Origin of the sequence: Chryseobacterium sp. IHB B 17019, from assembly GCF_001456155.1 — a bacterium.
GTDB lineage: Bacteria > Bacteroidota > Bacteroidia > Flavobacteriales > Weeksellaceae > Chryseobacterium.
This window is the reverse complement of sequence record NZ_CP013293.1, coordinates 1900187-1955520: the sequence shown is the minus strand read 5'-3', so window position 1 is coordinate 1955520 and position 55334 is coordinate 1900187. Positions and strand designations below refer to the sequence as shown.

The window sequence follows — 55334 nt, the reverse complement described above, 5'->3', positions numbered from 1 at the left end:
TGAAAAAGAGTTTACGGAAGACGATCAACCTGCAGAAAATGTTCCGAGTGAGAGTTTTATTGCAAGCAGATTTCCGCAGGCTAATATTTTGAGATTAGCAGGATTGATGGGAGATCAGAGGCTATTAAAGAGTTACAATATTTCCGGTTTGGACCTGTTGGTGAATCATATTCATTATGCAGATATTTGTTCGGTTGTTGAAAAAATGTTGGACAATCAATCTCAGTCCAAAGTGTACAATGTGGTGGCGCCTGTTCATCCCAATAAAGAAGAGGTCATTAATGCTCAGAAGGATCTGCCGTATGAGGGAGAGCGAACCAATACAGGCAGAACAATATCGGCTTCAAAATTGATTTCAGACCTTGATTTTGAGTTTCAATATCCGGATCCGCGGTATTTTCATTTGTAGTAAATTGGTCTACAATTATCTTTCCTGAACATTAAATACTGTTCCGGCCGGATCTTGTATCCAATGCATATTTTCCGGAAGTTCTTCAATCTCGTCACACGTTTCCACAGCATTGGCATTTAAATAAGCTGTCGCTTCTTCTATATTGGGAACCGTAAGCTGTAACCATGTTTCAGAGTGGGTGTAGTTGTCAACGCAATCCAGCCAGATCACATTATTTCCGAACTTCACTTCGTGGGTTCTGGAAACAGTTGGATTATCGATTGGTTTTTCTTCAACTTCCAGTTTCAAAATGTCCTTGTAAAAGGCAACTGTTTTGTCATATTTGCTTTTTGGAATTTTAATAGCGATGTTAATTCCTGCTTCAAATTTTACATCCATTGTTGTGATTTTTATGGTTAATTATTTATAAAAACTCCAAGAAAGAAGTCGAATTTTTATTTTGGTTTCATGTATTCTAATGCTTCTGGCCCTTTAATAGCGGCAAAAATAACTGTTCCAATAAATATCATCATCATAAAAATTATAAATCCTAAAATCATTAAACCTATCGTTACTCCAACCCGGCCAATTATACTTTTTAATGGTTTATCTGAATAGAATTCTTTAAAAAACCAAACTAACATAAAAGGAACTGCCAGCATTGAAAGGCTCGTGAAATAAGAGAAATATTCCACATTATTTTTCATGATAAACATCAGCGGATACACAATGAAAATATTGAAAAGTGTATAATAGCAAAGTATATACGAATTCATTACTACATGTTCATAGTAATTGTGGCCCCATTTCCTGAATGCCAGTTTTGTAAAGAGTGCAAAAATCGGTATCAACAGAAGCATTATGATAGAATTATAGCTTGAAGTGATCGTCATATAATCATTCATGAACTCTGAATTGATATTTTCTTTTGCGTAAATAGAGGACATGATTTTTTCAAGCCCAATTATTTTGAACGATATAAAAGCAGAAATACCACTCAAGACGAAAGCCAGTAAAATAGGTTTGTAATGATTCACCCGGTTGCCGTCTATAAATTCTCTTGCTGTTTTGCCGGGATTTTTAATGATATTTTTTACAGAATACAGAAACCCTTTGTTGGTATGAAGAAAAGTATATTGAATTTCGTCCAGAATATATTTTCTGTCAATTCTTTTGTATTTCTTTTGGCCGCAATTACAACAAAAATGAGCAGTAATAATTTCATTGCAGTTTTGACAATTTAATTCCATATTATCTTAGAAAATTAGAGATTTCTTGATTTAATTTCTTTATTGAGTAAGCCTAAATTGATCAGCAAAGGAATAAAAACTGCAATCATTGCAAAAACAGGAATAAATATCGCCAAAGGAATATTCTGAGTTCCTCTTGTGACAAAAAGATAAATCAAAATGGCAATTGCCAATATATAAACAATCCCAAGGCCTATTGAAGCACCTTTTAATAAATCTCTTTTTTTGAGTAATTTTTCATCGTTTAGTTCTTTGTTTACGTTGTTCATGGTGTGACTGGTTTAGTTTTTATATAGAATAAATCATTTATTTCTTGGATTATTCATCGCTTTATAGATGAAAAATAGTGGAATTAATATGAGAAAACCAAAGCCGTTTTTCGAAATACTGTAAATAACAATTCCTATCATTACCCCAATTAATAGCGCATTAAGAAGATTAGCCGATTTCTTCTTCTTTGCTTTTTGTGATAATTCCTGATCACTTTGTTCGGTAAATTTCTTTTCCACTTGTCTGGTTGTTAGTAATTGAAACACGAATCTCTACTTTATTTTCTAAATATAAAAGAAATAATAGGATTTTTTTAAGTTAGTCATAAAATTAATATATATTTTTAATTCAAAAACCTTTTAAATAGAACAAATCTATCAATCTGCTCTTTTTAAAATCAATTGTAACGTCTACCTTTATTCTATTAAATTTTTCACTCACACTATTAAAAAAACAAAAACTTATGGAATTAGCAAAGACACCATCGTTTCATGAAATATTCAAATCCGAAAACGAAATCCCCGAAGAATATAAAGTTCCCGAAATCCATCAGAAAGTTTACCTTTTAAACGGTGAGCTGGTAGAGTGGAGTGGTGATGTTCAGAATATCTATTCGCCGGTTTGTATTCGTACGGAAAACGGTCTGGAAAGAAAACTATTGGGAAGCATCCCGAACATCAGTCCGAAAGAAGCAATGGAAGTTCTGGAAGCCTCGGTAAAAGCTTATGACAACGGACTGGGAGAATGGCCGACCATGTCTGTGGAAGGGCGTATCAAATGTATGCAGAAGTTTGTTTATCTGATGATTCAGCAGCGTGATTTGGTCATTAAGCTGTTGATGTGGGAAATCGGGAAAACACTGGGAGATTCTACCAAGGAATTCGACAGAACCGTAGATTATATTAACCAAACTATCGATGCATTGAAAGATCTTGACCGCGAATCTTCCCGTTTCCAGCAGGCGGAAGGCACGATTGCCCAGATCAGGAGAGCGCCGCTTGGCGTAGTGTTGAGCATGGGACCTTTCAATTATCCTTTGAACGAAATTTTTACCACGCTGATTCCCGCTTTAATTATGGGGAATACTATTCTATTTAAGCTTCCAAAACACGGCGTCTTGGCGCATTATCCTTTGTTAAATGCATTCAAAGAAGCCTTTCCAAAAGGAACTGTGAATACTTTGTACGGAAAAGGTTCGGAAATCATCACACCGATTATGGAAAGCGGAAAAGTGAATGTTTTAGCTTTCATCGGTTCCAGCAAAGTAGCCAACGGATTGAAAAAGCTGCATCCAAAAGTGAATCGTTTGAGAGCAATTTTAAGTTTAGATGCAAAAAATGCAGCGATTGTTACGAAACATGCCAATCTTGATGTTGCGGTGAGTGAATGCATTTTGGGTGCACTTTCTTTTAATGGTCAGCGTTGTACGGCGCTTAAACTAATTTTTGTTCAAAAAGATGTTGCCGAAGAGTTTACTCAAAAGCTGACGGCTGCCGTTTCCGCAATGAAAGCAGGGCTTCCGTGGGAAAAAGACGTAAAAATCACTCCGCTTCCGGAAGTGAATAAGCCGCCTTACCTAAAAGAATGTATTGATGATGCTTTGGCGAAAGGAGCGAAAGTTTTAAATGGAAATGGCGGATTTACAGAAGAGTCTTTTGTTTTCCCGGCGGTAGTTTATCCTGTTAATAACGATATGAAATTGTATCATGAAGAGCAGTTCGGACCGGTAATTCCGGTTGTTCCATTTGAAGATATTGAGGAGCCGATTGATTATCAGGTGAATGCAGATCACGGGATGCAGGTGAGTATTTTCAGTGAAGATCCGAGGGAAGTTTCAACATTAATTGATTCGTTCGTGAATCTGGTAAGCCGTGTCAACATCAATTGCCAGGCGCAGAGAGGTCCGGATGTTTTCCCGTTTACCGGAAGAAAAGACAGCGCGGAAGGTACACTTTCTGTATTTGATGCGCTTCGTTCGTTCTCGATCAGGTCTCTGGTGGCAGCAAAAGTGACAGATTCCAATAAAAAATTGTTAAATACAATTGTGAGGGATCATGACTCTAATTTCCTGAGCACAGATTATATTTTTTAATTTAAATTCCTAATTTTAGACTATAAAAGTCCGACGGAGTACTTCTGTCGGGCTTTTTTTATTATTTTACAAAAAAAACTGTAACATTTTTTTCAGACTGACACTAACTCCATAGACTAAAGAAATCATGACCTCACTGGAACAAGAATTTTTAGGAAAAATCGAGAAGCATAAAGGAATCATTTTTAAGATTTCTAAAATGTATATGGATGAAAAAGAAGATCGCGACGATCTTTTTCAGGAGATTACCTATCAGATCTGGAAAGCTTACCCGAATTTTAAAGGTGAAAGTCAGTTTTCGACCTGGATGTACAGAATAGCCCTCAATACCGCAATTATTTTTCTTAAAAATGAAAAAAAGAGAAGCTTTATCGCGAATGATGATTTTACCGAATACAGAATCGCCAATGATGAACCGGACAATGAAAAAGAAGAAAAGCTGAATGCGATGTACAACGCCATTCATCAGTTAGGTCCCATTGATAAAGCATTTATTTTCTATTACCTCGAAGATTTCTCCGGAAAAGAAATTGCTGAACAAATGGGAATTTCCGAAGGCAATGTCCGCGTAAAAATGAACAGGGCAAAGAATAAACTCAAAGATATTTTAAATGTAAAATAACATCAAAATGAATATAGATGAACTAAAAAATAGCTGGAACGAAGACGATTCGTTTGAAGAAACACCGGAAATCAGCATCGAGCAGAAAAATAAAATCAATCTTCCGCTAGAAAAAATACGTAAAAATATGCGCCTGGAATTTTGGTCAACCATTGGAATTTTTGTTTTTGCCTTTGGATTAATTGCTTTATGTGAGGCCCCGTTCAAGTTTAAATTTTACATCACAATCCTGATCGCTTCAATGGTTTTTGTAACTTTTTTCTTTTACAGTCAGTTTTTTAAGTTGTATAAAAATATGAGCAATACAATGTTGAAAACCTATGACAGCTTGCAGGATTTACTGCATCAGTTTAATCTGAATAAGCAGTACTACCTCTCATTTTACCTGGCTTTTGCTCCTTTTCTGGTCTGTGAATTAATTATAGTACTGGAATTTATTCCCCACCGACAGCCATTGTCAGATCTTAGGATTGCAACGACTTTAATAGGTACGCTCATTGTAGGGCTTTTCTCATTGTTTGTATTCGGAAGATACTGGTTTGATAAGTTTTACGGAAGATATATCAAGCAGATAGAGAATCTTTTAATGGAATTAAAAAGATAGGTTTCGGGGTTTCGGGTTGCGGGCCTTTGGCCCGTAACCCGAAACCCCGAAACCATTACAATTATTTATTTTGATTTTTCTCCTTCTCAATTTCATTAAGGATCCATTCCATTTGAGGATCTTTTTTATCAAGAATATCCTGCATTTTTTCAGTAATTGATACATCGGGAATTACGCCTTTTCGGGTATGTGTAAAAGTAATATTCGGCTGTACCAGAAGTAATCCGACCGGTAGATTGATTTTTGAGTTCGGTAATATCTGATAAGAATAAAATCCCGCAACTGTCCCGTCATTGGCGCCTCCGGTTTCTTCACCTACAAGCACAGCTCTTTTATCGTTTTTAAGTTTAGAAGTAAAAATCGACGACGCTGAAAAGCTGCCTCCGTTAATCAGAACAAAAATCTTCCCGTTGAAAGTATCTTTATTAGGCTTTGCGGTTTTATCAGCCTTCATTTTATAATACACTTTTCCGTCTTTTTTGTAGGTGCTGAATGTCTGCGCAAAAAAGAAAGTAGGATATGTAAGGCTTTTGTATGCATACTGGAAAAAATTACTCTGTCTGAAATAGCTGGTTTTCAAGGGAGCTATTTTTGAAGTCACCTGTGATGGTTTTATCAGGACATACGGATCGGAAGTAAGATAGGAGTATAAATTATTAATCTCATCAAGAGAACCTCCATAATTATTCCGTACATCGATGATGAGGTAAGAAGACTTTGAATTTTTAATCTTTTCAAAGGTTTCTTTATAAAATTTTTCAGAATAATCTTTTGAAAAACTTTTTACTTTAATGTAAGCAATGGTTTTATTTTCGTCAATAAATCTAAAATTACGGTTATAAGAATTATTAAAAGCTACATAATCGTTGACTTTTTTCTCAGCAGTTCGTTTTTCAAGTTCTTTATCTTTTTTAATCTCGGTTTCAGATTTTGTTTCTCTTTTTAACTGGAATGTTTTTCTTTCACCATTATAAAGCGTTTCGATTTTGGCGTGATCAGAAAATCCGTTTTCGGCAACATAAAAATAGAAAAACCAATCCTTTAGAAAATACGACTGAAACGTAGTATTAAATCCATCACTGCTTACCAGTCTTCTGTATTTTTTCAGATATTCGGAAATGGGAATGTCGTTGATTGTCAGGACTTCAGTTCCGGGCTTTATGTTTTCAATGGAATCTTTATTTTCGATAATAAAAAGACGATCGTTTTCCACATAATATTCAAAACGGCTGAACATGCCTTTCTTATTTTCTAATTGCTTGATTTCCTTAGGAGTAAACTTTTTCCGGGGAATTCTTAAAGAAAGGTGCCCCTCACGAATATCCGCAATTACGGGCTGTAATTTAAAATAAAACTGAAGCGGGGTAAGCGGCTCATTGATAGTCTGCTTGATGCTGTCAAACTTATGATCGAGATTTTCTTTAGAAATATACCAGTACAGCTGTGGATGCATTTCCTTCAATTTTGTATAAGCAAAATCTACATCCTCTTTCAACTTTTCCGGCTGAATACAGGATGCCCTTTGCTCATTATGTCTTCTCACTGATGCACAGGAAGTTATAATAATAAGAAGCAAAAATAATATAAAATAATTCTTTCGCACTTTTGTTTTTCGGGTGCTAAATTAAAGAGTTTTAAGTAATTCCGAAATGAAATCAATGATAAATTATTCAAAATTGATTATAATTTTAGTTAAAAATAAAGGTTTGTCAGTTTCCAATCGTCATATTATATTAAAGTCATACATTTAAACTTATTTTTTAAGAAATGATCTATACAATTATAGTAATAGCTGTTTTAATAGCCTTATATTTAATTATTACCAACCGTCCGGTTTTTGGGGCTGAAGCAAAAGGTAAAAGGCTGGAAAGGATGCAGCAATCGAAGAATTATAAAGACAATCAGTTTCAGAATCTCAGTTATACACCTTCATTGGCAGAGGGTTACAGTATGACAAAAGTGATATATGATTTCTTTTTTAAGAAAAAAAATCCGCTTATAAAACCTTTAAAAACAATTCCATCCATTCATACAAACCTTAAAAATCTTCCGAAAGATCAGGATGTTTTCATCTGGATGGGACATTCTTCTTATTATATTCAGACCGATGGAGTTTCATTTTTGGTGGATCCTGTTTTGAGTTCGTATGGTTCTCCCTTTAAATTTTTCAATAAAGCTTTCTCCGGAGCGGATATTTTTAAGCCTGAGGATATTCCGATTGTTGATTATCTGGTCATCACCCACGATCATTACGACCATTTGGATTATCCTACGGTAAAGGCTATTAAAAGCAAGGTAAAGCAAGTGATTTTACCTTTGGGAGTCGGTGCACATTTGGAACGATGGGGCTATAAAACGGAACAGTTGATTGAAGAAGACTGGGGTGGAGAAGCGGTTTTAAAGAACAATATTAAAATAATCTTTACTCCGGCAAGGCATTTTTCGGGAAGAAAAATGAAGAGAAATGTTACACTTTGGACGTCTTACGTTTTGGAAACCCCAACCAAAAAGCTATTTTTAGGAGGTGACAGCGGCTACGATACCCATTTTAAAATGATTGGCGATACATACGGCCCGTTCGATTATGCAATCATAGAAAACGGACAGTACAATAAGGCCTGGAAATACATTCATGCCCTGCCGGAAGATGTCATTCAGGCGAGTATTGATGTAAAGGCAAAGAATATTATTCCCGTCCATTCTTCTAAATTTGCATTGGCTCTTCATGCGTGGAATGAGCCTCTGGAAAGGGTAACAAGCCTGGGAAAACAAAAAAATCTGAATATATTGACTCCGTTGATCGGTCAGCCTGTCGATCTGAACAAATCAGACAACCAATTTAAAGCCTGGTGGGAATATTAGGCGTGCCAGATATCTTTATATCTCGCTGGATGATTCTCAAATTGCTGTCTTACGAAATCACATTCCGGATCAATCATCAGGTCTTTTTCTTCGGCATACCGCACCAATTCATCCAATAATATTTTGGCATATCCTTTACCTTCATGTTCCTCATCCAGTTTGGTGTAATAGACAATCAGCAGCCTGCCATCTATCTCGATAGACATATAGCCTGCCTTTTTTTCATCAATTAATATCTGCAATTCGTCCTGATATGGAGATATTTCAAATTTTATATTTTCCATAATATTCAGATTTTGGTGATTGAAAGAATGGTTTTGAGAACTTTTCTCTTTTTAAAATTACAAATTAAAAATTAATTTTTTAAAATAATTAATAATAATTTCGAATCCCAACATCGAAATATGTGCTGAGATAAATAGCAGAATTATGATAGCTTCGTTTGAAACATTTGTAATAGCGCTCCATGAAAATGAGAAATATTTCAAATATTCTCATGAATAATAGAGTATTTAACAAAGATTGGGAATGTTAAAAAGCAATTTGGCATTTTAATTGGAAATTAAAGTGTAACTTAATTTTTTTAAAAAAAGGCAATATGAAAAAACTATTATTAATGGCAATGCTTGTAGGAACTTTTAGTTTCTCGTATGCGCAGTCTGATTATTACAATGATTACAGAAGAAGCATTACAGATGTCAACTGGCAAAATGTAGTTGTAGATCTTGTGTTAACAACAGTACAGGCGAATCAGATTTATGCATTAAATGACAGATATCGCGATTATGATTCCTGGAACAGGGTATATGTACGCAATCCCGATGGATGGAGAACTGAGCGATATGCAGAGCTGGAAAGAATACTAGGGAATGACAAATATTTGAAATTTAAAAACAAATATTATAAAGGTCAAAATCCGGTAGCTTATTACAACAAGAACAAAAATAATGATAAGCGGTACAAGCATATGGACAAAAAAGCAAAAGTCCATAAAGGAAAACAGGGAAAAGGACATCATTAAATCAATTATCAACAACTATACACTTCAACTTTGAATGGCTGGTCTCAGGACCGGTCATTTTTTATTTTATCAATTGTGATTATTTTATGAGGTAGATTTGTTTGAATTTTATAATTTTGATTCATGGAATTTAAAGAAACAGTAAAAGGTTTTTATGAACGTAATTCTTTGCAGTGTATCAAAACTCCCGGAGTGGGGCATTTCAATGTATTCACGAGAGACAATTGTTCATTGATAACACCTTATAGTAGAAGAGATTATTATAAAATATCCCTGATAATAGGAAAAGGTAAACTACATTACGCAGATAAGTGGATTTATGTGGACAAACCTGCTTTGCTGTTTTCCAATCCTGTCATTCCTTATTCCTGGGAAGCGGAAGATGCTGATCAGAGAGGGTTTTTCTGCCTTTTTACAGAGCAGTTTTTGCATGACGGAAACCGTTTTGGAAATCTTCAGGATTCGCCGCTTTTTAAGATTGGAGGAACTCCGGTTTTCTTTATTGATGAGGTACAGCAAAGAGTGGTTTCTGATATTTTTATTAAAATGATGACCGAGATACAGTCGGATTACCTGCATAAATACGATATGCTTCGGGCTTATCTTCATCTCTTAATTCACGAAACGATAAAAATGCATCCTGCAGAGAATTTTGAACCTTACCAGAACGCTTCACAAAGAGTAGCTTCTTTATTCATGGAATTATTGGAAAGACAGTTCCCAATCGACAGCCCGGAAAGGTATCTGAGATTGAAAACACCCACGGATTATGCCGAAAGCCTTTCTATTCATGTAAACTCGTTAAACCGCTCTGTGAAGGAGATTACAGGCAAAACAACCACTCAGCAGATCACTTCAAGAATTATTCAGGAGGCCAATGCTTTGTTGAAGCACACAGATTGGAATGTCTCTGAAATTGCCTATGGATTGGGTTTTGATGAACCAGCTTATTTCACGAATTATTTTAAAAAACAGACCGGATTAACACCCAATGCGGTAAGAACTTCCGTTGTTTGAATTTTATAATTCTTCGTTTGAATTCTATATTGGAACCGGAAAATCTCTGTTATAATTTTGTCATGTTAAATTTAATCACAAAAAATCATGAAATTTAGAAAATTAGGAAACACAGGAGAGCAGTTGTCTGCTATTGGTTTGGGATGTATGGGAATGAGTTTTGCGTATGGCCCTACAGACGAACAGGAAAGTATCAATACATTACATAAAGCATTGGACTTAGGCGTAAACTTCTGGGACACAGCGGATATGTATGCGAATGGAGAAAATGAAAAGCTGATTTCAAAAGTTCTGGTTCCGAATCGCGATAAAATTTTTATTGCTACGAAGTTCGGGTTCAGATTTAAAGACGGAAAAGCCAGTCATAGCGGTGCTCCGGGAACTTATTTCGATGGCTCGCCGGAATGGATTAAAAAAGCTGTTGACCTCAGTCTTCAGAGATTAAAAATTGATGAAATCGACCTATATTATGCGCATAGAGTAGACCCGAATATTCCTGTTGAAGAAACAGTGGGAGCTATGGCGGATCTTGTAAGAGCCGGAAAAGTAAGATATTTAGGATTATCAGAAGCTTCTGCAGAATCTATCAGAAAAGCGAATAAAATTCATCCAATTACAGCTTTGCAGTCAGAATATTCACTTTTGACCAAAGATGTTGAAAAGAAAATTTTACCGACAATCAGAGAGCTGGGAATTACTTTGGTTCCGTATTCTCCGTTGGCGAGAGGGCTTTTCTCTAATATCAATAATGTTCAGAATCTTGGTGATGAAGATTTTAGAAAATCGTTACCGCGTTACCAGGAAGAATACCTTGAAAATAACAGGAATTTAGCAAAAGAATTTAATGAATTTGCACAGTCTAAAGGTGTTAAAGGAACTCAATTGGCGTTGGCCTGGGTCTTAAGTCAGGGAGATGACATCATTCCGATTCCGGGAACAAAACGTATAAAATATCTGCAAGAAAATGTAGAGGCCATTAATATCGAGCTCTCACAGTCAGATTTAGAAACCATCAATTCTATTCTGAAAAAATATCCGAATGTGGGTGAAAGGTATAATGAAGGTTCGATGAAATTAGTAAATAATTAAAGATAAACTATCAATTCAATTCCTGAAAAATATTATCAGGAATTTGAATTTTTCATGAAAAGATTTAATGACAGGAATGGTTACACTTAAAGAAAAAAATAAATTTATTGCTACAATTTTAGCATTTGCTGTTATTCCGATGTCTGGGTTGGCGACGGATATTTATCTGCCTTCAATGCCGAGTATGGCGACAGAGCTGCATCAGCCGGAAAGCAATATCCAGCTTACTTTATCCATATTTTTAATCAGTTATGGATTGACACAGTTTTTTGCCGGAAGTATTGTCGATTCATTCGGAAGATACCGGGTTTCAATGATTTCACTGGCTTTATTTGTGGTTTCATTTTTAATTACAGCTACGACTCAAAATATCTTTGTGATCTATGCGATGCGCGTGCTACAGGGAATTTTGTCCGGATTTGCGGTAGTTTCGAAGCGGGCGTTTTTTGTGGACGTTTATGAAGGAGATCAGCGGAAGCATTATCTCAGCATTATGACAATTGTGTGGTCGGTGGGGCCTATTATTGCGCCTTTTATCGGTGGATATTTGCAGAAAATTTTCGGATGGCAGTCTAATTTTTATGTTCTCGCCGGATATAGTTTATTGCTTTTACTATTGGAGTTTATATTTTCAGGTGAAACTTTAAAAAAGAGAAATCCTTTTCATCTTGAGTTTCTGTTGAAAGAATATGATTCTATGTTTAAAGCAAAAGATTTCTTCTACGGAATGGTCATGTGCGGATTGAGCTATTCGATGATTATGTTCTTTAATTTGTGCGGTTCTTTCATTATTGAACATAAAATGGGCTACTCTGAAGTGGTTGCCGGTTATGTTTCGTTGATTCTGGGATTTGCCTGGATGACGGGAGGGTTTTTAGGAAAAGCATTAATTAATAAAGCGTTTTTGCCTAAAATCCGTTATGCCAATTTTATCCAGTTGTTTTTAATCATTTTAATGTTTATTGCTTCATATTTTTCAAATAATATTTACAGCCTGGTTGCTTTTGCATTTTTAATTCACGTTACTGCCGGATTTATCTTTAATAATTACTTTTCGTACTGTATCGGAAGGTTCCCGAATTCTGCCGGAATTGCCGGTGGTTTAACGGGTGGGGTTGCTTTCATCATTACCTCTGCGATCAGCTATGGAATTGTAGCAGTGATCAGACCTCAGATGCAATTGGAGGTTGCGGAAGGATATTTTGTGTTGGGAGTTTTAGGGCTTTTTATTTTAAGTATGATTAAATTAAGAAAGGCACATGCCTAAATTGAAAGATTTAAAAATCAGCCTCAACTTTTTACCTTAACCTTAATCTCAATTTATATTTTTTCTACACATAAATTTCAACAATAAATCCTCCCAGCAATGAGAGGATTTATTTTTAACATAAGAATGCATGAAAAGTTGAATGTCGCACTATAAGTATGACGTTGAATGTTTATTTTTTACTTTAATCTAATGAAATTAAATTTCGCCAAAAATAAGCTCTGGAGTGTATAATTTTCTAAACATGAAGTATGTTACCGAAAGTACCGTAAATGCTACAATCGCATCAATTGTTGCCGGAAAGCCAAGTACTGCGATTTTTGAAAAGAATGCGAAAATAATATCGAAAAACATTCCTGCAAAAACCCATTCTTTCAATCTTAATAATCTGTTTGGAAGTAATAAAACCAAAATTCCTGTTAATTTAAATACACCCAAAATGTAGATAAAATGCGATGGATAGCCTAATTGCTGGGTAATATCCCAAACTACTGGATTTTTTGTCAGTTCAAAGAAGCCGCTTGCTCCAAACCATAATGACATAAAAATTGCTCCCGACCAATAGATGATTTTTGTTGTTTTTGTTTTCATTTTTTAGTTGTTTTAAGTTGTTGATGTTTATTTATTTGAATTGAATTTTAAACAAGCAACACAAATGTTATCACTAATTTCCACGGATTTTAATAGTGTTTATTTGTGAAGATATTTGTGTTGCTTGTGTTTAAAACGCTTTTGCAGAACCCAAAATCTCTCCAGTTTTCACATTCTGAACCATCCCGATAATGTCCCAATCATTAGTGTTGAAATTTTCAGGAAGTCTGAAACTCGTAATTCCTTCTGAAGAATTTTTTAAAGAAATTTGATTTTGATGATGAACAATCTGCCAATGCTGTAAATGACGGCCTTCATTTTCACCTTTTTGTACATTTGTTGAAGATTTTTTCTCAACTAATGTTATGAGAAGTTTGTTTTGTGAATTCTTTTCTTCCGATTTATAGTTTACATTAATTTCTTTCCCGGAAATTTTTGCGGATAAATGAATGGGAATATTTTTAGAATTCAATAATGCCGTTTCAATTGCATTTTCAATCGAATTTCGGTCTGAACCTACAAACTCTTTTTTACCATTGACAACCAATTGCGGAGTGTAAACCTGTGAACTTAATGTTTTACTGTAATACTGCTGTCTCTGAGAATTTTCTACACTGCTGAATTTATCCTTCCAACCCAAATTATTCCAATAATCTACATGATAAGCGAGAATATAAACAGGTTGATCCTTGTATTGTTTTTCGATCTCTCCCATCAGCTGATCTGCGGGTGGACAACTTGAGCAGCCTTCGGAAGTGAACAATTCCAAAACCGCAAAACCTTTGTATTCTACCGGAGTTTTCGGATGAGATTCTACGGTTTTATTCTTGTAAACAAAAGCGGAAAACGTGAACATTAAAGCTACGAAAACTGCTGTCCCTATTAGATTTTTTAGTACCATTTCTTTTAATTTTGATTCAAAAGTAGATATCTTTTCGGGGCAAAAGAATACAAAAAAGGTTCAACCGGACAAAATGCGTGGTGAACCTGTATTTTATAAACTTGAAGTTTTTTGGATGGAAGTCCGGAGGTGGAAGTTTGAGGTTAGCGATCCTCCAGCCAAGTGAAGAAACTGTGTGTTTTTTCTTTATTGATCAGTAGTTTTTCAGGAGTCTCAATGGTTAATTTAACTAAAATTTTACGCTGAAAATAATGCTCCATTTCTTTAATTGCTTTGAAATTTATTAAGTATTGTCGGTTAATCCTGAAAAATTGTTTATCAGAAACCTGTTCGGCAATTTGTCCTAAAGATTGACTCAACTGAAACTGTTCTTTATCAAAAGTCATGAGATGCGTGATCTCATTGTGAATGAAAAAATAAGCAATATTTTCCGTAGGAACTGTCGTATATTTTTGATTTTTAAAAACTAAAAAATTACTCTTTGTCGATTGTGTTTGGTTAATATTTTTCAGTAAAGATTCCAAATCCGGTAACTCATTTTTCTGAAAGAATTTTTTTAACTCGTCCACTTTTCTCAATGCTTCAGCGATGTCTTCACGGGAAAATGGCTTTAGTACATAATCAATACCTTTGCTTTTAAAAGCATCCAGCATATATTGGTCGAAAGCAGTACAGAAAACCACCGGACAGGTGATTTCAACCTGCTTGAAAATTTCAAAGGAAAGCCCGTCTGACAACTGGATATCCATAAAAACTAAATCAGGTTTAATGTCCTTTGACAAACCTTCGACACTCATTTCTATGCTGTCGTAAACTCCAATAATTTTTGCTTCCGGTTTTAATTCTAATACTAAGTTCTGAAGGGATTTTGCTGCTCTAAATTCGTCTTCAATGATGATGATATTCATGGATGAAAGGTAGTTTTATTTGAAATATTTTTTCGTCTGAATTAATTTCTATTTCCTGTTCCAGTAGATGCTTGTAGCGCATTTTCACATTGTCAAGCCCAACTCCCAAGGAATCTTCGGTCACCATTTTTTTCTGAACAGGATTTTCAATAATAATTTTATTTTCAGAATTGTAAATTTTTATATGCAAGGGCTTACTTTGTGAAACAATATTATGCTTAATGCAGTTTTCAACCAATAACTGTAAGGTAAAAGGCGGAATGAGTGTTTTTAAAACTTCACTATTTAATTCGTTGGTAAATGTAATTCCTTCACCAAAACGGGCTTTTTGTAGAAAAAGATACGAATCAACAATTTTCATTTCTTCCTGAACAGTAATAAGGTCTAATTTTCTACTTTCTAATGTAAAACGGTAAAAATCAGATAGTTTCATAATGAAATCCACGGTTTCTGAGTCATTTGTTTCAGCCATTGATTTTAAAGTATTTAAACTGTTAAACAGGAAATGCGGGTTTATTTGCTGCTTTAATAATTCATATTGTGCACCCAGATTATCACTTTTCACTTTTTCAAGTTCCAGCCGAACTTGCTGTCCTGTATAATTATTTTGAAGCAATGTCAAAAACATATAACAGACAAGATTGATTAAAATCCCGCGAACCTCGACCATCAGCATGGTTGGGCCAAAATTGATATGCGACAAAATAAGCTGTTGAATCCATGCCAGACCGAACATGATCACCATCCCGAAAGCCAAAACAATCAATAATCTCGAATATGAAATTTGTTGCCTTTTTTTACCCGGATTTCGGTTGAGCATATAGATGTTAACGTACCACATGATGATGGAAAAAGCAGCGGTAATAGCCGAATTTACAATGGCTTCTTCCCAATTAAAAGCATGGGAGGCGAGTTGCGGAACCGACGATAAGACCCCTAAAAATATGGAGCTTACCCAGATAACGGCTTGCGAGATTTTTATTTTTTGTTGCTGCATTACAACGTTGGATTTTAAAGATGTTAAGTTATGTAAAATGCTTTAAATTTAGTAGTGAATTGTGAATTTTGCTTGCGCAAGGCAATTGTAAATTTATAAGTGAAAAAAATTCACAAGCGAAGCGAATTGATTATTCATATTTCATTTCACAAAATCTGGAGCCGATTTCTCAACTCCAGATTGCTACTTCGATTTGCTATTATTATGGTCTTACGACAGGTTTGTAACTCATGAAATATTTTATTCTTTCTTCTTTATTTGATGGATTATTTTCGGTTCTTAAATTATTTTTAAATTGATAAGTAATTTTACCGTTTTTATCGGTTTGAAGAGTTTCAGTACTTAATAGTTCTCCTGTTATTGTCCCTCCGATGTATTGTGGATTATCATGATATTTCCATGTGACTAATTTAAATTCAGAATTTGCTTTTGGTTGATTATTTTCATTTGTCAAAGATTCCAGAGCTTCCTGATTTCCATACAAGGCAGACATTGTTTCTTTCTTCGGATTCAATGAGTTTGTGATGAATTTTAAATTTCCTGGATCAAAAACTACACGTTTTAAATCTTTATCTGGCTCATCAATTTTACATGCGGTGAATAAAGCACAAACTGACATAATGATGAATACTATTTTTTTCATTATTTCTGGAGGTTTTTAATTAATCTTTCGGTATTTACTTTCATTGGAACATCGAATAAAAATCCTGTTTTTTCGGCTAATTGTCGGTGACAGGCGATGCAGGATTCTTTGGCGAATGAGGCTGTTTTTCCTGTCGGATGAAGGTCTTTTCCTGAAAATTTGGCAAATCCCCAACCTTCCGTATCGGTATATTTTTTTGAATCTTTTACCATAAACTGAGCATTAACAAATTCTCCCGGCCTGATCTCACCATCAGGTAATTCCTGCTGTTTCCAAACTGATTTTACGACGATACTTCCTTCCGGCCACGGGTGAAAATTGTCTGTTTCAACTGCCTTTACTGCAATATCATTTCCGTAAATCACACGAATTGAATTGTCAAACAGCGTGCTCATACTGATGACTTTCCAGTTTTTAAAATCGTCCGTATACTTCACGCCGTTTGGTGAAACCGGGAATTTTGATTTTATATTATTTTCCGGTAAATTAAGATTCTGATGAATATTTTTCTCCTCCTTTTTTGATGGATTTAAACTTGATAAAGAAAGCGTATATTTTTTAATCGTTTCAATATCTTTTGTAGTAATTTTTGCAGAGGGATGAAGCAAGGTATATTCATGAAGCGGCATTTTTCCGCTTTGCATCATGTTTAAAATGGCGTACATTTTCCCCTGATGTTCGCCTGCAGAATAGTTCCATTCCGAGAAGTTCAAAACTTCCCTGGCTCTTTCCACATCTTTATTTACCGCCCATGAGATCGGAGCAATTTTATCATACCAGCTTAAATTTTGCTGGTTTGAATGACAATTAAAACAAGAGTTTTCCAAAATTGCCAAAACTTCTCGCGGTGCTTCTATTTTTTTAGGAACAGCTTTTCCCTCCAAAGGCTGGTTGAAAAACTGCAATCCTACAAAGATGCCTAAAACTGCCAGAAATACTATGGCAATGGGTTTTACGTTTCTTTTTTTCTTTACTGAGTCCATAATGATTTATTTTTATGGCTCAAAAGTATAGGCTTAAAGGAAATTTTGAAATGAGAAATTGGGTGAACCGGACAAATCGAAAGGTGAAAATGGAATTTTGGGAATTAAAAAGGTTAGGAGCTGGATGATGGAAGAAGGGAGATTTTGTAAATCATTAAAACTCCCCGGCACCCAGCTCAATTCTTCCATCTTATAGTATCATCCCGCCGTCAATCAGAATTTCGGTTCCTGTCATAAAGCTTGCAATATTGTTGTCTGATAAATAGACAACTGCTTTCGCTACATCTTCTGCGGTTCCCATTTTTTTCAACGGAATTAAATCGATCAGCCATTCATCAAGACCTTCCAGTGTTTTTTCATCCAGTCCGGCCTTAGTCATAATTTCTGTTTTTGTAGGTCCGGGACTTACCATATTGACACGGATTTTTCTTGAAGCTAATTCTGCAGCTGCTGTTTTTGCAATAGAGTTCAAAGCAGCCTTACTTGCCTGATAAACCGAGCTGTTTGGCTTATAAGTTGTTGCAACATTTGAAGATAAAAAGACAACCGAAGCTTCGTCATTTAATAGAGGAGTAAATTTGCTTAAAGTGAAATAAGCTCCTCTAAAATTAATATTCATCACATTATCAAAGTTTTCTGCAGTCATGTTTTCAATTGATCCTAAACTTCCTGTGATTCCTGCATTGATAAATAGGATATCAACTTTTCCGTATCGATTTTCAACTTCTGTCTTCAAAGATTCGATATCTTCTAATTTTCCTTGATCTGCCACAAAAGGAATTGCTCCCAAATCTTTCGCTGCCTTTTCTATGGCTTCTTTTCTTCTTCCCGTAATAATTACTTTTGCGCCTTCCGCTATTAATTCTTTTGCGGTTGAATATCCGATTCCGCTGTTTCCACCTGTTACGATGGCTAATTTGTTATTAAATTTCATTTCTTTAAATTTTTTTGACAAAGTTATTTCAAATTGATATACTTTTGTAATCAGTATCACAGAGTATATCAGTATCATCAATTATATCACTTAAATTTGCAGACATGGAAAGAGATCAAACTGAAGAATTGAGAGCATTGCAAGACACCCTTTATTTCATCGGTGGAAAGTGGAGAATTCCTGTTATCAACTCAATTTGTAATGGCAACAGACGGTTCCGTGAAATTGAAAGAAGCATCCCCGGAATTACAACAAGAATGCTTTCAAAAGAATTAAAAGACATGGAATTAAACAAGCTGTTGAAACGAAATGTTTATCCTGAAACGCCCGTCTTAATTGAATACGAACCAACGGAATATTGCAGAACTTTCGGAAAAATTATTTCAGAAATGATTAATTGGGGTAGGGAACATCGAAAAGTGATTGTGGAGGACAAGATTTAAATTAATTAGAAATTTTTTCGCGTTTGTGTCATTCTGAAAGTGTGAAGCGGATTGAAGGATCTATTAATAATATTAACTTTAATGTTTTATAGAGATTCTTACTTCGTCAGAATGACAAACGAGATGTATATTTTTCTTTGTGGTTATTAGTGGAATATTCGTGATCATTTGTGTTTAAAAAAGTATTAAACAAAAAAAGCCCCTTAAAAAAGGAGCTTTTCATTTATATTTAATCAAGAATTAAATTCCGTCAATAATTTCATTTAAAACTGTGCTTGGTCTCATGGCTGCATACGTTTTATACGTGTCAGTTTTGTAGTAACCATCGATGTTTTGAGGCTTACCTTGAGCGCTGATTAATTCAGAATTAATTACTTCTTCATTTTCCTTCATTGCTTCAGCAACCGGAGCAAAATGAGCCGCCAATTCAGCATCAGCAGTTTGGTTTGCCAAAGCTTCCGCCCAATACATCGCCAAATAGAAGTGAGAACCTCTGTTATCGATTTGTCCGACTTTTCTTGCAGGAGATTTGTCTGTCGCTAAGAATTTAGCATTTGCTTCATCCAATGCATCAGCTAAAACCTGAGATTTTGTATTCCCCTGAGTTTGTGCTAAATGCTCTAAAGAAGCCTGTAAAGCCAAGAATTCACCTAGAGAATCCCATCTTAAATAGCCTTCTTCCAGGAACTGTTCAACATGTTTTGGAGCAGAACCTCCTGCACCAGTTTCAAACAAGCCGCCACCATTCATTAATGGAACGATAGAAAGCATTTTTGCAGAAGTTCCAAGCTCAAGAATTGGGAAAAGATCCGTTAAATAATCTCTCAATACGTTTCCTGAAACAGAAATTGTATCTTTTCCTTCTCTTGCTCTTTTCAAGGTTTCCGTCATGGCGTCTTTTACATCAAGAATCTTAATATCAAGTCCGTTTGTATCGTGGTCGGCAAGATATTTTTCAACTTTTTTGATGATTTCTCTGTCGTGCGCTCTTCCTTTATCTAACCAGAAAATTGCAGGCGTATCAGATAATCTCGATCTGTTTACCGCTAATTTTACCCAGTCCTGAATCGGAGCGTCTTTCGTCTGACACATTCTGAAAATATCATCTTTTTCTACTTTCTGAGAAAGAAGAACGCTTCCAGCCTCGTCCTGAACTTCAATTGTTCCATCTGCTGTAGCCTGGAAAGTTTTGTCGTGAGAACCGTATTCTTCAGCTTTTTGAGCCATTAAACCAACGTTCGGAACAGAACCCATTGTTGTAGGATCCAGTTTTCCGTGCGCTTTCATATCATCAATTACTGACTGGTAAAAACCTGCATAAGAACGGTCAGGAATGATACAAACCGTATCTTCTTCTTTCCCTTCTTTGTTCCACATTTTACCTCCACCTCTTACCAAAGCAGCCATAGAAGCATCAACAATAATGTCAGAAGGAACGTGGAAATTCGTAATTCCTTTATCAGAATTTACCATTGCCACTCTTGGTCCGTTTGCTAAAGCAGTTTCAATATCAGCCTTGATTTCAGCTTCCTGAGCATTTCCTTTGATTTTTTCAAAAAGATCGGCAAGACCGTTATTTGGATTAACATCTAAAGACTTGAAAGTCTCAGCATATTTAACAAAAACATCTTTAAAGAAAGTTTCTACAATCGCCCCGAAAATAATAGGGTCGGAGATTTTCATCATCGTAGCCTTCAAGTGAGCAGAAAGAAGAACGTTTTTGTTTTTAGCTTCATCAATTGCCTTTTGAACGAATGCCTTCAAAGCATTTAAATTCATTACAGAAGAATCGATAATTTCTCCAGCCTGAAGGTTTGCGAAATCTTTTAATAAAGTTTCAGCACCGTCATTTCCTTTGAAAACGATTTTGTATTTTGTTGCATTTTCAAGAGTAGTTGAAGTTTCAGTACCGTAGAAATCTCCGTTGTCCATGTGAGCAACGTCGGTTTTACTGTCAGAAGCCCAGTCTCCCATTCTGTGAGGGTTTGCTTTTGCGTAGTTTTTAACAGCTTTTGGAGCACGTCTGTCAGAATTTCCTTCTCTTAACACAGGATTTACAGCGCTTCCTAAAACCTTTGCATATTTAGCCTTGATTGCTTTTTCTTCGTCATTTTTAGGTTCTGCAGGATAATTTGGAACTGCGAAACCTTTAGACTGCAATTCAGCGATTGCATCATCCAACTGAGGTGCAGAAGCCGAAATATTAGGTAATTTGATAATGTTTGCATCAGGTTGAGTCGCCAATTGACCTAATTCTGCCAACGCATCACCGATTTTCTGGTCATCTTTCAAAAACTCGGGGAAGTTTGCTAGAATTCTTCCTGCCAAAGAAATATCCGGAACCGCGATCTCAATGTTTGCAGATTTTGTAAATGCCTTTACGATAGGTAAAAACGAGTGTGTTGCCAACATTGGAGCCTCATCCGTAAGGGTGTAATAGATTTTTGATTTGTCTGACATTATACTGTTATTTATTATTTGATTTTTTAAGACTCACAAATTTAGTCAAAAATTAATTTTTTTAGATTAAACCTAAATAAGATTTTTCACTTTAAGAATTATTTAACCATTATTTGATAGAAATCAGGTCTGATTTGATTAAATTTGAAAAAACTTAAAAACAAAATTATGTCAACGACTATCACTTTAAAAGGAAACGAAGTACATACAATAGGAACTTTACCATCCGTAGGAACTCACATCAGGGATTTTGCACTGGTAGATTCCGGATTACATGTAAAAACACTTCAGGATTTCGATGGAAAGAGGAAAGTTTTTAATATTTTCCCGAGCATTGATACGGGAATTTGTGCTGCTTCTGCAAGAAAATTCAATGAAGAGGCTTCCAATCTGGAAAATACGGTGGTGATTAATGTGTCTAAAGATCTCCCTTTTGCACTGGGAAGATTTTGCGCGGCGGAAGGTCTGAATAATGTTGAAACACTTTCAGATTTCAGAAGCAGTTTCGGTGACGAATATGAAGTGACGATCACGGATTCCCCAATGAAAGGGCTTTTAAGCCGTGCCGTAATCGTAACGGATGCCGATAATAAGGTTATCTATACGGAACAGGTTCCTGAAATTACGCAAGAACCCAATTATAGTGCTGCCATTGACGCATTAAAATAATTCAGAAATAGATTTTTGTAAAAAGCCTTGTGAAAGTTTTATTTTGCAAGGCTTTTTCAGCAGTAAGAATTAAAATTTAACTAAAATGGTAAAAAGAATCGTCACTAATATAAAAACTGATGATCTGTCGAAAGCAGACTTGTTCTATCATGAAGTTTTAGGACTTGAAACTCTGATGGATCATGGCTGGATTAAGACTTTCGGAAATGAGGAAGAGGCAAAAGTCCAGATAAGTTTTGCTGTTCATGGCGGAAACGACACGGAAGTTCCAAATCTTTCCATTGAGGTTGATAATGTGGATGAAATCTATGAAAAAATGCAGCGATCCGGGTTTGAAATTATGTACGAAATCACTGATGAAGAGTGGGGTGTCCGCCGGTTTTTTGCAAAAGATCCGTTTGGCAATTTAGTTAATATTCTTTCACATCAATAAGTCAATATTATGAAAGCAGAACAGATTATCCCTATTTTTAGAATTTTTGATGAACAAAAGGCCATTGAGTTTTATATTGATTGGCTCGGTTTTGAAATCGTCTGGAAGCATCATTTTGAGGATAACACTCCGGTTTATATGGAAATCAAAAAAGGTAATATTACCTTCCATTTAAGCGAACATCACGGTGACGGAACTCCAGGAAGCCGCGTTTTCATCTGGGGTGAAGATATTAAAGATTATCACAAGGAATTAATGGATAAAAAATATAAATACAATCGGCCAGGTTTAGAGAAAACTTTTTATAATGCGGTTTCCTTTACAGTTGATGATCCTTTCGGTAATAAAATTATATTTAATGAAAAGTTTGATGAAGAAAAGCATAAGGATCTGGAGTTTTATTCGATTCATTGATTTTGCTTAAAATACAAATATTTGTGTTTAAAAGCTGATTCAAATCATCAAAGTTCCAATATATTAAAACTAAATTTACATATTAAATGAAACGTTCCGGAACAGCAGATTTACCCTTACACTACGGCAAAGTACCGCCGTGGCTGTACGAACGTATGTCTGTTCTCGGGCTTTCAATCGTTGAAGTGATCTTAATGGATTACGGCAAAGATGAAGTTCTCAGAAGACTTGCGGATCCGTTTTGGTTCCAGAGCTTTGGAGCGGTGATGGGTATGGATTGGCATTCTTCAGGGATTACAACTTCCGTAATGGGTGCTTTGAAACGTTCCATCAATCCTAATTCTCAATCACTTGGGCTATATATTTGTGGCGGAAAAGGTAAGTTTTCCAGAGAAACCCCTTCAGAACTCCTTCAAATTGCAGATAAAACTGGTTTGAACGGAACCGAGTTAGTAAGGGCCAGCAAGCTTTCCGCAAAGGTTGATAATACGGCCATTCAGGATGGTTATCAATTGTATTTACACAATTTTATTTTGTCAGATAACGGAAATTGGAGCGTTGTCCAGCAAGGAATGCACGAATCCGATGGAACGGCAAGACGATATCACTGGCATTCTGAAAATATAAAATCCTTTATTGAAGAACCTCACACAGGAATCAACGGAATTTCAAGAGGGCAAATTTTAAACTTAACAGATTCGGAAGCCGCCGAAAACAGAAAAGGAATTCTGGATATTTCCCACACTGATTCTGCGGAAATTATGAGTGATTTTTCACGTTTAATTCTTCCTAATCATCATGATGTTCAGGCTTCTGATGTAGATTTAAGGCGTTTAGGTGCGCTTTTATATGTAACTCGCGAACAGCAGCCTCAAGACTTTGAAGATTTATTGATGCTGGAAGGTGTCGGTCCGCGGACGATGCAGTCGTTGGCTTTGGTGAGTGAAGTCATTCACGGCGCGCCTTCAAGATTCAAAGATCCGGCGAGATTTTCCTTTGCTCATGGCGGGAAAGACGGTCATCCGTTTCCTGTTCCGACTAAAGTTTACGATGAAAGTATTGATATTATTAAAAAAGGAATTGAAAAATCAAAGCTTGGAAATTCCGATAAATTAAAGACTTTAAACAAACTTCACGACATCGTCACAAAAACAGAAAAAGACTTCACCCCGAATTTCGATATTCAGGAAGTTATTGAAGAGGAACGACAAAATTCATGGCGTTTCGGTGGAAAAACTGTGTTTGGAGATGCGCAGAAACCCGCCAATCCGAAGCCGATTCAGCTTTCTTTGTTTTGATTTAAGCACAAAAGGCACAAAGTTTTTTGGGTTATTTAAGATTAATTTAGAAATGTTTTAAAGTTCACAAAACGAAATCTTAGATTTTCAACTTTTGAAATTCTTCTTTTTAATATAAACTTCAAATCTTTGTGCCTTTTGTGGTTAAAGTAAAAATGTTTAATAATTTATAATCAATACAAACAGCTTGTAATGCCTTTGTGTAATGGATTGCCTCAGAAGCAAGAAGTGTGAATTATCATTTTGTTTAATATTTCCTTTATCATTTCCCATAAAAATTCTATTTTAGAGCTTCAAAAAAAACATTGACTTGATGACGAACAAATCCTTAGAAATCTGCTATGATTTCCCATTTTTCTTACCGGAAGAGCTTGAAGAAATATTTCAGGCTCATGAAAAAGTGATCTTTCAGAAAGGAGATTGTATCCTTGAAGAAGGGAAAACGGCAAACGAATACTATATTTTGGAAACAGGTTTGGCTCGCTCATTTGTTAATGACTTTAATGGAAATGATGTGACAACACATTTTTTTGTAGAAAATGAAGTAATCATTGATGTTTCCTCGCTTTTTCAAAGAATTCCTACTCAGGAAAATATTGTTTGTATCTCAGATTGTGAATGTTGGAGACTGGATTTCGATACTTTTCAAGACTTATTCCATAAAATTCCGAACCTCCGGGAATGGGGTAGAGCCTGGATGTCGCAACAGCTTTTTGCTTACAAACAGCGTTCTGTAGAGATGTTTACACTTTCCGCTACAAAACGTTACCTTAATCTTCTGGAACAAAAACCTCATGTCATTCAATTTGCGCCCTTAAAGCAAATCGCTTCCTACTTGGGAGTTACAGATACTTCTTTGAGCAGAATCCGCAAGGAATTGGTCTCTCATCCAAAGAAAATTTAAATCTTGTCTTATGGCAAGTTGATTTTCAAAGCAACTCGGTAATTTTGGTTAAAAGTTTAACATTAAAAATTACAAAATGAAAATCAACCAAATTTATGTAAACCTTCCGGTAAAAGACGTTCAAAAAACAAGAGAATTCTGGACAAAACTTGGTTTTTCCATCAACGAACAGTTTTCTGATGAAAAAGCAGTTTCTGTAGTAATGAAAGAAGATCATATTTATGCAATGTTCTTAAATGAAGAGTTTTTCAAAACTTTTACGGATCGTCCGATTGCAAAAGGAGACACTACTCAAACGCTGCTTGCCATTGGTGTAGACAGTCGTGAAGAAGTTGATAATATGGTGAAAACTGCTGTTGAAAACGGAGGTTCAAAATATAGTGAACCACAGGATCACGGGTGGATGTATCAAAAAGCTTTTTCTGATCTGAACGGGCATCAGTGGGAAGTAATGTTTGCTGATATGTCTAAGCTTCCGACAGAATAAATTTCAACAATTAAAACTAAACATTAAAAAAATTACAAATGAAAATCAATCAGATTTATGTAAATCTTCCGGTAAAGGATATTCAAAAAACAAAAGAATTCTGGACGAAAACAGGATTCTCTATCAACGAACAATTTTCTGATGGCAAGGCTGTTTGTGTGGTGATGAGTGACAATATTTATGTCATGTTTTTAACGGAAGAATATTTTCAGACTTTCTCTGAAAGACCTGTTCCAAAAGGGGATACAACACAGGTTCTTGTTGCAATCGGATTAAACAGCCGTGAAGAAGTTGATCAGGTTGTAAACGCTGCGGTGGCCAACGGTGCTACCCAACATGAAGAGCCACAGGATTACGGATGGATGTATCAGAATTCTTTCTGGGATATCAACGGGCACGGGTGGAATGTAACTTTTGCAGATATGTCTCAATTTCCAACGGAATAAATTTCTCAACTTTCCACGGATTGTGTGGAAATTAATCCAAAATTATGAATAACGAAATTGAAATTATAAAAGTTCAGTCAACAAGCACCTACAAAGTGATTTTGATGAACATCGAAGGCATTACCAACGAAGAAGCTATGGTTTTCCCGAATGGTGAAGCCAATTGCATGAACTGGGTTTTAGGACATTTAATTTATATAAGAAACGCTTTCTTAAATATTTTAGGTGAAGATTCAATCTGGGACGGAGAAAGATTTTCGTGCTACAACAGAGGTGAAACTCCTTTGGATAGAAAGGATGAGTTTGTCACTTTTGAAGAGTTAAAATCATATTTAAATGATTCTCAGGAAAAATTAGACACAAAACTCAACAATATGGAAAGCTTTAATCCTGAAAACATTAAAGATATTGCAACACTTGCCTTTCATGAAACTTATCACAGCGGGCAGTTCGGGTATCTTAGGAGAATTCTAGGAAAACCGGGAGCAATAAAGTAAGTTTGCTCAATCTCTGCAAGAAATTAACACACAAATTTTACACACATGCAAATTAAAATCTGTGCAAATCTGTGAAATCTGCGGGAAATTAAAATTAAACTAAATCTAAAATCAAAACAAAATGGATACACCAAAATCAAACAAATTAGAGATAATAATTCCGGCTTTTCGGGGTCACAGTCAGAACTTTTTATTGGTTCTTGACGGAATTTCCGAGGAAGATGCTTTAAAAAGAATTGAAGGAAGAACCAATCACATCGTTTGGATGGTTGGGAATTTTCTTGACATGCGTTATGCATTGGGAAATGTTTTCGGAATCAGTGAAGAATTTGAATTTAAAGACTTCTTCTCTCAGGGAAAAGCTTTGGATGAAAACCTGAAATATCCGACTTTAGAACAGCTTAAAGCTGATTTTCATAAAATTTCACCTCTTGTTTACAACAAATTACTGGAAGCTTCTGATGAAGAATTGGAAAAAGCTTTTCCAATGGGAATGAACATAGATTTTTTCCCGGAAACAGTTCTGAACTTCGTAGGAATGTGCATCGGACGTGAAGATTATCTGTGCGGACAGATCGGATTAATGCGCAGAATCCTAGGTTATGAAGGTATGAAATATGATTTTGATAAAGATTTAAAATATTAAGATGAATCTTGTTGAAAAAGGTCATAAATCGGTCAACGGAATTAAGATGTACTATGAAATCTACGGTTCCGGAAAACCTTTGGTGCTGATTCATGGTGGCGGATCTTCAATTTTATTTGATTATAAAGAAGTGATTTCAAGACTTGAAACTCAATTTCAACTCATCGGAATTGATCTCCAGAATCATGGAATGACCGATCATCGCGACATTCCCGAGACTTTCGATCAGGATGCGGATGACGTTGTCGCACTTTTAAAAGAATTAAATATTAAAAAAGCTTCATTCTGGGGTTTCAGCAACGGCGGAAATACGGTAATGCAGATTGCTCATCGACATCCGGAAATGGTTGAAAAGCTGATCGTAGCTTCCGCATTTTACAAAAGAAACGGAATGATGGACGGTTTTTTTGAAGGAATGATGGAGGCAACGATGGATGTGATGCCTGAACCACTTAAAATTAACTTTTTAAACCTAAATCCCGACTTTTCGAAATTAGAAAATATGTTCGACAAGGACAGTAAAAGAATGCAGAATTTTGAAGACTGGAGTGAAGATGTTTTAAAAGGAATAAAATGCCCTACATTATTTATTTCTGGGGATAAAGACGTAATGAAACCGGAACATGTGGTTGAAATGTGGCGTCTGGTGGAAGGCTCGCAATTAATGATTCTTCCTGCCACGCACGGCTCTTACATGATGGCGGATTTTAATGGAAATGTCGATCATAAAATGATTGTTCTGACAACAAACGAAGTAGAGAAGTTTTTAAATCATTAAGATAAAACTTCCTGTCTTTGCTGAGTGAAACGCCTTTGCGAACGAAAAATATTCATAATAATTTAAAAAAAACTTTGGGCTCTTAGCGTTGATAAAAACACTAATAACACGAATTTTTACACAAATTTCCACGAATTATAATTTGTGTCATTAGTGAAAAACATTCGAGCCGTTAGTATTTAAAAACAAAAAAATAACATTTAAAAAATAGAAATCATGGCAAAACTAAATCCATACCTAAATTTTGACGGAAAAGCAGAAGAAGCTTTCAACTTTTACAAATCTGTTTTCGGCGGAGAGTTTCGTGGTGAGGTCCACAAAATGGGAAATGCTCCCGGAACTGAAAATTTATCAGACGAAGAAAAAAACAGAGTGATGCACATCGCGCTTCCGATTGGTGATGATTTGCTGATGGCCTCAGATATTGTTCCTAGTTTCGGACAAAATCTTAACATTGGAAACAACAATTATGTTTCAATTTTCCCTGAATCCAAAGAAGAAGCAGACAGACTTTTCAAAGGACTTTCTGAAGGTGGAAACATTGAAATGCCGATTGAAGATCAGTTTTGGGGAGACTATTTCGGAAGCTTTCAGGATAAATATGGAGTTCATTGGATGGTGAACTATAACGAAGAATACGCAAAATAATCTTATATTTAAACTAAATTATATTCAAAAGGGTAATCGAATTTTTGGTTGCCCTTTCATTACACCGCAAAAAATACAATTATATGGAACCTATTAAAATTGACATTACGATTTTAGCCCCTGTTCAAAAGGTTTGGGATTATTTCAATGACCCGAAACATATTACAAAATGGAATTTTGCCCACGAAACATGGCAGTGTTCAAGAGCTGAAAATGATTTGAGGGTAGGTGGAAAGCTTAAAGTAAGAATGGAAGCAAAAGACGGCAGCTTCGGTTTTGATTTTGAAGGAATTTATGATGAAATTATTCCGAATGAAAGAATAAAATATCATTTGGAAGATGGAAGAAACGTAGAGATCATTTTCGATAAAATTGATGAAAACACAACAAAAGTGACTGAAATATTCGATCCTGAGAAACAAAACTCAGCTGAAATGCAAAGAGACGGCTGGTATGCGATATTGAATAATTTTCATAAATATGTAGAAAATAATTAATAATATTTTCAGCCATGATAAATTTAGTAATAATGGCAAAGTGTTTAAGCTCCATTTGCGCTGTGAGTCATGCTGTGCAGGGGGATTTTCTGCAAGGCGTTATAGCAATGCCCGCAAGAAGAGCCCTTGAAAAAGAAAAAATAGACTGCCTGGAAAAACTGTCAGGCTATTCTGAGAAAGAAATTATGCAGATGCACGGTTTCGGTAAAAATACAATGGAAAAACTGAAACTTTATATGAAGGAAAATAATGTTTCTTTTAAAAATAATTAAACTTATGCTTAAGCACAAATGGCTCTAATTTTTTACCAAATATCACAATTTATAATTCTGAAAATTTGTAAAATATTTGTGAGGTTCGTGTTTAATTAAAAAATAAAATAATGAATAACGATATTTTTCCGTGCCTTTGGTACGATGGGGATGCAAAAGAATCAGCAGATTTTTATTGCAAAGTGTTTAACGGAAAAGTTACGGCAGATACCCCTGTTGTGATGAATATTGATGTTTTCGGACAAAAATTAATGCTCTTAAACGGTGGCCCTCAATTCAAGAAAAATGCCTCTGTTTCGTTCATGGTGATTTGTGACACTGAAGATGAGGTGCAGAAATACTGGGATCAATTAATGGATGGCGGAATGGCTCTGATGCCTTTGGATTCCTACTCATGGAGCAAAAAATATGGCTGGGTTCAGGATAAGTATGGCGTGACATGGCAGATATTTTTAGGCGAAAAAGCAAGTGATCAAAAATTAGTTCCAACATTAATGTTTATCCATGAAAATAATGGAAAAGCCATGGAAGCCATGGAACTTTATACCAAAACTTTCCCGAATTCCAAGATAGGAAATATTTTGAAGTATGGAGAAGGAAGCGAAGGTCACCCAATTCAGGAACCGGATGAAAATATCCAACACGCACATTTTGAAATTGATGGCTATACTTTCTTCTGCATGGATAATTCTTACGATCATAAATTTGATTTTAATGAAGGAATTTCAATGGTTGTAATGACCGACGATCAGGAGCAAACCGATAAATACTGGAATACTTTAACTTCAAACGGAGGAAGGGAAAGCATGTGCGGATGGCTGAAAGACAAATATGGTTTTAGCTGGCAAATTGTTCCAAAAAGACTGATTCGGCTGATGAGTGATCCGGATCAGGAAAAAGCTCAGAAAGTGGTTCAGGCAATGATGAAAATGCAAAAAATTGTCATCAAAGATCTGGAAGAAGCTTATAGTTCATAATCAGGTTGGAGGCTGGAAGTTTAGAAGCTGGAAGTTATCTTTTACGAACTCTTTCGGCGTGCTGTTTGATGTTATTTCATTAAAAATTGCTTTATGAAAACACAGAACAAATCACAATCTAAATCAAAAGTTCCTAAAGACGGATTATTTCCCGAAATTATCCGTGAAAGTTACAAGGGAAGTGAGAAACTGCTTCATAAAAAAGCAGTCATATCCGGTGGTGACAGCGGAATTGGGCAGGCGGTAGCTGTTCATTTTGCCAGGGAAGGGGCAGATGTTGCAATTATCTATAAAGAAAGCGACGATGATGCAAAAGAAACCCAAAAGCTGGTAGAGAAAGAAGGTAAAACCTGTCTTTTGTTGAAAGGGGATGTTTCTGAAAAGAAAAATCAAAAGAAATTTCTGGAAAAAATTAAAAAAGAATGGGGAACGCTGGATATATTGATTAATAATGCCGGGATTCAATTTCCTAAAGATGATATTGAAAATATTTCCGATGAGCAGATTCTCAAGACTTTTAATACCAATATTATTTCTATGATTTCCTTTACCAGAGATAGTTTACAGCTGATGAGCGAAGGAGCAAGGATTATTTGTACAACATCAGTTACGGCATATCGCGGAAGCAATCACCTGATTGATTATTCGGCTACAAAAGGTGCTATTGCTACATTTGTCCGGTCATTGGCTACCAATTTGGCGGAGAAAAAGATACTTGTGAATGGTATTGCGCCCGGCCCGATCTGGACACCTCTTGTGAAAGAAACTTTTGATGACCTCTCAACTTTCGGAAAAGATACTCCGTTAAAACGTGCAGGACAGCCATCGGAAGTTGCACCGGCTTATGTTTTCTTGGCTTCAGAAGATGCAAATTATATCACTGGCGAGATCATTCATATCAATGGAGGAGATTTTGTAGGAGGATAATAAATTAAATTCAGCCTCAACCTTAAACTTAGTCTTAACCTTAATTTTAATTTAATGGAAAAACTATCATTTGAAATCCAGATAAGTGCACCACCTGAGAAAGTGTGGAGCGTGTTGTGGGACGAGATTTCTTACAGACAATGGACGACGGCTTTTACCGAGGGTTCCTTTTATCAGGGGACATTGGAGGAAGGGAGTATTGTAAAGTTTTTTGATCCGGATAACAATGGAATGTACAGCCAGGTTGTGAAAAATATTCCGAATAAAGAAATGAAATTTTTACATCTTGGAGAAATATATGATGGGGTAGAAGTTCCTCAGGAATGGGGAGAAGCTACGGAAGCCTATATTTTGGAAGAAAATGATGAAGGAACAAAATTAATGAGTGAAATTCAGACAACCGCGGAATTTAAAGAGTTTTTTGAGGATAAATTTCCAAAAGCTCTACAGTTTGTTAAAAACCTTTCCGAAAATCAGTTATAAGTTGAATTACAGTTGATTACAATATTTAACTAATTAAATTAAAAGCACTGCTGTTAATTAAAATCAAACATTTAAAATAAAAAATATGGAAACATTATCTTACGAAAAAATCATTGATGCTCCGAAACAGAAAGTTTGGGATGTACTTTGGAATTCTGAAACTTATAGTGAATGGACGAAGTTTTTCAGTCCGGGATCTGTAATGAAATCCGACTGGAAAGTTGGCGGCAAGACATATTTTATAAATGCAGAAGGTGAGGGTATGGTATCTACTATTGATAGTCTGGAAGAACCTAATCAGTTAATATTTAAGCATTTGGGAATGGTAGACAAAGATGGAAACGAAGATACTCAAAGTAAAGAAGTCATGGAATGGAGCGGCTGCTATGAAAAATATATTTTAATTGATTTCGACGGGAAAACCAAGCTTCACACGGAAGTACAGGTTGACAAAGATTGGGAAGAACATATGAATAACGGTTTTATAAAAGGCTTAGAAGTTGTAAAAGATCTTGCTGAGGCTAAATAAATTTTTCGCAAATTTGGATTTTATGTTTAAATTTATTTAAAAATTTACATAAATAAACATGAAATTATTAACCATCCTTTTTGCGACATTTATTTTGACGTTGTTCGCAACCAAACTTTTTCAGGGAAGCTGGAACCTGTTATTTTCAGGTAATCTTGGAATGGCTGTTTTTATCATTTTTACAGGACTTTCTCATTTTAAGTTTCAGAAAGGAATGGCTATGATGATTCCGGATTTTATACCTTTCAAAATGTTTTGGGTATATTTTACGGGATTGGTCGAAATTGCAGCGGGAATTGGATTGATGATTCCCTCAATTAGAGAAACCACAGCTATTTTATTAATTATTTTCTATGTTTTGGTTTTTGTTGCGAATATTAATTCTTCAAAGCAAAATATTAATATTTTCAAAGCAGATTATACCGGCCCGGGAATGAACTACCTTTATAAACAGAGAATTCCGATGCAGATTATTTTAATAGCCTGGACTTGGTATTTTGGAATTTATTTAATGTAGTCTTAGAAATTTTAAGTTAAAATATTATTATATAATTTCTATTTGATGTTAAAATTTTCTTATAAAATGTATTAAATTGAAATAAAATATAGCTAAAAATTAATTATTGACTAGTTAAAGATTAGATTAATTAATGAAATAAAGTATCTGAAAGTAATTTAACTATTTAATTTTCAGATAATTAAATTAAGATAGTATACCGATGGTATACTATTTTTTTTGCCTTTTCATGAAATTTGTTTCCCTTTGCATCAGAAAATTAATCAACACATATTGAAGCATAATTCAAATTAAAATTGGAAAAAGATTTTAAAAAACAATAGCAAAAGCTAAAAACACAAATGATAAAATGAAGTTTATGTCTGGGAACTTCTAAATGTTCCCGGCATAAATTTCAAATAAAAACACAAATGATGAATAAAAATTACTTTGTAATACTTTTGGTATTACTGTCTTCAGCAATGTCTTTATCGGCAAAAGCAACACTTTCCGGAAAATTATTCTATAGTACCGTCTTTAAAGATAAAAATGATAAGGGCCCCAATGAAAATAAATCAAGCAAAAAGAGAAGTACGTTTTCAGGTGAATTTGTAACGGATTTTACTATGAAAAACGGATTGATTTATGTAAATGCAAGTTTGGATGGAAACGTAAGATCTTTTTTACTGGATAGCGGATTGGGATGTGACCTTATTCTGAATTCTGAAGCTAAATTTTTAGAAAACTTAAAAGAGACAGACATTTGCATCAATGGTATGGGGAGTGGGAAATGTAGAGCAGTAGAGACTTCATGGGTTGGTACATTCGACTGGAAGGGGATGAAACTTTCTAACACGGAAGTTACGGCCATACCACTTTCACATATAGGAAAAGGCGAGGGTTTTGCCGGGATTATTGGCTTTAACACTTTTAAAAACTATCAGTTAACTTTTGATTATCAAAGAGGTATCTTAAAAGGAAGTACAAAAAAAGATATTGAAAAAGAAGCAAAAGAAAACGGAAAGCTTATCTCAACAATACCTTTTGAATTAAAAGATCATATGCCTGTGTTTGAGGTTGAAATTAACGGTAAAAAATATAAAGTAGGACTGGACACCGGAGCTTCTGTAAATGTAATGAATACTAAAAACTTTGATGATTTCAACAATTCTGTATCTAATATTAGGGAAGTTTCAATGAAAGGATTTGGTGAAGAAACTAAAGTAAAAAGAGGAAGTATCAAAGAGACAAAAATAGGAGGTTTAAATTATGATAACATGGATTATAATTTTGAGAGTTCATCTCTGAATAATCTGAATAAACAATATAAATACGGTATCGACGGATTAGTGGGTTGTGAGTTTTTAAAGAAATACATCACTGTTGTTGATTTTAACTCAAAAGAAATTCGAATTTATGATGGTGTAATTATTTAATTTGATTTAATATTTTATAAAATTTTTTTAGTAGCTTATAGGTCTCGACTTATAAGCTGTTTTTTTATTAAAAGATACATTATATGGATATTTTTCAGGAAAGATAACTTAGTATTTTTATTGTATAATTCGGGAAATAAAAAAATATTTTAAATTTATTAAAGTAAAACAAAAAGTACAGCCGTCTTAGCAATATGGAGGTTGTCGAAAAAATAACAATGCCACAGAAGGAGAAGGAAAATATCATCTCTCAGACCGTTTCAAAGTACGGAGGAAAGCTGATGTCGTACATTCGTCCGAAAGTGAAAAACACGGAGGATGCGGAAGATATTCTGCAGGAGGTGTGGTATCAGTTCAGTAGTCTTACCAATCTTTCTGAGATTGTGAACGTTGGCGGTTGGCTGTACAGGGTTACAGCGAATAAAATCACAGACAAATACCGCAAAAAGAAAACCGAAAATCTTGAAGATTTTGTCTACGAAGATGAAGACGGAGATTTTTCCATCAAGGATATTTTACTGATGGATGAAAGCGCGGGCCCGGAAGTGAGGATGTTTCAGGATGAAATCTGGAAAAAGCTCTTTGAAGCTTTGGATGAATTACCGGAAAAACAAAGGTTGGTCTACGTAGAAAATGAACTCAACGACAAAACCCTCCAGGAAATTGCCGATGAACATGGCGAAAACATCAAGACCATTATTAGTCGGAAAAATTATGCCATCAAGCATTTGAGAAACAGATTGAGAAAATTATACGAAGATTTAAATAGTTAGTAAAAAGAAAAATATGAATCATAAACACAAAAAAGGCTGGATTTTTTTAATATTATGTCCGCCGTTGATTTTTCTGGGAGTTACATGGATTGTCATGGCTCTTTGGAATCATCTTCTTCCCGAAATTTTAGGCGTAAAATCGATAACATATTGGCAGGCAATGGGAGTATTGGTTTTAAGCAAGATACTTTTCGGAGGATTTCATTTTGGAAAAGGAGTACGGGAATTTAAGGAAAAGAAAATGATGAGAGAAAGAATGATGAATCTGTCTCCCGAAGAAAGAGAAAAGTTCAAAGAAGTCTGGAAAGACAGATGCTCAGGCGGTTTTTTCAACAGAAATAAAACAAACGAATAATAAAAATTTTAGAAGTAGTAAAGTAAAATTTAAAGTCTATTCGTCTTTATAAAAAACAAAGAAGTAGTAAAATTTAAAATTTAAGAAAATGAAAAATTCAGTATTAAAAGGAGCTCTGGGAGCTTTAGCAGTAGCGGGAGTTGCGATGATCGCAAAAAAAGCAATCGAAAGAAAAAGATTTGTAAAAGGTATTTTTGAAGAATACGGAATCAAAGAAAAATCACCTTTCGGATTGGCTGATAAAATCAGAGAAATGGACGAAGAAAAATACCAGGAACTGAAAGGGAAATTCAAAAAAGAATTCGCTTCAAGATGCCACCACAGAGGATTCAACAAAAAAGAAAATATTGCGGAAGCATAATATAGAAAGTAGCTAAATTGAAATTGTTAATTTGGGTTCGGGAAGCTTTGCTTCCCGAACCCAAATTTTTTATATCATTGTGAAGAGCGATAATCCCAAAATATCTCAATCATATAAACTTCAAGCTTCCACCTTCCTTCTTCAAGCCTTTATTTGTAGCTTTTCCCGCTATCCACTCATACTCCTCACGCCAACGGCCTCCAACACCATATCCCACCAACTCTCCAACACAAGTTCCGGGGTAACCGTTCCTATCGGGGCTAGGGTAGCGGTCGTTCTTATTAATGTTTGTCATAGCGAGCAAAGCGAAGCAATCATCCTTCGCTGAGTGAAACGCCTTCGAACAAAAAACATCCACAATAATTTTAAAGAAAACTTCGCGAACTTTACGTTAAAAAACAGATTGCATCGCTTGTTCACAATCACAAAATCCTTATTTTTGTACAGTTCAATGAAAGATTACTACTATTTTCTTGGGATTTCTCATGATGCTTCGGAAGAAGACATCAAAAAAGCTTATAGAAAACTATCGCTAAAATATCACCCCGACAAAAACGAAAATGATGACTTCTTTGCAGACCGTTTCCGCGAAATTCAGGAAGCTTACGAAACATTGAGCGACAAAAGTAAAAGATATACTTACGACCAGAATTTAGAAAGTCAACAGAAAAGTTTCAGGTATAATGTTCCGCCTTCCATAAAAACTTTTACGGCGAATAAAATTCATGCAAAAAAAGGAGAGGAGATTATCATCAACTGGCAGACTCAGAATGCTGATGTAGTGAAAGTTTTACCTTTCGGACTGGAAAAACCTTACGGTGAAAGAATTTTTAAAATAACGGAATTCAAGGACGGAAAATTCCAGATTTTACTTCATGCTACGAATTCGTTGTTACATAAAACGGTTGTTCAGGGAATAACAATTACAGAAGTTTTTGAAACTGAAGGTGAAAAATTCAGGGATAAAGCGGAAGAATTATTCAAGTCGCAACCGAGAACAGTTGCAAATCCGCATGGTCAGCCAAAAATAATGAAAATATTTGTGGCGATTGTATTAATAGTTTTGGCGACTTATTTCTTAATAAAAAGTTTCAGCAATTAAGCCATTTTCTTCCTTCCCGGACACTTTTTACATCTTTTTCCTTTTTTGAATTTCTTGCAGCAAGATTTCTTGTCGCCACAATACATTTCTTCAGTATTTATTGAAAAAGCAGGTGCCAAAGGTGGTACTTTGAAAGGGACAATCATATTCATGCTGCAAATATATTAATTTAGAATAAATACAGATAATAAATTTGCACAAATTATTTTAAAGCTGATAATTAACAGTTTATCATTGATTTAAATTAAAAGCTTAATGCCGTTGACGCCTGAATTCTCCACGCGTAAGCTTGTCGACCATCAAAAATTTTTACTCTTCCGTAATTCCCTTCAACTCCCATCCGCAATTTTTTAAAAGGCTGGAAAACAATATTAAGTCCTGCATTTTGAAAATTTTTCGCCATATCTTTCGGAACATAGTCTTTTTTTCCAATACTGGAATAGCTGATATACGCCACCGAAGACCATTCTTCATTCCACCAGTGTTCATACATACCAACAATATTAAAAAGAGCCAGGGTTTCCAGAATATTTCGGTTAGCGGGATTCGGCACAGCATCATACTCTTCACCATTGAGGTCGCTGTTGTTAGTTGCGTATCCTTTTCCATAAGAAGTCTGAAACCTGAAACTATTTTTATCAGTAATATATCGCCTCGCAGAGATCATTCCACCCCACCCAAGCATCGTTTTCGTCTGATATGCTTCATCAGGGAGGTATCGCATGTCATAGCTAATAGGCGAAATAAGCGCTCCGGCTTTTATATAATCTTTCTCATTACCGTAGCGATACATTGCTGTAAAGGTAGGAATGACGGCTCTTTTCTTCCATTCCAGAGAATCGACGGGAAGTGAAATACTTGGTGAATTCGGATCTTCCAGAGAAAATGAAAGATCTTCTTTCGAAGAAATTTTAGTGGAATATCGAACCTGCATTCTTCTGCTGAATAACAGTCCATCAGGTCCGATAAAATCAAAAATATTGGGAAAAATTTCAGTGTCGGAAAAATTACTCCAGGTTTGTCCGGCGAGCCATTTATTCCATTTAATATAGCCTTGTCGGAAGCGGGGAGCGGTAGTTCTGTTTGGGCCGTACAAATCAATTTCGATGTAAGCCGAAAAATTATCGTCACCTTTTGGGTTTTTCTGCTTGATTCCCAGTCCGATCTGAGATTGCTTTACACTGAAATTACTGCTCGCGATATTCCGTTGAGGAATTGTAATGGACTGTGCAGCAAATCCTTCGATAGATTTCATATCCTGAAAATCAACGGTGTAATCTGTCTGTATAAACCCTTTAAGATATAATTCCCATTCATTTTTATCTTCTGCTTTGCTTTTTGTCAGCGTAATTTGTGCCGACCATTTGGATGGTAATAATAAAATGATCATCAATAAAGCGAACAGCTTCTTGTGTTTTTTCATATTTGCGTTTCTTTTAGATAAAATTTGAATCAACTTAAAAAAGTAAATCAAGTTTTATGTTTTAAATAAAAATTTAATTAGATTTTAAAATTTAAATTAAAATACTGTTTTTCAATATTTTATGTGTGATTTGTGAAACTACAAAATATTTTTAAACCATAATTGTATATGATTTTTTGTAAAAAGAAGGTTAATGAGAATTTCAATTAGATGTAATTATTTTATCAGGAAAAATTTTCTTTGTTCGATAAAGTATCTGTAATAAAATCTAGAATTAGGCTAAAAAAAAATAAATTGAATTTTAAGCAGAAAAATAATAAAAAGCCATTAATCTTAAAACCTATATCATTCATTCTTTGCTTTTTTGATAATTTTTCGCTCTTGTGCAATCTTGTAAAAAATCGTAATTTTACCAATCTTTTTTTACAAACAAAATCTAATAAATAAAAATGAATACAGAACAGTTTGTGAGCCGTCACATTTCCTTAAATGAAGCCGATAAACAGGCGATGTTGGAAAAAGTTGGCGTTTCAAGTATCGAAGAGCTCATCTCTCAAACCATCCCTTCTTCTATCCGTTTAGAAAAAGATCTTGAGATCTCAGAACCGCTTTCAGAATACGAAATGCTTATCCATTCTAAGGAATTGGCATCGAAAAATACTGATTATACAAGCTACATCGGTTTCGGATATCACAATACATTGTTGCCATCGGCTATTCAGAGGAATATTTTTGAAAATCCGAGCTGGTATACGGCTTATACACCTTATCAGGCGGAAATAGCGCAGGGAAGATTGGAAGCTCTTCTTAATTTCCAGACTGTTGTGTGTGATCTTACAGGTTTTGCATTGGCAAATGCTTCATTATTAGATGAATCTACGGCTGCTGCAGAAGCAATGCACATGTTTTTCAGCAACAGAACGAAAGACCAGAAAAAAGCAAACGCAAACAAATTCTTCATTTCTGATCTTGTTTTGCCTCAAACGGTTTCTGTTTTAAAAACAAAAGCAGAAGGTTTAGACATCGAAATCGTTGAAGGTGACCACAAAACCCACCAGTTTGACGAAACATATTATGGAGTTTTATTGCAATATCCAGGAAAAAACGGAATTGTTTTAGATTACACTGAAAATATTGTTGAATATAAAAAATTAGATCTTCAGGTAGCTGTTGCCTGTGATCCGATGGCTTTGGTTAAATTAAAATCTCCTGCTTCCATGGGCGCCGACTGTGCCGTAGGAACTACGCAGAGATTTGGTATTCCATTGGGTTACGGAGGTCCTCACGCAGCATTTTTCGCTTGTAAAGAAGATTATAAAAGAGATATTCCGGGAAGAATCATCGGGGTTTCTCAGGATATGTACGGAAGACGTGCATTGAGAATGGCTTTGCAAACGAGAGAGCAGCACATTAAAAGAGAAAGAGCGACTTCAAACATCTGTACAGCTCAGGTTCTTTTGGCGGTAATGGCTGGAATGTATGCTGTTTATCACGGTCCGAAAGGGTTAAACTATATCGCTGATCAGATTCACTTTAAAGCAAATGCTTTGAAGAACGGTCTTAAAGCTTTAGGATACGAAGCTGTTGAAGAGCCGATTTTCGATACGGTAAAAATCATGATGAGCGAAGATGAGAAAGGAAGATTGATGAGAATGATGCTTGATCACAGATTGAATCTAAACTATTTCACAGAAGGTGTAGTAAGCATCGCGATCAACGAAAGTACAACATTGGAGAAATTAAATGTTCTGATGGCTTCTTTTGCTCAGTTTAAAGATAAGCAGACTTTCAAATTAGAAATAAAAGAAGGATACAGCATTCCGGAAGAGAATTTAAGAAAAGACGAAATTCTTACGGAAGAAGTATTCAACAAATATCACACGGAGACTGAATTGATGCGTTACATCAAGCGTCTGGAAAGAAAAGATTTATCATTAACACATTCAATGATTTCTTTAGGTTCTTGTACGATGAAGTTGAACGCAGCGACTCAAATGTTACCACTTTCTTGGGACAATTGGGGAAGTGTTCACCCGTTTGTACCGGTTGACCAGGCTGAAGGTTATCAGGAAATGATCCGTGAACTGGAAAAAGATTTAGCTGAAATTACAGGTTTCGCAGGAACTTCTTTACAGCCGAATTCCGGAGCTCAGGGAGAATACGCTGGGTTAATGGTGATCAGAGAATATCATATTTCAAGAGGTGAAGGCCACAGAAATGTAGTGTTAATCCCTCAGTCTGCACACGGAACCAACCCGGCTTCTGCAGCAATGGCAGGAATGAAGATTGTTGTTGTTAAAAACCTTGAAAGCGGAGAAATTGATTTCGAAGACTTAAAAGCTAAAACAGAACAACATTCTGAGAATTTATCTTGCGTAATGATCACGTATCCGTCAACTTACGGATTCTTCGATGCCAACATTAAAGAAATTACAAGCTTAATCCACCAACATGGCGGACAAGTATATATGGATGGTGCGAACATGAACGCTCAGGTAGGATATACAAGCCCTGGAAACATCGGAGCAGACGTTTGTCACTTGAATCTTCACAAAACTTTCGCCATTCCTCACGGAGGTGGAGGTCCTGGAGTTGGCCCAATCTGTGTGGCTAAGCACTTGGTTCCTTTCTTGCCTTCAAACGCAAACATCAGAATCGGAGCTAAAGAAGCTATCGACGGTATTTCTGCAGCACCTTACGGTTCCGGTTTGATCCTGAATATTTCTTACGCTTACATCAAAATGTTAGGAACTTCAGGGTTGAAAAAAGCAACTGAACATGCAATCTTAAATGCTAATTATTTAAAAGAAATTTTAGCTGAGCATTTCCCGATTTTATATTCAAATACAGAGGGAAGAGTAGCGCATGAGTGTATCGTAGATTTCAGACAGTTTAAGTCGTTAGGAATTGAGGTTGCTGATGTGGCGAAAAGATTGATGGATTATGGTTTCCACGCTCCAACAGTTTCTTTCCCGGTGGCAGGAACATTAATGATCGAGCCTACAGAATCTGAAAGCAAGTCAGAAATTGATCGTTTTGCAGAAGCATTAATTGCTATCAAACATGAGATCGACGAGATTGCAAACGGACAAGCCGATGCTACAAACAACGTATTGAAAAACGCTCCTCATACGGAACAAATGGTAATCTCCGATTCTTGGGATAAGCCATACAGCAGAGAAAAAGCAGCCTATCCTCTGGATTGGGTGAGAGATCACAAATTCTTTGCTTCTGTTTCCAGAGTTGATGAAGCTTACGGAGATAGAAATCTGGTTTGTACTTGTGAGCCGATTGAAGCTTATATGTAATTAAGTTTTTTTAGATATAATGAATCCCTCTCGGTTGTGAGAGGGATTTTTTATTATAAAGGTTTGCAATTTGAGGTGATTCTAGACCGAATGGAAAAAGAAGTTAGAATGGTTTTTGCTTTTATTTTTGAATAAAATTCTTTCTACCAAAATTTCCACCATGGTTTTTTCATGATAGATGGGGTTTGAGTGGCAACTTTATTTGTTTCCAAAGTAGATTTAACGTTTTTATCCTGATAAAATAGTTCACCTTTGTCTGTCATTCCAATTGGAAATTCAGTTCTTTTCAACCACTCCTGATTTTGCAATTCGGGAAGAAACTCTTCATTGATATTTTTATCAAAGTTTTCTCTCGCTTTTTTAATGATATTTTCTTCAATATTAGAAGTTGAATTTGCGAAAAAAGTAATTGCTGTTTCAGGAATTTCTAAAAGTAATACCTGTGTTTTACTGCTGATTTTGTAAATATCTAATACCTTGAAGGAAGTGTTTGATTTTAGCATAAAATGTCCACAATCTACTGTTTCGGGCATCATTAATGAAACATCTTTTGCGTTTGCGGAAGCTATTAAGTAGCGTAAATTTGTTGCAAGGCCACCACCTTTCGCTGTAATATCAATAAATCCACGTTCAATTAAAATTTGTCCGATTTGATATTTCGAGATCAAATTTTCTGAAAGAGTTGTATCCCTGTAAAAAAGGGCCAATTCACCAAAAGTTTGATTGTAAATTCCTTCTATTTGAGTATTATTCATAATATTTTCATGATCTTTTTTTGATTAATCTATAAATTTAATGTTTCATCCCAATAATAAGAATCCGGATAAATCCTCGTCCCAAAAACTGCTGTTCCGACCCTTACAATGGTAGAACCTTCCTCAATCGCAGTTTCCAGATCACCGCTCATTCCCATTGAAAGTTCTTTCATTTCTACATTCGGGATATTCTGTTGGATGATTTCCTGCTGTAATTTTTTCAATAGTTTAAAACAGGCTCTCACTTTTTCAGTTTCCACACTGAATAGGCCAATTGTCATTAAGCCTTTAATTTTTAAAGTATCCAATTTAGAAACATTTTTTATCAATTCAACAACATTATCAGGATGAATTCCGAATTTACTTTCCTCATTTGAAGTATTCACCTGAATTAAAACATCCATTGTTTTTCCTTCCAACAAAAGTCGTTGGTGAAGTTTTTCAGCCAGATCCAAACGGTCAAGAGATTGAACACAACTTACATCATATTTTAAAATATCCTTTGTTTTATTCGTTTGAAGATGTCCGATAAAATGATTTTCGTGCGGAATATCTTTTAAATCTTCATATTTTTCTTTTAATTCCTGAACTTTGTTTTCAGCAATTAATGTTTGGCCGTTTTTCAGAGCAATTTTAATTCTTTCGACGGAAACGGTTTTTGTTGCCAGTAATAATTTAACTTCATCACTATTTCTGCCGGCTTTTTCACAGGCATATTTTATTCTTTGGTTGATGATTTCAAGGTTGTGGAGAATATCTTCTTTCATTGTTGAACTTGATGTTGAGCTTCCAGTTTTTGAATCAAATTTCCTTTCACCACCGTAAAAGCATAATCCTTCGCTTCAGCAAAAGAAATCTCATATTTCCTCTCAATATTCCTCAAATCTTCGGGAAACTTCGATAATAAATTATCATAAAAGCTATCCAGAAAGTCTTTGGAAGGCATTTCATAATTAATTTTCAACTGAAAACGCCTGATTAAAGCCGTATCAATAATCTCCGGATGATTCGTAGCACAAAGCAAAAGTGCATCCTCAGGATAATAATCAATCAACTGAATCAAGGTGTTCACCAGTCTTCTCATTTCACCAACATCTTTATCATCGCTGCCTCTCGCTTTCCCAATTTGATCGAGTTCATCAAGAAAAAGAACCGATCTTTCACGGGAAGCTTTATCAAAAATCATTTTAATATTTTGAGATGTTTCCCCAATTCGTGATGAAACGATATTGCTTAAATTCAAGATAATAATATTTTTACCCAAAGCATTCGCAATTGCCTTTGCAGTCATGGTTTTTCCACATCCGGAGCTTCCCTGAAGAAGCACTTTATTGTTCACCGGAAGACCGTATTCGTGCAGTTCTTTGATGTAAGTATTTTCTTTGATGAGCTGTACAAGCTGTTCCTTATTCCGAGGTTCAAGGAAAACATCATTAAGCGTTACTTCTTCTTTATCTTGAATAATAAGGTTATACAGATTCATTTTTTTTTGTTTTTAAATTAAGCTTTCATTTGATGTTCCGGGCAGTCGATACGCAGGTCTTCAGAATACAAAACTTTTTCTAAAAGCGCACAAACAGGTTCTTTTCCCTCAGCAGAGGGACGAAAATAGGTACAGGTCGTACACATTCTCTGAATGGTAATGACACCATTTTTGTTTAAATAATGAATAATATCAAACAGATTTTGAAGCAGATTTTCTTTGCTTTCTTGATTCAGGTTCTGAATCGGCGCGGTAATTTGTCTTGTAAAATAGGATGTTTTGTCTGCTATTTCGCTTCCCTTTGGGGTCAGATGGATAATGTAGCTTCTCGTGTCGTGAGGCTCATATTCTTTGGTGATCAGATTTTTTTGTTCAAGTGACTTTACGGTTTCGCTGATCGTGGCTTTTGTCATGTTAAATTCATCCGCCAGATAGCTCACTTTTCTTTTTTCTTCACTGTGATTTAAAAGAAAAACCAAAACCTGTACCTGAATGGGGCTCAAAGCATGTTCCTTACTTTCCTGCCAAAGCAAAACTCGGAAAGCCTGTGAAATCCTTTCTAAAGAAGCCACAATTTTGCTTTCCGTGTTCTGGTTTTGATGCTTTAAGTTAAAATCTGATTCGTTCATTCATTACAATTTTCCATTTCTATAATGGTGTAGCCTTTTCTACTGATGTCGGCTTCCCATTGTGGCAGCACTGTTTCTATATGGCAGAAGCTGCACTCTTTCGCGGAAAGTTCCTGGTTTTCCTGGCCTTTTCCTTTTAAATAATCTTTTCCGTAACTATAAATTACGTTTGTATCTTTAATTTCTGTCGGAGCAATGATGTCGAAATGCATTACTGATCCGTCTTTTTTAGTTACATAAGTATCCCAAACTGCTACCTGCATTTTATTAAATTTGTTGTTAATAGACTAAAATGCTTCACAAAGGTAGTAGTCCTAACTATGTGAAGCAAATTTTTTTAAGCTTTTACGTCTTCCATTGAAGCACCAAAGTTGATATGCAGAACATTTCCCGTAGGCGTAACCAGAGCCGGAACAGATTTTACACCTGTTTTTTCCGCTTCTTCAATTCTGCTTTTGTCTTCCCCGAAATGCACGATTTCTACATTTTCTTCTCCGACTAAATTAATGATGTCATGCTCTGCGCTTACACAAACTGGGCATCCTGCGTGATAAAAAATTGATTTTTTCATTTTTTAAAAATTTATAGTTAAAACATTTACTGCTGCAAATATAGTTAGGATTCCTAATTATATGTAAATTAATTTATTTTTACCAAAATTTTAACGTTTGAATATTTGGAAAAATAAAAGCCGGAACAAAGGAGATGTCCGGCTTTTGGCTTAATTATAATTGAAAATTTGCTATGAAAATAATTCCTATAAGATCAATCTTTCGATTGAAATTTTAAAACAACTAAATGTTTTATGAGCGTTTCGTGGTTTAGTTTTAAAATTTTTCGAAATTAATTATTTTCTCTTCTAACTGTTGTGAAATAAGAAGCAAATACTACTAAACATGTTGCAATTCCGATGTAAGTTACCATTTTGTTTTATTTTTAATTATTTGATGTTTTTTTATCAATTCTATACTGCAATATTACAACTTTATATTGAGATTCAAAATTAATAAATAATGATGTTTATCAGGTAGTTAGGTGGTTTTTATTGAAGGTAATTTAGGATTTTGTTTACAATTATTTAATATATTTTTACGAAAATATTAATACATTTATTATCTTATTCGTAAATTATTATTGATCTGGCAATACTTTAATAGGTTATATTTTAAACTTGATAAATACAACGAAATATAATGCTGAGCATAAAAATTTTATATAAACAGCGTTTTATGTAAATTTTTGTTCATAAAAATTCTCGTTGTAATGAATTAATTTCAATATATGCATTAAAAAATGGCTTCCGTATCCGAAAGCCAAATGGCAGATTATTTTTTTCTGTTAGCCTTTTCATAACTTTTTGCATAAAAGTATGCTGAAGTTATAAGGCATGTTGTGACTAATGTACATGCAATCATTTTTTTCATTTTTGTGTTATTAAGATAATTTCAAAATGCATGCCGTTGTGTATGTATTTGTAAATCAAATTTGTATGAATTAATTTGTTTTGCAGATGAAACAGAATTCACAACTTAACACTTTAAAAATGGTAGATTACAGATAGAAAATTTTCGATTACTTAGGATTATGGAGAAAGTTGTCTGTGTTAAAATTTATTTAAATAAAATTACAATTAATATAGCTTCTGATCCTTTTCACAATAAAAGCTTCTTCTTTTTCCTTTTCCGGTTTGCTTTTTAATCAGTTTTTCACCGCAAATAGGGCAGGTGGATTTGGTGTGTGCCAGCCAGTGTTTTTTTAGAGTAAATTCGCGCTTCCATTTCAGGAAATCAAAGCTGTAATTTCTGGCTTCGGCAATAAGCTCTTTTATCTTTTTCGCAGGCATTTTTCCCAGCAAACTTTCCGGCTGAACTCCAATCCTGAATAAAACTTCATTTTTAATAATATTTCCTACTCCTGAAAAAATATCCTGATTCATTAAAGCATCACAAACCATCATTTCCGGATTGGATTTTAACTTTTTCTCGGCTTTTTTAGGATTCCATTCGTTACTTAAAACATCGGCTTCCCAATCGATTTTTTCCAGATCTTTTGTTTCAATTAATTTAACGGAACATGTGTAAAAATACATGCTTCCCATTTTAAATTGTAATGATAAACGTAAGCTTTGATCAGGCTTAGTCTGCTCATCAACACTGTAAGAACCGAACATCAGCAAATGGATTCTCACAGAAATGTCATCAAAAATCAGATAAGTTTGTTTTCCGAAAGTCCGGATTTCCAATAGCGTTTTCCCTTCCAAAGGATCTTTTTCAAACTTTGCATTTCCATCGGCTTTCACAACTTTTTTACCTACAAATTTTTGCAGGCTTTCTTTCATTAATAGTATGGATGGACCTTCAGGCATGAATTGAATTTGTAGTTTATAAACTACAATTATTTTGCCACGATTTTAATTTTAAATTAAGAATAGGTTTAAAATATTCACTTATGTAATTCATTAAACATTTCAATATATTTTTCCTTAAACAACTTCTCAGTATTTTCAGGAAATCGGAAACCGTCCGGACCTACATAAATCTGTTTTGAATTAATATCTTTATTTAAAATTCTTGTTTGATGGTATTTTGTTAACCAAACATCAAAATGTTCAATCAGTTTTGTAGCTTCATCCAGGAGTTCCGGTGGCAGAAAATGACCATTGTTAATGAGCAGATCCCTGATATGCTGATTGGATTTTAGAATAATCTCATCTTCATAAAATTGGTCGTAGTCTTTTATTTTGGAATATTTATTTTGAAAAGCAAGTTTTAACCGGTTTAAATGAATATAAACCTGCCCCAATAATTCCACCGTGTTTTTTCGCCATTCAAAATAGGAAGTATCTTTTTTTGATAAGCTTTCAAATTCTCTTTTAATAACAGCATTTTGCCGTTCAGTTTTCCTGTGAAAAAAATAAGCGATGATTGCCGTGAAAAATGCCGTGACAATCGTGCTTCCCAATATTTGTTGTAAAATTTCAGACATGATTTCAGTTTTCGGTTATTAGTAATCACAAAGTTAAGCCGAAAATGAGATGAAATTTTCAGGTATTTTTACGGAAAAATAGAAGCTGTATTTTTGAGTTTTTAAGAAAAAATCATTCGATTAGTTCATTAAAAATAAAATTTGAAGTAATTTTGAAAAATGATGAATTTAAACCAGATTTTTACCAATCAGCGTACAGGAAACAATCCGCATACAAAAGCTTCGAGAACGGATTTTCAGAGAGATTTTGACCGAATTATTTTTTCATCTGCATTCAGAAGGCTGCAAAATAAAACGCAGGTTTTTCCGCTTCCGGGAAGTGTTTTTGTGCACAACCGTCTGACGCATTCGCTTGAGGTTTCGTCTGTAGGCCGAAGTTTGGGAAGTGTTGTTGGTGAATTCATTCATGATAATTTTAAAAGTGATTTGACCGAAGATTCCAGCAATTTTTACCTTCATAACCTGGGAAATGTAATTGCAGCAGGATGTTTGTGTCATGATGTGGGAAATCCGGCTTTCGGACATTCCGGCGAGGATGCAATTGCAAGTTATTTTGAAAGAAATGAAGCCGATTTAAAGCCGAAATTCAATGAAAAAGAATGGGCAGATCTAATGAATTTTGAAGGAAATGCCAATGCCATCAGAGTTTTGGCTCAGCAACAGCAGGGAAAAGATGCGGGAGGAATTCAATTGACATTTTCTACATTGGCGAGCATTGCAAAATATCCCTGTGAGGCGATTGCGAGAGATAAAGCCATTCTCCACAGAAAGAAATTCGGGTTTTTTCAAAATGAAAAAGATATTTTCCTTGAAATTGCAAAGGGAACGAATTTAATTTCAGAAAATGAAGAGCCTCATATTTTCAAAAGACATCCGTTCGTTTGGTTGGTAGAAGCTGCAGATGATATTTGCTACAACATTATCGACATGGAAGATGCCCACAGACTCGGCATTGTTTCAACTGCCGACTGCGAAAATCTGTTTTTTGAACTGGTAAAATCTGAAACCGATGATATTAAAAGAGTAAAAGATAAACTGGCATCCATTGGAAATGATAACGAAAAAATTTCTTATTTAAGAGCAAAAGTTATTAATGCTTTAATCAATAAATCAATTGAAACGTACAAACAGAACTTTGAAAAGATTCTCAACGGAAGTCTTGACAAAGCCCTGCTTGATATTTATAAATCTGAAAATAATTCTTTAAAAGAAATTGAGAAATTTTCTATTGCAAAAATCTACAATCATAAAGCCGTTGTTGAGATCGAAAATGCCGGCTACAACGTAATGTATGAGTTGCTGGATCATTTTATTCCATCAATTTTAAAATCAAAAGACGAAAGAAAATCTTACGATAAAATGGCACTAAAGCTACTTCCACAACAGTTTGTTTACGAAGAAGGAACCGATTATCAGAAAGTTTTGGGTGTGATCGATTTCGTTTCCGGAATGACTGACAATTTCGCAACCGATCTTTACAGGAAAATTAAGGGGATCGACATCGGAATGACGGTTTAATTATAAGTAAGGAAGCTGGAGGTTTGGAAGATGGGAGTTAGTATCGACGGATAACAACTTCCAGCTTCCAAACCTCCAGCTTCCAGCCATCTAACTCAACAATTCATTCGCTTCTTCAATTAATGATTTCATTAAAATAAATGCTTTTTTATGCTTTAAAATCGGGGCAATTTGTCCGGACCAGAAGAAAACCAATTCATGTTTTTGCTGTTCCAATGCGGCTTTTCTCAATGCTCCCATGAAATTGGTTTGTAAAGGAAAAGGCAGGGTTTTGTCTGTTGCAGCCAATACATTTCTGGTGATTTCAGTGGTAATTCCACGTCCTAATCTTCCGGTATAAGCTCTCGAAAGGGTGGTGGATTTTGCTGCATCGGAGAACAAAAACTCTTTGTGGATCGGCAATGCTCCGGATTCTTCGGTTGCAAGAAATGCAGTTCCAATTTGTACGGCTTCGGCCCCTAAAGTAAATGCTCCGGCTATCCCGCGGCCGTTGGCAATTCCTCCGGCTGCGACAACAGGGATTTTCACTTTATCTTTTACCAATTGAATTAAGGCGAAAGTTCCGGTGGTGGAAAGTTCTGATTTATCCAGAAACGAAGGTCTGTGACCGCCACTTTCAAATCCGGAAGCAACAATGGCATCCACACCAAGTTTTTCCAAAGCTAAGGCTTCATCCAAAGTAGTTGCATTTCCAAAAACAACAGTTCCCTGCTGATGAAGGTCTTCGATAATGTTTTCATCCAGCAATCCGAACATAAAGCTGAAAACTTTAGGTTTAATATCAAAAATAACCTGCAGCTGATTCTGAAATCTGGATTCAAAAGAGGGTGGAGGTGGAGGGACTTCTGTATCTACAAGGTCAAAATAAGGTTTGAAAGTCTCAACCGCCTTCTCATATTGCTTTTGCGTATGCTCTTCATCAATAATATCGTGATCGTTTACCCAAAGATTAAGGTTGTAGGGTTTATCTGTTTTTGATTTTATTTCTTTATCAATATCATAGATTTCCTGAGGCGACAAAGTATAGGCACCAAATCCGCCCAAACCACCGAGATTACTCACCGTAGTCGTAAGCTCAACGGTTGATAATCCTCCACCAAATGGCCCCTGCATAATAGGGTATTCTATTCCTAATAATTCTGTAATTCTATTTTTATTCCACATGATTTTGTTGATTTTGGTTAAAAAAATTAGGTTAGGGTTTTACATCGGTTAATGTTTTGTTGACAATCAACCATTCTCCGTTTATTTTATGGAAAGTTATAAAATTGTAATAATTAAAATCATACATTTTCTCATTTAATTTTGCTGTGGCGATTGAGTTAATCACATCAATTGAGATGATTCTTGCCACGAAAGGTTTCCCTGAATTTTCCGGACTCACACGGCTTCCTACAGCTTCAATATACTGTTCTGCGGTTTTATAATATGGGACACCATTGATGTCTCCGAAAAGTAGCGCGTCTTTATAAAAAACTTTTTTTAGAAGTTCGGTATTACCTTCATAAATTCCTTTGAAATAATAATTTTCGATAACATTTTTTATTTCTATTTCCTGAGTCTGATCTGTTTTCATAATATTTGTTTTTTGTGCATGACTGCTCAACGGGAAGCTGAACAGCCATGCGATTAATAATAAGATTTTCATTGTTATAAACTGTGTCCGGCACCCATTCCTCCATCTACATTAATGATGGCTCCGGAAATAAATTTATTTTTAGCAATAGCGTGAACCATTTGAGCGACCTCCTCCGGTTCTCCAATGCGGTTAATAAGGTGTATACCGGCATTGTTGTCAATTGTTTCATCGTGCATCGGAGTCCTGATTAATCCGGGTGCGACGGTGTTTACTCTAATATTTTGTCTTCCAAATTCGGCGGCCAGCTGCAATGTCAGCGCATGGATTGCTCCTTTGCTGGAAATCGGGGCGGTGGAAGGAGATTGCATAATCGCGTGGTAAACCAGTGGTGTTCCGATGTTGATAATGACCCCGTCATTTTGTTTTATCATCTGAGGAATTACTGATTGTGTGGTGAAGAATGTGCCTTTTAAATTAGTATTTAAAAATGTGTCTAAATATTCTTCCGTAACTTCTAGAAACGGTTTGTTTTCGTAAATTCCTGCATTATTCACCAAAACATCAATCGACCCGAATTTTTCTAGGGCGATTTTCGCTAATGCTTCTCCTGTTGCTTTTTGGGAAATATCTCCTGCAATCATCGCAAGATTTTCGCCTGCTCCCAATTTGTTGTAAACTTCCTGTAATTTTGATTCGGTTTGTGAATTAATTACTACATTATCACCTCTGTCCAGAAAATATCGTGCTACTTCCAGACCAATTCCTGATGATGCACCTGTAACGATTACTGTTTGTTTTTTCATTACTAATTTACTTTTTTTCGGTTGAAAATCCCTGCTCTTTTAATACGGAAACCTGTTCTCCGGCGTATCCCCAGTTGTCATCTTCAATTTCGTTGATCACGATGTGGGTTAGATGTGGGTCTTTATTCAAAACTGTTGTTACCACTTCGCTGATTTTTCTTAGTAATTGTTGTTTTTTTTCGCGGTTAAGATCTTCGCGCAAAACATCTATTTTAATGAATGGCATGATGTGAAATTTTTAAGGTTAAATTAAATTTGAATTAAATTGCTTCTGCAACCAAATGAACATTTAAGTCAAAATTGTTGTAGATCAAAGTATCACCAAGATTCGTAAAGAAATTTGCTGACCTGAATTTGATGTTGAATTTCGTTCTGTCGATCACAATTTTAGCGTCTAAAACTGCAACATTGTCTGTTTTTACAATCTGTAAAATCACATCCACCGGATGGGTAATTCCTTTGATGGTAAGATTTCCTGTTACATTGTAAATGTTGTTGTCACCCGGTTCTGCGTGGGTAATTTCGAAAACAGATTCAGGAAACTGATCAGAATTAAAAAAATCATCGGAAGCCAGATGCCCCGCAAACTGAGCATTGGTTTCAGCATCTTCAATATCAAGAATTTTGATTGATTTTGTGTTGATTACAAATTTTCCTGATAAAAGATTGTTGTTTTCAAAAGCAAAAGTTCCTTCTTTTACTTCAATAGTTCCGTTGTGTGCTCCGGTTACTTTTCTACCGATCCATTCAACTAAACTTTTTTCGTTGTTTACTTTAAAATTTTTTGTGTCCATTTTGATTAGGTTTTAAATTATGACACAAAGTTCAGCCGAATTAAAGAAAAAGTTACGTGAGGTAGATCACGAAATTGAGGAAGTTTTGAAGCTGGAAGTTAGAAGCGGGAGGCTGGAAGTTACTATTGGAGCGGATATTTTTAACAATGTCAACAACTTCCAGCCTCCCGCTTCTAGCTTCCAGCCATTTATTGATGAAGTCGGCTTAACGTTTCTCGGGTTACACCGAGGTAAGCGGCAATAAGATGTTTCGGGACAAGATTGTACAATTGAGGGTAAAGGGAAAGAAGCTCTTCATATCTATATTTTGCATCATTATCCATGAAGGAAAGCAGGCGTTTTTGCAGGGCAATATACCCTTTGTTGGTTCTCCATCTGAAAAAATGTTCTATCTCATGGATTTCTTTGCAGATTTTTTCCCTGTTTTCATTGGAAATAGATAAAATATTTGCGTTCGTAATGCAATCTACATTAATGGTTGCTCTGCTTTTATTATAAAGCGCATCAAAATCCGTTACCCACCACGTCGGCATTGCGAATTGAAGGATAAACATCTTCATGTTGTCATTCAGGTAAAATGCTTTCAGGCAGCCATCAATCACAAAATATTCATGGTCTACGAAATCACCTTCTGTAATTAAGCTTTGTCCTTTTTTTAATTTAATTATATTGAAATGTGAATAGACATAATCCATCTGTTCATCCGTAATAGAAATGAGTCTGGAAATGTGTTGTGCTAATATTTCTTTAGGATCAGTCATATCAATAATCTATACCCCAAAATTAAATCTTTTCCTAAAATATTTTAATGAAATGTTGCATTTTAATTTAATTGATTTCAGCTGATTAAAAATATCTCTTTTGAATTATTTTTATTACCTTTAAAGAAGTACAATTGACCGTTTTTTTAACAAAACACAAGTTATTTCGACCCATTAAAAAATTAAAACTATGATATATTTAGGCATTCTGGTCTTTTTTGGACTAATCACATTATTTGCATCTTTTTTCACGGTTAAGCAGGAATCTGCAGCGGTGGTGGAACGATTAGGTAAATTCTTAAAAGTAAGCCACGCGGGTTTGCATTTGAAAATTCCGTTTTTGGACCAGATTTCAAAGCGTCTGAATCTTAGAATTCAGCAGTTGGATGTTATTATTGACACGAAAACCCTGGATAATGTTTTCATTAAAATGAAAGTTTCTGTGCAGTATCAGGTCATCAGAGAAAATGTAAAAGACGCATACTATCGTTTGGAAAATCCTGAAAATCAAATTACATCTTATGTGTTTGATGTAGTTCGTGCAGAGGTTCCAAAAACGAAATTAGACGATGTTTTTGTGAGAAAAGATGATATTGCGGTTGCCGTTAAAAGTGAATTGCAGGAAGCTATGCAAAGTTACGGATACGATATTATCAAAGCTTTGGTTACGGATATTGACCCGGATGAGCAGGTAAAACACGCCATGAATAGAATCAACGCTGCAGAACGAGAAAAAACAGCCGCAGAATATGAATCTGAAGCACAGAGAATAAGAATTGTAGCGGTTGCAAAAGCTGAAGCAGAGTCTAAAAAGCTGCAAGGGCAGGGTATTGCAGACCAAAGAAGAGAGATTGCAAAAGGTCTTGAAGAATCAGTAAGAATGCTGAATAGTGTTGATATAAGTTCTCACGAAGCATCTGCATTAATCGTAGTTACACAGCATTATGACACATTACATGCGATAGGGGCAAGCAACAGAAGCAACCTTGTTTTACTTCCGAATTCTCCGACTGCCGCAAGTGGCATGCTGAATGATCTTGTGGTAGCCATGACAACGGCAAACAGCGTAGGAGAGGTAACCAAAGGAAATTACCCGAAACCTCCGAAAGATCACGAACATATCGGTAATATGTAAAAATAAAAACCTCCAATTGGAGGTTTTTTATTTATTTCACTTTTGTTTTAGAAATTGTTTTGAGATAAACATATTCCTCGGTTGCTCCTTCCAGAACGACTTTTGAAGGGACCACCTTAACGGAAATTACATACTGATAGCCAGGTTTGTGTTTGAAACCCTCGATAGGATAAGGAAAGCTTTCCCATTCTTTCTGGCTTTTATCCTGTTTTACCTGATAGCAGTCGCCGGTTTGCATAATTCCTATACATTGCAGTCTTTTCGGCCCAATAATCATTGTTTTGGTTTTCAAAAGATGCTGTTTTGCCGGGAGTTTTTTTAGATTAGGAATTTTTGGTGATTCCTGCGCAAAGACAGTGACAGATGCCAATAGCATCATTCCGCTTACTATAAATCTTTTCATCATTTGTTTTAATTTAATTTATTTTTTGATATTTCTTTTGCAAGTATATATCTTATTGAATTGATTTTAGGACTTAAACCAATTATTGTGCCGAAGTCTAGTTGAGCATAGTCGTAGTTTCACTCTTGTTTTTTATAATTTAATTAGTTAATTTGACCTCCTTATTTTTTACCAAATAAACAATATTAACAAATAATAATATGGATAATCAAGTAGTAACGGAAAATTATAAGATTGAAAAATCTTCGTCGTGGGCGGGAAATATTGAAGATCAAGAGCTTATAGAAAGAATAAAAGATTCTGAATTTGCAAAAAAGCAAATAGATGAAGGAAGGGATTATTGCTACTTTTTAGATAAAAAATATTATACCAGCAATACAGAAAACAATGAATATGTTTGCATGGCCTATACTCTGAACGAGCCTTCAAATCTGGAACGAGCCTCCGTGATGGATATTGTAGTGGAAGAAAATGAAGTATATAATATTCATAGAATAAGTGTTTTACGGGATGGAGTTTTGATTGATAAAATTCCGGATATGAAAATCAAAGTTTTGGACAGCGAGAACCAAAGCAGCGGTGGGATTCTAAGCAGTAATAAAAAAATTAATATTACCATAAAAGATTTACGTCTTTATGATGTTTTGATTTTAGAAGATTCCAGAGTAAAAGCTTTTACAGATCGTGATTTTTTAAGAAAAGAATTCTCAAAGTACGTTTGGGTAAGCCCGGATAATTATTGGGCTTACGGAAGCTTTAAATTTACCTTTATTAATGACCGCGAACAAAAAATTGCTTATAAAAAATCCTTTTTCAGAGATGAAAACGGTAATGTTTTAGCACCGGAAATAAGCTATTTGAATAAAGGTGAAAGATTTGTTTTTGAAGAAAAGAATTATATTAATCCCGTAGATGCCAACCGCGAAGTTTTTCCTTACATAGATTTTGCTACGGATAGCAGCTGGAAAGAATTGTCGAATTATAT

The 55334-nt window shown here is 35.2% G+C and carries 69 protein-coding genes (2 of these 69 running past the window's edge); 37 read left to right on the top strand and 32 right to left on the bottom strand.

Annotation, left to right across the window (positions count from 1 at the left end; all coding sequences use genetic code 11):
- Window positions 1-409 carry the 3' portion of a hypothetical protein gene (locus ATE47_RS09095; RefSeq protein ID WP_062161669.1) on the top strand. 350 nt of this gene lie to the left of the window's left edge, so 409 of the gene's 759 nt are visible here — the last part of the coding sequence; the start codon falls outside the window, past its left edge; the stop codon is at window positions 407-409.
- A 15-nt stretch (window positions 410-424) separates the two neighbouring features.
- Here ATE47_RS09095 and ATE47_RS09090 read toward each other — a convergent pair whose 3' ends face one another.
- Genes ATE47_RS09090 through ATE47_RS09075 form a run of 4 tightly spaced genes read right to left on the bottom strand, consistent with a single transcriptional unit; the run spans window position 425 to window position 2150 of the window.
- On the bottom strand, window positions 425-790 hold the full coding sequence (locus ATE47_RS09090; RefSeq protein ID WP_062161668.1) for a VOC family protein: 366 nt from the start codon (window positions 788-790) through the stop codon (window positions 425-427).
- 56 nt (window positions 791-846) lie between these two features.
- Window positions 847-1641, bottom strand: coding sequence for a DUF3667 domain-containing protein (locus ATE47_RS09085; protein WP_062161667.1), 795 nt, complete (start codon window positions 1639-1641; stop codon window positions 847-849).
- 14 nt (window positions 1642-1655) lie between these two features.
- Window positions 1656-1910 (bottom strand): hypothetical protein, encoded by a 255-nt coding sequence (locus ATE47_RS09080; RefSeq protein ID WP_062161666.1) that lies wholly within the window; start codon window positions 1908-1910, stop codon window positions 1656-1658.
- Window positions 1911-1943: 33 nt separating this feature from the next.
- A complete protein-coding gene (locus ATE47_RS09075) occupies window positions 1944-2150 on the bottom strand; it encodes a hypothetical protein (protein WP_062163502.1) in 207 nt (68 codons plus the stop codon).
- A 224-nt stretch (window positions 2151-2374) separates the two neighbouring features.
- Between ATE47_RS09075 and ATE47_RS09070 the strand changes: the two genes are divergently transcribed.
- The 3 genes from ATE47_RS09070 (at window position 2375) to ATE47_RS09060 (ending at window position 5229) form a co-directional block, all read left to right on the top strand.
- Window positions 2375-4003, top strand: a complete 1629-nt coding sequence (locus tag ATE47_RS09070; protein WP_062161665.1) for an NADP-dependent glyceraldehyde-3-phosphate dehydrogenase — start codon at window positions 2375-2377, stop codon at window positions 4001-4003.
- A gap of 127 nt (window positions 4004-4130) precedes the next feature.
- Window positions 4131-4625: an RNA polymerase sigma factor gene (locus tag ATE47_RS09065; RefSeq protein WP_062161664.1), complete on the top strand. Its 495-nt coding sequence runs from the start codon at window positions 4131-4133 to the stop codon at window positions 4623-4625.
- A 7-nt stretch (window positions 4626-4632) separates the two neighbouring features.
- Window positions 4633-5229: a hypothetical protein gene (locus tag ATE47_RS09060; protein ID WP_062161663.1), complete on the top strand. Its 597-nt coding sequence runs from the start codon at window positions 4633-4635 to the stop codon at window positions 5227-5229.
- A gap of 61 nt (window positions 5230-5290) precedes the next feature.
- On the opposite strand, the gene ATE47_RS09055 is transcribed toward ATE47_RS09060, so the two are convergent.
- On the bottom strand, window positions 5291-6772 hold the full coding sequence (locus ATE47_RS09055) for a S41 family peptidase (RefSeq protein WP_228376345.1): 1482 nt from the start codon (window positions 6770-6772) through the stop codon (window positions 5291-5293).
- A gap of 224 nt (window positions 6773-6996) precedes the next feature.
- Here ATE47_RS09055 and ATE47_RS09050 point away from each other — a divergent pair, with 224 nt between their 5' ends.
- On the top strand, window positions 6997-8091 hold the full coding sequence (locus tag ATE47_RS09050) for an MBL fold metallo-hydrolase (RefSeq protein ID WP_062161661.1): 1095 nt from the start codon (window positions 6997-6999) through the stop codon (window positions 8089-8091).
- Here the strand turns inward: ATE47_RS09050 and ATE47_RS09045 are convergent.
- Complete coding sequence (locus ATE47_RS09045; protein WP_062161660.1) at window positions 8088-8375, bottom strand: GNAT family N-acetyltransferase; 288 nt, start codon at window positions 8373-8375, stop codon at window positions 8088-8090. The genes ATE47_RS09050 and ATE47_RS09045 overlap by 4 nt on opposite strands.
- Window positions 8376-8689: 314 nt before the next feature.
- On the opposite strand from ATE47_RS09045, the gene ATE47_RS09040 reads away from it, so the two are divergent.
- From ATE47_RS09040 to ATE47_RS09025, 4 genes are all read left to right on the top strand, one after another.
- Window positions 8690-9112: a hypothetical protein gene (locus ATE47_RS09040; protein ID WP_150114806.1), complete on the top strand. Its 423-nt coding sequence runs from the start codon at window positions 8690-8692 to the stop codon at window positions 9110-9112.
- A gap of 123 nt (window positions 9113-9235) precedes the next feature.
- Complete coding sequence (locus tag ATE47_RS09035; RefSeq protein WP_062161658.1) at window positions 9236-10129, top strand: helix-turn-helix domain-containing protein; 894 nt, start codon at window positions 9236-9238, stop codon at window positions 10127-10129.
- An 87-nt stretch (window positions 10130-10216) separates the two neighbouring features.
- A complete protein-coding gene (locus tag ATE47_RS09030; RefSeq protein WP_062161657.1) occupies window positions 10217-11218 on the top strand; it encodes an aldo/keto reductase in 1002 nt (333 codons plus the stop codon).
- Between the two features lie 76 nt (window positions 11219-11294).
- Window positions 11295-12485, top strand: a complete 1191-nt coding sequence (locus ATE47_RS09025; RefSeq protein ID WP_062163501.1) for an MFS transporter — start codon at window positions 11295-11297, stop codon at window positions 12483-12485.
- Between the two features lie 198 nt (window positions 12486-12683).
- Here the strand turns inward: ATE47_RS09025 and ATE47_RS09020 are convergent, their stop codons facing one another.
- From ATE47_RS09020 to ATE47_RS08990, 7 genes are all read right to left on the bottom strand, one after another.
- Window positions 12684-13076, bottom strand: a complete 393-nt coding sequence (locus ATE47_RS09020) for a DoxX family protein (protein ID WP_062161656.1) — start codon at window positions 13074-13076, stop codon at window positions 12684-12686.
- A 130-nt stretch (window positions 13077-13206) separates the two neighbouring features.
- Complete coding sequence (locus tag ATE47_RS09015) at window positions 13207-13977, bottom strand: DUF1223 domain-containing protein (RefSeq protein WP_062161655.1); 771 nt, start codon at window positions 13975-13977, stop codon at window positions 13207-13209.
- Window positions 13978-14120: 143 nt separating this feature from the next.
- Window positions 14121-14885 carry a LytR/AlgR family response regulator transcription factor gene (locus tag ATE47_RS09010; protein WP_062161654.1) on the bottom strand — a complete coding sequence of 255 codons (765 nt, stop codon included), beginning with the start codon at window positions 14883-14885 and terminating at the stop codon, window positions 14121-14123.
- Window positions 14866-15882: a sensor histidine kinase gene (locus ATE47_RS09005; protein ID WP_062161653.1), complete on the bottom strand. Its 1017-nt coding sequence runs from the start codon at window positions 15880-15882 to the stop codon at window positions 14866-14868. The genes ATE47_RS09010 and ATE47_RS09005 overlap by 20 nt, the downstream gene beginning before the upstream one ends.
- Before the next feature lie 202 nt (window positions 15883-16084).
- Window positions 16085-16525: a hypothetical protein gene (locus ATE47_RS09000; RefSeq protein ID WP_062161652.1), complete on the bottom strand. Its 441-nt coding sequence runs from the start codon at window positions 16523-16525 to the stop codon at window positions 16085-16087.
- A complete protein-coding gene (locus ATE47_RS08995) occupies window positions 16525-17508 on the bottom strand; it encodes a heme-binding domain-containing protein (RefSeq protein WP_062161651.1) in 984 nt (327 codons plus the stop codon). The genes ATE47_RS09000 and ATE47_RS08995 overlap by 1 nt, the downstream gene beginning before the upstream one ends.
- A 190-nt stretch (window positions 17509-17698) precedes the next feature.
- Window positions 17699-18442 (bottom strand): SDR family oxidoreductase, encoded by a 744-nt coding sequence (locus ATE47_RS08990; RefSeq protein WP_062161650.1) that lies wholly within the window; start codon window positions 18440-18442, stop codon window positions 17699-17701.
- Between the two features lie 104 nt (window positions 18443-18546).
- Between ATE47_RS08990 and ATE47_RS08985 the strand changes: the two genes are divergently transcribed.
- On the top strand, window positions 18547-18885 hold the full coding sequence (locus ATE47_RS08985; RefSeq protein WP_062161649.1) for a winged helix-turn-helix transcriptional regulator: 339 nt from the start codon (window positions 18547-18549) through the stop codon (window positions 18883-18885).
- A gap of 240 nt (window positions 18886-19125) precedes the next feature.
- Here ATE47_RS08985 and ATE47_RS08980 read toward each other — a convergent pair whose 3' ends face one another.
- Window positions 19126-21345, bottom strand: a complete 2220-nt coding sequence (locus ATE47_RS08980; protein WP_062161648.1) for an NADP-dependent isocitrate dehydrogenase — start codon at window positions 21343-21345, stop codon at window positions 19126-19128.
- A 168-nt stretch (window positions 21346-21513) separates the two neighbouring features.
- Here ATE47_RS08980 and tpx point away from each other — a divergent pair, with 168 nt between their 5' ends.
- The 22 genes from tpx (at window position 21514) to ATE47_RS08870 (ending at window position 35671) form a co-directional block, all read left to right on the top strand.
- Window positions 21514-22014 carry a thiol peroxidase gene (tpx, locus tag ATE47_RS08975; RefSeq protein WP_062161647.1) on the top strand — a complete coding sequence of 167 codons (501 nt, stop codon included), beginning with the start codon at window positions 21514-21516 and terminating at the stop codon, window positions 22012-22014.
- 85 nt (window positions 22015-22099) lie between these two features.
- Entirely contained in the window at window positions 22100-22447 is a 348-nt protein-coding gene (locus ATE47_RS08970; RefSeq protein ID WP_062161646.1) for a VOC family protein, read from the top strand.
- 9 nt (window positions 22448-22456) lie between these two features.
- Complete coding sequence (locus ATE47_RS08965) at window positions 22457-22861, top strand: glyoxalase superfamily protein (protein ID WP_062161645.1); 405 nt, start codon at window positions 22457-22459, stop codon at window positions 22859-22861.
- Between the two features lie 86 nt (window positions 22862-22947).
- On the top strand, window positions 22948-24159 hold the full coding sequence (locus ATE47_RS08960; RefSeq protein WP_062161644.1) for a DUF763 domain-containing protein: 1212 nt from the start codon (window positions 22948-22950) through the stop codon (window positions 24157-24159).
- Between the two features lie 313 nt (window positions 24160-24472).
- On the top strand, window positions 24473-25063 hold the full coding sequence (locus ATE47_RS08955; protein WP_062161643.1) for a Crp/Fnr family transcriptional regulator: 591 nt from the start codon (window positions 24473-24475) through the stop codon (window positions 25061-25063).
- Window positions 25064-25139: 76 nt separating this feature from the next.
- Window positions 25140-25550 (top strand): VOC family protein, encoded by a 411-nt coding sequence (locus ATE47_RS08950; protein ID WP_062161642.1) that lies wholly within the window; start codon window positions 25140-25142, stop codon window positions 25548-25550.
- Window positions 25551-25588: 38 nt separating this feature from the next.
- Window positions 25589-25996, top strand: a complete 408-nt coding sequence (locus ATE47_RS08945; RefSeq protein WP_062161641.1) for a VOC family protein — start codon at window positions 25589-25591, stop codon at window positions 25994-25996.
- Between the two features lie 44 nt (window positions 25997-26040).
- Window positions 26041-26493: a DinB family protein gene (locus ATE47_RS08940; protein WP_062161640.1), complete on the top strand. Its 453-nt coding sequence runs from the start codon at window positions 26041-26043 to the stop codon at window positions 26491-26493.
- Between the two features lie 121 nt (window positions 26494-26614).
- Window positions 26615-27139, top strand: coding sequence for a hypothetical protein (locus ATE47_RS08935; RefSeq protein ID WP_062161639.1), 525 nt, complete (start codon window positions 26615-26617; stop codon window positions 27137-27139).
- A gap of 1 nt (window position 27140) precedes the next feature.
- Entirely contained in the window at window positions 27141-27917 is a 777-nt protein-coding gene (locus ATE47_RS08930) for an alpha/beta fold hydrolase (RefSeq protein WP_062161638.1), read from the top strand.
- A 216-nt stretch (window positions 27918-28133) separates the two neighbouring features.
- Entirely contained in the window at window positions 28134-28565 is a 432-nt protein-coding gene (locus ATE47_RS08925; RefSeq protein WP_062161637.1) for a VOC family protein, read from the top strand.
- Window positions 28566-28648: 83 nt separating this feature from the next.
- A complete protein-coding gene (locus tag ATE47_RS08920; RefSeq protein ID WP_062161636.1) occupies window positions 28649-29062 on the top strand; it encodes an SRPBCC family protein in 414 nt (137 codons plus the stop codon).
- 32 nt (window positions 29063-29094) lie between these two features.
- Complete coding sequence (locus tag ATE47_RS08915) at window positions 29095-29334, top strand: hypothetical protein (protein ID WP_228376344.1); 240 nt, start codon at window positions 29095-29097, stop codon at window positions 29332-29334.
- A gap of 110 nt (window positions 29335-29444) precedes the next feature.
- A complete protein-coding gene (locus tag ATE47_RS08910) occupies window positions 29445-30311 on the top strand; it encodes a VOC family protein (protein ID WP_062161634.1) in 867 nt (288 codons plus the stop codon).
- A 93-nt stretch (window positions 30312-30404) separates the two neighbouring features.
- A complete protein-coding gene (locus tag ATE47_RS08905) occupies window positions 30405-31238 on the top strand; it encodes an SDR family oxidoreductase (protein WP_062161633.1) in 834 nt (277 codons plus the stop codon).
- A gap of 54 nt (window positions 31239-31292) precedes the next feature.
- Entirely contained in the window at window positions 31293-31721 is a 429-nt protein-coding gene (locus ATE47_RS08900) for an SRPBCC domain-containing protein (RefSeq protein ID WP_062161632.1), read from the top strand.
- A gap of 85 nt (window positions 31722-31806) precedes the next feature.
- Window positions 31807-32250: an SRPBCC family protein gene (locus ATE47_RS08895; protein WP_062161631.1), complete on the top strand. Its 444-nt coding sequence runs from the start codon at window positions 31807-31809 to the stop codon at window positions 32248-32250.
- Window positions 32251-32308: 58 nt separating this feature from the next.
- Entirely contained in the window at window positions 32309-32767 is a 459-nt protein-coding gene (locus tag ATE47_RS08890) for a DoxX family protein (RefSeq protein ID WP_062161630.1), read from the top strand.
- A 410-nt stretch (window positions 32768-33177) separates the two neighbouring features.
- A complete protein-coding gene (locus ATE47_RS08885; RefSeq protein WP_082632549.1) occupies window positions 33178-34182 on the top strand; it encodes a retropepsin-like aspartic protease in 1005 nt (334 codons plus the stop codon).
- A 218-nt stretch (window positions 34183-34400) separates the two neighbouring features.
- Window positions 34401-34955 carry an RNA polymerase sigma factor gene (locus ATE47_RS08880; RefSeq protein ID WP_228376343.1) on the top strand — a complete coding sequence of 185 codons (555 nt, stop codon included), beginning with the start codon at window positions 34401-34403 and terminating at the stop codon, window positions 34953-34955.
- A gap of 13 nt (window positions 34956-34968) precedes the next feature.
- The gene (locus tag ATE47_RS08875) at window positions 34969-35310 is read left to right on the top strand and encodes a hypothetical protein (RefSeq protein WP_062161627.1); all 342 of its coding nucleotides are present in this window, start codon (window positions 34969-34971) and stop codon (window positions 35308-35310) included.
- An 88-nt stretch (window positions 35311-35398) separates the two neighbouring features.
- On the top strand, window positions 35399-35671 hold the full coding sequence (locus ATE47_RS08870) for a hypothetical protein (RefSeq protein ID WP_062161626.1): 273 nt from the start codon (window positions 35399-35401) through the stop codon (window positions 35669-35671).
- 109 nt (window positions 35672-35780) lie between these two features.
- On the opposite strand, the gene ATE47_RS19240 is transcribed toward ATE47_RS08870, so the two are convergent.
- The gene (locus ATE47_RS19240) at window positions 35781-35975 is read right to left on the bottom strand and encodes a hypothetical protein (protein ID WP_185097146.1); all 195 of its coding nucleotides are present in this window, start codon (window positions 35973-35975) and stop codon (window positions 35781-35783) included.
- Window positions 35976-36122: 147 nt separating this feature from the next.
- Between ATE47_RS19240 and ATE47_RS08860 the strand changes: the two genes are divergently transcribed.
- A complete protein-coding gene (locus ATE47_RS08860) occupies window positions 36123-36773 on the top strand; it encodes a J domain-containing protein (RefSeq protein WP_062161624.1) in 651 nt (216 codons plus the stop codon).
- Here ATE47_RS08860 and ATE47_RS19235 read toward each other — a convergent pair.
- Together ATE47_RS19235 and ATE47_RS08855 are read right to left on the bottom strand one after the other, a co-directional pair.
- On the bottom strand, window positions 36770-36925 hold the full coding sequence (locus ATE47_RS19235; RefSeq protein WP_185097145.1) for a hypothetical protein: 156 nt from the start codon (window positions 36923-36925) through the stop codon (window positions 36770-36772). The genes ATE47_RS08860 and ATE47_RS19235 overlap by 4 nt on opposite strands.
- A gap of 92 nt (window positions 36926-37017) precedes the next feature.
- A complete protein-coding gene (locus ATE47_RS08855; RefSeq protein ID WP_150114805.1) occupies window positions 37018-38196 on the bottom strand; it encodes a DcaP family trimeric outer membrane transporter in 1179 nt (392 codons plus the stop codon).
- A gap of 449 nt (window positions 38197-38645) precedes the next feature.
- Here ATE47_RS08855 and gcvP point away from each other — a divergent pair, with 449 nt between their 5' ends.
- Window positions 38646-41504, top strand: coding sequence for an aminomethyl-transferring glycine dehydrogenase (gene gcvP / locus ATE47_RS08850; protein ID WP_062161622.1), 2859 nt, complete (start codon window positions 38646-38648; stop codon window positions 41502-41504).
- Window positions 41505-41647: 143 nt separating this feature from the next.
- Here gcvP and ATE47_RS08845 read toward each other — a convergent pair whose 3' ends face one another.
- The 8 genes from ATE47_RS08845 to ATE47_RS08810 form a co-directional block, all read right to left on the bottom strand.
- On the bottom strand, window positions 41648-42259 hold the full coding sequence (locus tag ATE47_RS08845) for a hypothetical protein (protein WP_062161621.1): 612 nt from the start codon (window positions 42257-42259) through the stop codon (window positions 41648-41650).
- Between the two features lie 29 nt (window positions 42260-42288).
- Complete coding sequence (locus tag ATE47_RS08840; RefSeq protein ID WP_062161620.1) at window positions 42289-43026, bottom strand: YggS family pyridoxal phosphate-dependent enzyme; 738 nt, start codon at window positions 43024-43026, stop codon at window positions 42289-42291.
- A complete protein-coding gene (locus ATE47_RS08835; RefSeq protein WP_062161619.1) occupies window positions 43023-43742 on the bottom strand; it encodes an AAA family ATPase in 720 nt (239 codons plus the stop codon). The genes ATE47_RS08840 and ATE47_RS08835 overlap by 4 nt, the downstream gene beginning before the upstream one ends.
- Window positions 43743-43759: 17 nt before the next feature.
- On the bottom strand, window positions 43760-44371 hold the full coding sequence (locus ATE47_RS08830; RefSeq protein ID WP_062161618.1) for a MarR family winged helix-turn-helix transcriptional regulator: 612 nt from the start codon (window positions 44369-44371) through the stop codon (window positions 43760-43762).
- Window positions 44368-44634 carry a DUF2024 family protein gene (locus tag ATE47_RS08825; protein ID WP_062161617.1) on the bottom strand — a complete coding sequence of 89 codons (267 nt, stop codon included), beginning with the start codon at window positions 44632-44634 and terminating at the stop codon, window positions 44368-44370. The genes ATE47_RS08830 and ATE47_RS08825 overlap by 4 nt, the downstream gene beginning before the upstream one ends.
- A gap of 74 nt (window positions 44635-44708) precedes the next feature.
- Window positions 44709-44942, bottom strand: a complete 234-nt coding sequence (locus ATE47_RS08820; protein ID WP_062161616.1) for a hypothetical protein — start codon at window positions 44940-44942, stop codon at window positions 44709-44711.
- 1059 nt (window positions 44943-46001) lie between these two features.
- Complete coding sequence (locus ATE47_RS08815; protein WP_062161615.1) at window positions 46002-46736, bottom strand: DNA-formamidopyrimidine glycosylase family protein; 735 nt, start codon at window positions 46734-46736, stop codon at window positions 46002-46004.
- 77 nt (window positions 46737-46813) lie between these two features.
- Window positions 46814-47356: a hypothetical protein gene (locus tag ATE47_RS08810; protein WP_062161614.1), complete on the bottom strand. Its 543-nt coding sequence runs from the start codon at window positions 47354-47356 to the stop codon at window positions 46814-46816.
- 162 nt (window positions 47357-47518) lie between these two features.
- Between ATE47_RS08810 and ATE47_RS08805 the strand changes: the two genes are divergently transcribed.
- Window positions 47519-48874 (top strand): deoxyguanosinetriphosphate triphosphohydrolase, encoded by a 1356-nt coding sequence (locus ATE47_RS08805; protein ID WP_062161613.1) that lies wholly within the window; start codon window positions 47519-47521, stop codon window positions 48872-48874.
- Between the two features lie 90 nt (window positions 48875-48964).
- On the opposite strand, the gene ATE47_RS08800 is transcribed toward ATE47_RS08805, so the two are convergent.
- The 6 genes from ATE47_RS08800 to ATE47_RS08775 all read right to left on the bottom strand — a co-directional run bounded on the left by ATE47_RS08800 (window position 48965) and on the right by ATE47_RS08775 (window position 52811).
- Complete coding sequence (locus ATE47_RS08800) at window positions 48965-50038, bottom strand: NAD(P)H-dependent flavin oxidoreductase (protein ID WP_062161612.1); 1074 nt, start codon at window positions 50036-50038, stop codon at window positions 48965-48967.
- Window positions 50039-50069: 31 nt separating this feature from the next.
- Window positions 50070-50522: a nuclear transport factor 2 family protein gene (locus tag ATE47_RS08795; RefSeq protein WP_062161611.1), complete on the bottom strand. Its 453-nt coding sequence runs from the start codon at window positions 50520-50522 to the stop codon at window positions 50070-50072.
- A gap of 2 nt (window positions 50523-50524) precedes the next feature.
- Window positions 50525-51256 (bottom strand): SDR family NAD(P)-dependent oxidoreductase, encoded by a 732-nt coding sequence (locus ATE47_RS08790; RefSeq protein WP_062161610.1) that lies wholly within the window; start codon window positions 51254-51256, stop codon window positions 50525-50527.
- Between the two features lie 7 nt (window positions 51257-51263).
- Window positions 51264-51482: a tautomerase family protein gene (locus ATE47_RS08785; protein WP_062161609.1), complete on the bottom strand. Its 219-nt coding sequence runs from the start codon at window positions 51480-51482 to the stop codon at window positions 51264-51266.
- Between the two features lie 34 nt (window positions 51483-51516).
- Window positions 51517-52050: a YceI family protein gene (locus ATE47_RS08780; RefSeq protein ID WP_062161608.1), complete on the bottom strand. Its 534-nt coding sequence runs from the start codon at window positions 52048-52050 to the stop codon at window positions 51517-51519.
- A gap of 188 nt (window positions 52051-52238) precedes the next feature.
- Window positions 52239-52811 carry a Crp/Fnr family transcriptional regulator gene (locus ATE47_RS08775; RefSeq protein WP_062161607.1) on the bottom strand — a complete coding sequence of 191 codons (573 nt, stop codon included), beginning with the start codon at window positions 52809-52811 and terminating at the stop codon, window positions 52239-52241.
- A 190-nt stretch (window positions 52812-53001) separates the two neighbouring features.
- Here ATE47_RS08775 and ATE47_RS08770 point away from each other — a divergent pair, with 190 nt between their 5' ends.
- Window positions 53002-53946, top strand: coding sequence for an SPFH domain-containing protein (locus ATE47_RS08770; RefSeq protein ID WP_062161606.1), 945 nt, complete (start codon window positions 53002-53004; stop codon window positions 53944-53946).
- Window positions 53947-53977: 31 nt separating this feature from the next.
- Here the strand turns inward: ATE47_RS08770 and ATE47_RS08765 are convergent, their stop codons facing one another.
- Complete coding sequence (locus ATE47_RS08765; protein ID WP_082632547.1) at window positions 53978-54352, bottom strand: DUF4377 domain-containing protein; 375 nt, start codon at window positions 54350-54352, stop codon at window positions 53978-53980.
- A gap of 197 nt (window positions 54353-54549) precedes the next feature.
- Here ATE47_RS08765 and ATE47_RS08760 point away from each other — a divergent pair, with 197 nt between their 5' ends.
- On the top strand, window positions 54550-55334 hold the 5' portion of the coding sequence (locus ATE47_RS08760; protein WP_062161604.1) for a DUF3857 domain-containing protein. It continues 1237 nt past the right edge of the window; the window shows 785 of its 2022 coding nt (coding positions 1-785); the start codon lies at window positions 54550-54552; the stop codon falls past the right edge of the window.

What these genes read in the sequence shown, in the direction of transcription:
- ATE47_RS08790 (WP_062161610.1), bottom strand. Translation starts at nt 51,256, where the DNA reads ATGAAAAAACAAACAGTAATCGTTACAGGTGCATCATCAGGAATTGGT.
- ATE47_RS08910 (WP_062161634.1), top strand. Translation starts at nt 29,445, where the DNA reads ATGAATAACGATATTTTTCCGTGCCTTTGGTACGATGGGGATGCAAAA.
- ATE47_RS08990 (WP_062161650.1), bottom strand. Translation starts at nt 18,442, where the DNA reads ATGAAATTTAATAACAAATTAGCCATCGTAACAGGTGGAAACAGCGGA.
- ATE47_RS08995 (WP_062161651.1), bottom strand. Translation starts at nt 17,508, where the DNA reads ATGGACTCAGTAAAGAAAAAAAGAAACGTAAAACCCATTGCCATAGTA.
- ATE47_RS08965 (WP_062161645.1), top strand. Translation starts at nt 22,457, where the DNA reads ATGAAAGCAGAACAGATTATCCCTATTTTTAGAATTTTTGATGAACAA.
- ATE47_RS08915 (WP_228376344.1), top strand. Translation starts at nt 29,095, where the DNA reads ATGGCAAAGTGTTTAAGCTCCATTTGCGCTGTGAGTCATGCTGTGCAG.
- ATE47_RS09090 (WP_062161668.1), bottom strand. Translation starts at nt 790, where the DNA reads ATGGATGTAAAATTTGAAGCAGGAATTAACATCGCTATTAAAATTCCA.
- ATE47_RS08840 (WP_062161620.1), bottom strand. Translation starts at nt 43,026, where the DNA reads ATGAAAGAAGATATTCTCCACAACCTTGAAATCATCAACCAAAGAATA.
- ATE47_RS09020 (WP_062161656.1), bottom strand. Translation starts at nt 13,076, where the DNA reads ATGAAAACAAAAACAACAAAAATCATCTATTGGTCGGGAGCAATTTTT.
- ATE47_RS08810 (WP_062161614.1), bottom strand. Translation starts at nt 47,356, where the DNA reads ATGTCTGAAATTTTACAACAAATATTGGGAAGCACGATTGTCACGGCA.
- ATE47_RS09050 (WP_062161661.1), top strand. Translation starts at nt 6,997, where the DNA reads ATGATCTATACAATTATAGTAATAGCTGTTTTAATAGCCTTATATTTA.
- ATE47_RS09065 (WP_062161664.1), top strand. Translation starts at nt 4,131, where the DNA reads ATGACCTCACTGGAACAAGAATTTTTAGGAAAAATCGAGAAGCATAAA.
- ATE47_RS08970 (WP_062161646.1), top strand. Translation starts at nt 22,100, where the DNA reads ATGGTAAAAAGAATCGTCACTAATATAAAAACTGATGATCTGTCGAAA.
- ATE47_RS08920 (WP_062161636.1), top strand. Translation starts at nt 28,649, where the DNA reads ATGGAACCTATTAAAATTGACATTACGATTTTAGCCCCTGTTCAAAAG.
- ATE47_RS08885 (WP_082632549.1), top strand. Translation starts at nt 33,178, where the DNA reads ATGATGAATAAAAATTACTTTGTAATACTTTTGGTATTACTGTCTTCA.
- ATE47_RS09070 (WP_062161665.1), top strand. Translation starts at nt 2,375, where the DNA reads ATGGAATTAGCAAAGACACCATCGTTTCATGAAATATTCAAATCCGAA.
- ATE47_RS09005 (WP_062161653.1), bottom strand. Translation starts at nt 15,882, where the DNA reads ATGCAGCAACAAAAAATAAAAATCTCGCAAGCCGTTATCTGGGTAAGC.
- ATE47_RS08815 (WP_062161615.1), bottom strand. Translation starts at nt 46,736, where the DNA reads ATGCCTGAAGGTCCATCCATACTATTAATGAAAGAAAGCCTGCAAAAA.
- ATE47_RS08855 (WP_150114805.1), bottom strand. Translation starts at nt 38,196, where the DNA reads ATGAAAAAACACAAGAAGCTGTTCGCTTTATTGATGATCATTTTATTA.
- ATE47_RS08875 (WP_062161627.1), top strand. Translation starts at nt 34,969, where the DNA reads ATGAATCATAAACACAAAAAAGGCTGGATTTTTTTAATATTATGTCCG.
- ATE47_RS09025 (WP_062163501.1), top strand. Translation starts at nt 11,295, where the DNA reads ATGGTTACACTTAAAGAAAAAAATAAATTTATTGCTACAATTTTAGCA.
- ATE47_RS08775 (WP_062161607.1), bottom strand. Translation starts at nt 52,811, where the DNA reads ATGACTGATCCTAAAGAAATATTAGCACAACACATTTCCAGACTCATT.
- ATE47_RS08960 (WP_062161644.1), top strand. Translation starts at nt 22,948, where the DNA reads ATGAAACGTTCCGGAACAGCAGATTTACCCTTACACTACGGCAAAGTA.
- ATE47_RS09015 (WP_062161655.1), bottom strand. Translation starts at nt 13,977, where the DNA reads ATGGTACTAAAAAATCTAATAGGGACAGCAGTTTTCGTAGCTTTAATG.
- ATE47_RS08820 (WP_062161616.1), bottom strand. Translation starts at nt 44,942, where the DNA reads ATGAAAAAATCAATTTTTTATCACGCAGGATGCCCAGTTTGTGTAAGC.
- ATE47_RS08765 (WP_082632547.1), bottom strand. Translation starts at nt 54,352, where the DNA reads ATGATGAAAAGATTTATAGTAAGCGGAATGATGCTATTGGCATCTGTC.
- ATE47_RS08870 (WP_062161626.1), top strand. Translation starts at nt 35,399, where the DNA reads ATGAAAAATTCAGTATTAAAAGGAGCTCTGGGAGCTTTAGCAGTAGCG.
- ATE47_RS09010 (WP_062161654.1), bottom strand. Translation starts at nt 14,885, where the DNA reads ATGAATATCATCATCATTGAAGACGAATTTAGAGCAGCAAAATCCCTT.
- ATE47_RS08785 (WP_062161609.1), bottom strand. Translation starts at nt 51,482, where the DNA reads ATGCCATTCATTAAAATAGATGTTTTGCGCGAAGATCTTAACCGCGAA.
- ATE47_RS08795 (WP_062161611.1), bottom strand. Translation starts at nt 50,522, where the DNA reads ATGAAAATCTTATTATTAATCGCATGGCTGTTCAGCTTCCCGTTGAGC.
- ATE47_RS08845 (WP_062161621.1), bottom strand. Translation starts at nt 42,259, where the DNA reads ATGAATAATACTCAAATAGAAGGAATTTACAATCAAACTTTTGGTGAA.
- ATE47_RS09040 (WP_150114806.1), top strand. Translation starts at nt 8,690, where the DNA reads ATGAAAAAACTATTATTAATGGCAATGCTTGTAGGAACTTTTAGTTTC.
- ATE47_RS08955 (WP_062161643.1), top strand. Translation starts at nt 24,473, where the DNA reads ATGACGAACAAATCCTTAGAAATCTGCTATGATTTCCCATTTTTCTTA.
- ATE47_RS08800 (WP_062161612.1), bottom strand. Translation starts at nt 50,038, where the DNA reads ATGTGGAATAAAAATAGAATTACAGAATTATTAGGAATAGAATACCCT.
- ATE47_RS08835 (WP_062161619.1), bottom strand. Translation starts at nt 43,742, where the DNA reads ATGAATCTGTATAACCTTATTATTCAAGATAAAGAAGAAGTAACGCTT.
- ATE47_RS09045 (WP_062161660.1), bottom strand. Translation starts at nt 8,375, where the DNA reads ATGGAAAATATAAAATTTGAAATATCTCCATATCAGGACGAATTGCAG.
- ATE47_RS08925 (WP_062161637.1), top strand. Translation starts at nt 28,134, where the DNA reads ATGGCAAAACTAAATCCATACCTAAATTTTGACGGAAAAGCAGAAGAA.
- ATE47_RS09060 (WP_062161663.1), top strand. Translation starts at nt 4,633, where the DNA reads ATGAATATAGATGAACTAAAAAATAGCTGGAACGAAGACGATTCGTTT.
- ATE47_RS08935 (WP_062161639.1), top strand. Translation starts at nt 26,615, where the DNA reads ATGGATACACCAAAATCAAACAAATTAGAGATAATAATTCCGGCTTTT.
- ATE47_RS08825 (WP_062161617.1), bottom strand. Translation starts at nt 44,634, where the DNA reads ATGCAGGTAGCAGTTTGGGATACTTATGTAACTAAAAAAGACGGATCA.
- ATE47_RS09080 (WP_062161666.1), bottom strand. Translation starts at nt 1,910, where the DNA reads ATGAACAACGTAAACAAAGAACTAAACGATGAAAAATTACTCAAAAAA.
- ATE47_RS08895 (WP_062161631.1), top strand. Translation starts at nt 31,807, where the DNA reads ATGGAAACATTATCTTACGAAAAAATCATTGATGCTCCGAAACAGAAA.
- ATE47_RS08900 (WP_062161632.1), top strand. Translation starts at nt 31,293, where the DNA reads ATGGAAAAACTATCATTTGAAATCCAGATAAGTGCACCACCTGAGAAA.
- ATE47_RS08980 (WP_062161648.1), bottom strand. Translation starts at nt 21,345, where the DNA reads ATGTCAGACAAATCAAAAATCTATTACACCCTTACGGATGAGGCTCCA.
- ATE47_RS08905 (WP_062161633.1), top strand. Translation starts at nt 30,405, where the DNA reads ATGAAAACACAGAACAAATCACAATCTAAATCAAAAGTTCCTAAAGAC.
- ATE47_RS08830 (WP_062161618.1), bottom strand. Translation starts at nt 44,371, where the DNA reads ATGAACGAATCAGATTTTAACTTAAAGCATCAAAACCAGAACACGGAA.
- ATE47_RS09030 (WP_062161657.1), top strand. Translation starts at nt 10,217, where the DNA reads ATGAAATTTAGAAAATTAGGAAACACAGGAGAGCAGTTGTCTGCTATT.
- ATE47_RS08950 (WP_062161642.1), top strand. Translation starts at nt 25,140, where the DNA reads ATGAAAATCAACCAAATTTATGTAAACCTTCCGGTAAAAGACGTTCAA.
- ATE47_RS08770 (WP_062161606.1), top strand. Translation starts at nt 53,002, where the DNA reads ATGATATATTTAGGCATTCTGGTCTTTTTTGGACTAATCACATTATTT.
- tpx (WP_062161647.1), top strand. Translation starts at nt 21,514, where the DNA reads ATGTCAACGACTATCACTTTAAAAGGAAACGAAGTACATACAATAGGA.
- ATE47_RS09000 (WP_062161652.1), bottom strand. Translation starts at nt 16,525, where the DNA reads ATGAAAAAAATAGTATTCATCATTATGTCAGTTTGTGCTTTATTCACC.
- ATE47_RS08780 (WP_062161608.1), bottom strand. Translation starts at nt 52,050, where the DNA reads ATGGACACAAAAAATTTTAAAGTAAACAACGAAAAAAGTTTAGTTGAA.
- ATE47_RS08930 (WP_062161638.1), top strand. Translation starts at nt 27,141, where the DNA reads ATGAATCTTGTTGAAAAAGGTCATAAATCGGTCAACGGAATTAAGATG.
- gcvP (WP_062161622.1), top strand. Translation starts at nt 38,646, where the DNA reads ATGAATACAGAACAGTTTGTGAGCCGTCACATTTCCTTAAATGAAGCC.
- ATE47_RS08860 (WP_062161624.1), top strand. Translation starts at nt 36,123, where the DNA reads ATGAAAGATTACTACTATTTTCTTGGGATTTCTCATGATGCTTCGGAA.
- ATE47_RS08880 (WP_228376343.1), top strand. Translation starts at nt 34,401, where the DNA reads ATGCCACAGAAGGAGAAGGAAAATATCATCTCTCAGACCGTTTCAAAG.
- ATE47_RS08805 (WP_062161613.1), top strand. Translation starts at nt 47,519, where the DNA reads ATGAATTTAAACCAGATTTTTACCAATCAGCGTACAGGAAACAATCCG.
- ATE47_RS09035 (WP_062161658.1), top strand. Translation starts at nt 9,236, where the DNA reads ATGGAATTTAAAGAAACAGTAAAAGGTTTTTATGAACGTAATTCTTTG.
- ATE47_RS09085 (WP_062161667.1), bottom strand. Translation starts at nt 1,641, where the DNA reads ATGGAATTAAATTGTCAAAACTGCAATGAAATTATTACTGCTCATTTT.
- ATE47_RS08890 (WP_062161630.1), top strand. Translation starts at nt 32,309, where the DNA reads ATGAAATTATTAACCATCCTTTTTGCGACATTTATTTTGACGTTGTTC.
- ATE47_RS08985 (WP_062161649.1), top strand. Translation starts at nt 18,547, where the DNA reads ATGGAAAGAGATCAAACTGAAGAATTGAGAGCATTGCAAGACACCCTT.
- ATE47_RS08945 (WP_062161641.1), top strand. Translation starts at nt 25,589, where the DNA reads ATGAAAATCAATCAGATTTATGTAAATCTTCCGGTAAAGGATATTCAA.
- ATE47_RS08940 (WP_062161640.1), top strand. Translation starts at nt 26,041, where the DNA reads ATGAATAACGAAATTGAAATTATAAAAGTTCAGTCAACAAGCACCTAC.
- ATE47_RS19235 (WP_185097145.1), bottom strand. Translation starts at nt 36,925, where the DNA reads ATGAATATGATTGTCCCTTTCAAAGTACCACCTTTGGCACCTGCTTTT.